Source organism: Pseudocitrobacter sp. CD920760, from assembly GCF_057782505.1.
Genome location: NZ_CM173490.1, coordinates 288,358 through 346,028 on the forward strand (window position 1 = coordinate 288,358; position 57,671 = coordinate 346,028).

The window sequence follows — 57,671 nt, forward strand, 5'->3', positions numbered from 1 at the left end:
TAATCAGGCTAAAAAATCACCTAAAAGGGTGATTGTTATTGGTGTGATAAATTGGGTATAAGCAAAAAATGTAGATCCAGATCACATTTCTGCGTTATACAAGAGGCTCAGCCTGAACAGGAGATGCCGCCATGACATCACTCCCCCGTCCACGCGTCGAGTTTATCTCGACGATCTTACAGACTGTCCTCAACCTTGGGCTACTCTGCCTTGGTATGATTCTGGTCATCTTTCTCGGCAAAGAGACGCTGCACTTAGCCGACGTGCTTTTTGCGCCTGAGCGCACCAGCAAATACGAGCTGGTGGAAGGCCTGGTGGTTTATTTCCTCTATTTTGAATTTATCGCACTGATTGTGAAGTACTTTCAGTCCGGTTTTCACTTCCCGCTACGCTACTTTATCTATATCGGGATCACCGCGATTGTGCGCCTGATCATCGTCGATCACACCTCGCCGCTTGACGTGTTGATCTACTCCGGAGCGATCCTGTTGCTGGTGATCACCCTGTGGTTGTGTAACTCCAAACGCCTGAAACGGGAATAAAAAAATGGCGCTCCGAAGAGCGCCAAACAACAGTCACAAGTTAAGTCGAGGATTGCAGTGGCTTTTCCCGTTTCCGGGAGGGTAGAACGAGGGTATTAACCTTTCACACCGCCTGCCGTCAGGCCATTAACCAGCCAGCGCTGCGCCAGCAGGAACACGACGGTAATCGGAATGGCAGAGAGCACAGCGGCTGCGGCAAAGTCGCCCCACAGATAGTTTTGTGGGTTGAGATATTGCTGCATACCAACGGCCAGGGTGTAGCTGTCCACATCACGCAGCAGCAGTGACGCTACCGGTACTTCGGTGATGGCGGCGATAAACGACAGAATAAACACCACCGCCAGAATCGGTACGGAGAGCGGCAGCAGCACCAGGCGGAATGCCTGCCACGGGGTTGCGCCATCCAGTGCCGCCGCTTCTTCCAGCGAATTATCGATGGTTTCGAAGTAGCCTTTAATCGTCCAGACGTGCAGCGCGATACCGCCTAAGTAAGCGAAAATCACGCCGCCGTGGGTGTTCAGGCCGATAAACGGAATGTACTGGCCCAGACGGTCAAACAACGCGTACAACGCCACCAGAGAGAGCACTGCCGGGAACATCTGGAAAATCAGCATCCCTTTCAGCAGTGTCGCTTTACCCGGGAAACGCATGCGGGCAAAAGCGTAAGCACAGGTCGTGGAGAGGGTGACGATGCCAATCGCAGTGATGCCTGCAATTTTCACCGAGTTCCACAACCACAGCAGAACCGGGAAGGGTGGCGGTGTGACGCGGCCATCAGCGTGTTCTACGCTGAAGCCCAACGCCAGCCGCCAGTGCTCCCAGGAGATTTTTTCCGGGATCAGGCTCCCGGTGGCGAAGTTACCTTCGCGCAGTGAAATGGCGATAACCATCAGCAGCGGGAACATGATTGCCGCGATGAAGATCAGGAGTAACAGGTGCGTTGTAAACAAGCGCAGTTTCTGAGATTTCGGTTGTACCATAGCCATTGTCGTTATCTCCCTTAATCAAACTTCATACGCGTGGCTTTCAGGTTCACTATCGCCAGCGCACCGACCAACAGGAAGATAAGCGTGGCAATCGCTGCGGCGAGGCCGAAGTCCTGCCCGCCGCCGCCTTCGAAGGCGATACGGTAGGTGTAGCTCACCAGCAGGTCGGTATAACCGGCAGGCGTTGTGGTGCCGAGTCGGTCCGGGCCGCCGTTGGTCAACAACTGAATCAGAACGAAGTTGTTAAAGTTAAAGGCGAAGCTGGCAATCATCAGCGGCGTCAGCGGCTTAATCAGCAGCGGCAGTGTAATCTTGAAGAAGTTCTGGAACGGGCCTGCGCCGTCCATTGCCGAGGCTTCATACAGATCGTCCGGAATCGCTTTCAGTAAGCCCATGCACAGGATCATCATGTACGGGTAACCGAGCCACGTGTTGACGATGATAATCATCGAACGCGCGGTGGTCGGGTCGCTGAACCAGGCCGGTTTGATACCGAACAGTGCGCTCAGCATCATGTTGATTTCACCAAAGCTCTGGTTGAACAGCCCTTTGAAAATCAGAATCGAGATAAACGACGGTACGGCGTAGGGCAGAATCAGCAGCACGCGATAAATTGCTTTGCCTTTCAGGGACTCCCACTGTACCAGGCACGCCAGCACCATGCCGACGGCAACGGTCAGGATGACGGTCAGTACTGAGAAGACAATCGTCCAGATGAAAATCGCGAAGAACGGTTTCTGAATCCCTTCGTCGGTGAAGACGCGGGTGAAGTTATCCCAGCCGATGGTGACGGTATAGCCGGGGCTCAGCTTTTCGCCGGTCAGGTTACCGGCGGCATCGACCGCCTGATAGTAGCCTGCGTCGTTGTTCGGCAGATATTTTACGCCGGTTTGGTTGTTGGTCAGTTCTTCGTTAGCACCCAGCGTGTACAGCGCGCGAGTGCCGGAGAACTGACGTAAAGAACTCATCACGACTTTGCTTTCGTCAGGCAGAACGGCGGTTAACTGGTTCAGGGCCTGACGATTTTGGGTGATCACGCGCAGCGCCGCACGCTCGCCTTCCGGCAGGGCGTCCGTCTCTTTGAGCGTAATTTTCTGCTCGCCGCCCAGGGTAAAGGCGTCGGAGAGATAATTTTTGCCACTTTCACCATCGGTCAGCGCCAGCTGCCAGTCGTCACCCGCCGGGATCAGCGTGAAATTATAGGATTTCCCCGCCTGATAGGAGCGGTCCATCAGAACCTGCTGGGCACGTTCAAAGGTGAGCTGGTTAGTGCTGCTGTAGTTGGTGAAGGCGATGGCGATGGTGCATATCAGCGGAAACAGGACAAACAGCCCCATCCCGGCCATGCCCGGATAAACATAGCGCCAGGCGTACGCTTTACGATTGGCGAAAATATACAGGCCAGCAGAGCTCAAAATCAGCGTCATGATGGCGAACAGGTACTCCCCTTGTGCGTACATTAAAACTACAAGGTAACCCACCAGCAGGCCGAGCAGACCGATCGCTGACCATTTCAGCGTGTCGCTTTGCCACCAATGTTTCTTTTTAATGACATCCATGGGGATCTTCCTCTACAACGGTGAAACTTCCTGGCCGGAGATGTGCCGGATGGCGGCATAAATGCCTTATCCGGCCTACAATCCTCTGTAGGCCTGATAAGCGAAGCGCCATCAGGCACATCGACAGCATTACTTAGTGATACGGCCCTGCGCGTCTTTCAATGCAGCATCGACAGTCTGACGACCGCTTGCGGCGTTAATGACTGCGGTGCGAACGGCATACCAGAAGGCGGACATCTGCGGGATGTTCGGCATGATTTCGCCTTTCTGGGCGTTATCCATGGTGGCCGCGATACGCGGATCTTTCGCCAACTGATCCTGGTAAGATTTCAGTGCAACGGCGCCCAGCGGTTTGTCCTTGTTCACTTCTTCCAGACCCTGATCGGTCAGCAGATAGTTTTCGAGGAACTCTTTCGCCAGCTCTTTGTTCGGGCTTGCGGCGTTGATACCGGCGCTCAGCACACCGACGAACGGTTTAGACGGCTTGCCTTTGAAGGTCGGCAGCAGCGTCACGCCGTAGTTCACCTTGCTCTTATCGATGTTGGACCATGCCCACGGGCCGTTGATGGTCATCGCGGTATCGCCTTTGTTAAAGGCCGCTTCAGCGATGGAGTAATCGGTATCCGCGTTCATGTGTTTGTTTTTAATCAGGTCAACCAGGAAGGTCAGGCCCGCTTTCGCGCCAGCGTTGTCCACGCCGACATCTTTCACGTCATATTTGCCGTTTTCAAACTTGAACGCATAACCCCCATCGGCGGCGATCAGCGGCCAGGTGAAGTACGGTTCTTGCAGGTTGAACATCAGCGCGCTCTTACCTTTCGCCTTCAGCTCTTTATCCAGCGCAGGAATTTCTTCCCAGGTTTTCGGCGGGTTCGGTACGAGGTCTTTGTTGTAAATCAGGGAGAGCGCTTCAACCGCAATCGGGTACGCGATCAGTTTGCCGTTATAGCGAACGGCGTCCCAGGTAAACGGATAGAGTTTGTCCTGGAAGGCTTTGTCCGGGCTGATTTCAGCCAGCAGGCCAGACTGCGCGTAGCCGCCGAAACGGTCATGCGCCCAGAAGATAATGTCCGGGCCGTCACCGGTTGCCGCAACCTGCGGGAATTTCTCTTCCAGCTTGTCCGGGTGTTCAATGGTGACTTTAATGCCGGTGTCTTTCTCGAATTTCTTACCTACCTCGGCGAGGCCGTTATAGCCTTTATCGCCGTTGATCCAGATAACCAGTTTTCCTTCTTCGATTTTCGCGAGGGCTGAGGCGGAAAACATCATCGTGGTCAGAGCAGACAGCGCGAGGATGCGAGCGCCAGTTTTAATTTTCATATATCCCGTCCTTTTTGGTGATGTACTCGTGGATACACAGAGGTGGTTTTTACATTGTTGAGTCTCCTTTTTTAGCAACCTCTTTCCATCCTCCCTTCCTCTACGCCCCGGGGGGTGTTTATGTGATCTCTGTTACATAAATCAGAGTTATGAGTCCTGGCGCACATAAAAAACCCCCCGTTTTTGCAGGCCAGCTCACGATTTTCCCTGTAGCCCCTAACCCCCGGTGGCAGAAGGCGTTTTCTCATCCTCCCGCCTCCTCCCCCATAAAAAACAGGGGGGGTGGAGGATTCGCGACAACAAGGGATACCCCATAGTTCAATCCATCTTGAATGTTTCTGTTAGTGACGGGTTGTAACAAGGGAGAAGGCGATGGCAAACGTACAACTGCGAAATGTAACGAAAGCCTGGGGCGACGTGGTGGTATCGAAAGATATCAACCTGGATATCCAGGAAGGGGAGTTCGTGGTGTTTGTTGGGCCGTCGGGCTGTGGCAAATCTACACTGCTTCGCATGATCGCTGGGCTAGAGACTATCACCAGCGGCGACCTCTATATCGGGGAAACCCGGATGAACGAAATCCCGCCTGCGGAACGCGGTGTGGGCATGGTGTTCCAGTCCTATGCGCTGTATCCGCATCTCTCCGTCGCCGAGAACATGTCCTTCGGCCTGAAACTGGCGGGCGCGAAAAAAGAAGTGATTAACCAGCGGGTGAATCAGGTTGCCGAAGTATTACAGCTGGCGCACCTGTTAGAGCGCAAACCAAAAGCGCTTTCCGGTGGTCAGCGTCAGCGTGTGGCGATTGGCCGTACGCTGGTGGCGGAACCTAACGTGTTCCTGCTCGATGAACCGCTTTCCAACCTGGATGCCGCACTGCGTGTGCAGATGCGTATCGAAATTTCCCGCCTGCACAAACGCCTGGGCCGCACGATGATTTACGTCACCCACGATCAGGTTGAAGCGATGACGCTTGCCGACAAAATCGTGGTGCTGGATGCAGGCCGCGTCGCGCAGGTCGGCAAGCCGCTTGAACTCTATCACTACCCGGCCGACCGCTTCGTTGCGGGCTTTATTGGTTCGCCGAAGATGAACTTCCTGCCGGTAAAAGTCACGGCAACGGCAATTGATCAGGTGCAGGTTGAGCTGCCAAACCGTCAACAGGTCTGGCTGCCGGTAGAAAGTAACAATGTGCAGGTCGGCGCCAATATGTCGCTGGGTATTCGTCCTGAACATCTGCTGCCCAGCGACATCGCCGATGTCACCCTGGAAGGCGAAGTCCACGTTGTGGAACAGCTTGGTCACGAAACGCAAATTCATATCCAGATCCCCGCCATCCATCAGAACCTGGTCTATCGCCAGAATGATGTGGTGTTAGTAGAAGAGGGAGCCACATTCGCCATTGGTTTGCCACCAGAGCGCTGCCACCTGTTCCGTGAGGATGGCACCGCATGTCGTCGGTTGCATAAAGAGCCCGGCGTTTGATTCCCATAACAAAGGCACAAAACCCGGCTACAAGGGTTCGTGTTTCAAAGAAAAGCAATGATCTCAGGAGATAGAATGATGATTACTCTGCGCAAACTTCCACTGGCAGTCGCCGTTGCGGCAGGCGTTATGTCTGTTCAGGCGCTGGCAGTAGATTTCCACGGCTACGCTCGTTCCGGTATTGGCTGGACTGGCAGCGGCGGTGAACAACAGTGTTTCCAGGCAACAGGTGCACAAAGTAAATACCGTCTCGGTAACGAATGTGAAACCTATGCGGAACTGAAGCTGGGCCAGGAAGTCTGGAAAGAAGGTGATAAGAGTTTCTACTTTGACACCAACGTGGCGTACTCCGTTGCTCAACAGAATGACTGGGAAGGTACTGACCCGGCATTCCGTGAAGCTAACGTACAGGGTAAAAACCTGATTGAATGGCTGCCAGGTTCCACCATCTGGGCCGGTAAGCGCTTCTATCAACGTCATGACGTTCACATGATCGACTTCTACTACTGGGATATTTCTGGTCCTGGTGCCGGTATCGAAAACATCGACCTGGGCTTCGGTAAACTGTCTATGGCAGCCACCCGTTCTCAGGAAGCTGGCGGTTCTTCTACCTTCAGCAGCAACCATATTTATGACACAACTAAAGACACGGCAAACGACGTCTTCGACGTGCGTTTAGCAGGTCTGGAAACCAACCCGGACGGTGTGCTGGAACTGGGTGCGGACTACGGTCGTGCGAACACGACTGACGACTATCGTCTGGCCGATGGTGCATCGAAAGATGGCTGGATGTTCACTGCTGAACATACTCAGAGCATGCTGAAAGGCTACAACAAATTTGTTGTTCAGTACGCAACTGACGCAATGACCACCCAGGGCAAAGGTATTCCGCAGGGGTCTTACCACGATGCGGGTTCTGAGTTTGATAACCGCAACATCAACAACGACGGCAAAATGTGGCGCATCCTGGATCACGGTGCGATCTCTCTTGGCGACCGTTGGGACCTGATGTATGTCGGTATGTTCCAGAAAACCGATTTGGACAGCAATCTGGGTACCGATTGGTGGACCGTGGGTGTGCGCCCGATGTTCAAATGGACGCCGATCATGAGTACCTTGCTGGAAGTTGGCTACGACAACGTGAAATCTCAGGAAACGGGCGATCGCAACAGCCAGTACAAAATCACCCTGGCGCAACAGTGGCAGGCAGGCGACAGCATCTGGTCTCGTCCGGCTATCCGCGTCTTCGCAACCTACGCGAAGTGGGATGAAAAATGGGGTTACGTGAAAAACAGCAATGGCTCTACCAGCCGTTATGCAATGAGCGACTCCTCCGGTAACGGTCAGATGACTAACAGCCGCGGCGACGATGACGAATTCAGCTTCGGCGCACAGATGGAAATCTGGTGGTAATTGTCGTTTAACCCGATGTAATGCCTGAAAAGAGGGGCGCAAGCCCCTCTCTCTTTACGCGCAGCGCGCTATTGCCTGGCGAGCGCTGAGCTCTGTATCTGAGGTAATAACAATGAAAATGAAGAAAAGTCTCGTCGCCCTCGGCCTCTGCGCAGGTCTTATGGCAAGCGTACCGGCAGTCACCTTTGCCGATGTAAACTACGTGCCGCAGAACACCTCTGCCGCGCCAACTATTCCGACCGCAGCGTTACAGCAACTGACCTGGACGCCGGTGGATCAATCTAAAGTCCAGACCACCACGCTCTCCACGGCTGGCCAGAGCCTGAATGTGGCTGGCATCAGCGGCCCGGTTGCGGCCTACAGCGTGCCCGCCAACATTGGCGAACTCACGCTCACGCTGAGCAGTGAAGTCAACAAACAAACCAGCGTATTTGCGCCGAACGTCCTGATTCTGGATCAGAACATGACGCCATCAGCGTTCTTCCCGTCAAGCTACTTCACCTATCAGGAACCGGGCGTCATGAGCGCTGACCGTCTTGAAGGCGAAATGCGTCTGACACCTGCGCTGGGTCAGCAGAAACTGTATGTGCTGGTGTTTACCACCGAACAAGATCTGCAAAAAACCACCAAATTACTGGACCCGGCTAAGTCCTACGCCAAAGGTGTCGGTAACGCGATTCCGGATATCCCGGACCCGATTGCCCGTCATATCACTGATGGCACACTGAAGCTGAAAGTGAAAACTAATAGCACCTCCAGCGTTCTGGTTGGCCCGCTGTTTGGCTCTTCCGGCCCGGCACCGGTTACCGTCGGTAACACCGCAGCACCGACTTACGCCGCCCCTGCCGCTGTAGCCGCCGCACCTGCGCCAGCACCGGCGAAGAAAAGTGAACCGATGCTGAATGACACTGAATCTTACTTCAACAAAGCCATTAAACAGGCGGTTGCGAGTGGTGATGTAGATAAAGCGTTGAAACTGCTGGATGAAGCTGAGCGCCTCGGCTCCACCTCTGCGAGATCCACCTTTATCAGCTCTGTAAAAGGCAAGGGGTAATCATATCCCCACAGCGCTGATGTTTAGGCTATGCCTTTCGGTGCGCCCCCTGGGGCGCACTTTTTTTATCCTGCTCTTCATGCTGTTGCATAACTGTTGCGTCGATGATCGTATTTAGCCATTACTGCACTCCCGCCCGCCCCATTCTGCGATACAATAGCCGCACAATATGTACTGGAGAGTCAGGCATGACGCATCCCGCACTGACGCAACTGCGTGCGCTGAACTATTTTGACGCAATCCCCTCGCTCGACGCTGAACAACTCGACTGGCTGCTGCTGGAAGATTCCATGACCAAACGTTTCGAACAATATGGTGTGGTCAGCGTCACACTGATTGACGAAGGGTTTGTCACCCGCGATGCTATAGCGGAAGAGTTACCCTTGTTGCCCGACGAGCAACGCTACTGGCTACGAGAAATATTGCTGTGTGTGGACGGCGAACCCTGGCTTGCCGGGCGCACTGTGGTACCCGAATCGACGCTGAGCGGCCCGGAACTGGCGCTGCAACAGCTTGGCAAGACGCCGCTGGGTCGTTACCTGTTTACGTCTTCCATGCTCACGCGTGATTTTATTGAGATAGGTTGCCATGCAGACCTCTGGGGGCGTCGTTCCCGCCTTCGGTTGAGTGGGAAACCGCTGCTTCTGACCGAGCTGTTTCTGCCTGCATCGCCGTTGTACTAAGAGGAAGAGAAAATGGAGAGGAGTCTGACGCAGAATAAGCTGCTGGCCTTTCATCGCCTGATGCGCACCGACAAGCCGATTGGTGCGCTGCTGCTGCTGTGGCCGACCTTATGGGCGTTATGGGTTGCCGCGCCCGGCGTACCGCCGCTGTGGATTCTGGCGGTATTTGTCGCGGGCGTCTGGCTGATGCGTGCCGCCGGTTGTGTGGTGAATGACTATGCTGACCGCAAATTTGATGGTCATGTAAAACGCACCGCCAATCGCCCGTTACCGAGCGGTGCGGTGACGGAAAAAGAGGCTCGAACCCTGTTTGCCGTGCTGGTGCTGCTGTCGTTCCTGCTGGTGCTGACGCTCAACACCATGACTATTCTGCTTTCGGTCGCGGGGCTGGCGCTGGCGTGGGTTTATCCGTTTATGAAGCGCTATACCCATCTGCCGCAGGTGGTGCTGGGCGCGGCGTTCGGCTGGTCGATCCCCATGGCTTTTGCCGCCGTCAGTGAATCGCTGCCGTTGAGCTGCTGGTTGATGCTGCTGGCGAATATCCTGTGGGCGGTGGCGTACGACACGCAGTATGCGATGGTTGACCGCGACGATGACGTGAAAATCGGCGTGAAATCGACGGCGATTCTGTTTGGTCAGTATGACCGCTTAATTATCGGCATTTTGCAGGTGGGCGTGCTGGCATTAATGGCGGCGATTGGTTATCTGAACGGACTTAACTGGGAATTCTACTGGTCCATCTTGATTGCGGGCGCGCTGTTTGCGTACCAGCAGAAGCTGATCCAACACCGCGAACGCGCAGCCTGTTTCCAGGCGTTTATGAACAATAACTACGTTGGGCTGGTGTTGTTTATCGGTCTGGCGATGAGTTACTGGCACTTCTAAAAATGAAAAAGCCGGATTTTATCCGGCTTTTTTATGGCGGGGGCGCTGCGCTTGCCCGCCCTACAAGCTCCGTGCCGTAGGCCTGATAAGCGAAGCGCCATCAGGCGTCTTTCGGCGCCGGTTCTTCGTCCTGCGTCACACTCTCAATCGTCAAACGCACGTCCGGAGTGATGAGGTTCGCCATCATCTGGTAAACCTTCATCGTTTCTTCCGGCTCGGCGTCGCCGCTGTCGCTGATATAGCCTTCATCACGCAGCGTCAGCACCAGCGATGAGAACACCGCTTTGTCAAAGAACTCCGGCGAGTTAATACCGTGCAGCACCGACAGACGTTGCGCCACGGTACGGCTCTCTTTCTCCAGCGTACTACGGTTCATCGATGGGTTGGCGCTCAGCAGCCAGAACGTAATGGCATACCGTTGCAGCGTTTCACGCGCACCGGCGGCCAGCAGTTGCAGGGTGCGGGAGTGGGACGGATTAATATGCAGCTCATCGCCCTGACGGGTGATCAGCGCCTGGCGTTCCATCTCGTCAACCAGCGTATCAATCACCGACGCCAGCTCTGCTTTTTCCCAGCGCAGGAACAGCTCGGCCTTCAGCATCGGGTAGATCACCTCAACCATATTCTGCACATCCGCGCGCGAAACATGGCGATGCTGGGTCATGATGGTCGCCAGCAGCGACGGCATGATCAGCATATGGGCGATGTTGTTGCGGTAGTAAGTCATCAGCACCGCCTGCTCGCGCGGCAGAATGATGATATCGCCGATAGTGTCTTTCTCGACTTCGAACTTGTTCATCTGCAGCGCGTGGTCGATAAGCTCGCTGGCCGTCACGTTTGGCGTGGTGGCATCCGGCGAATACGGCGCATTGCGCAGCAGCGACAGGTAACAGTCCAACTGTTGAGTTAACTGCTCGCGGGTCAGAGAACGCTGACGAGACGCCAGCAGCGCGGTACAGCACAGGTTCATGGCGTTCGCCGCACCTGCGTTGTTAATGCGCACCATCAGTTCGGCGGCGATACCGTTCACCGTTGGCGTCAGCCAGGCCGGACGAATGGCTTCGATAGGATCGATAGATTCGCGCCACTCCGGTACGTGATGGTTCAGGTAGTTCATCAGCGGAATCGGCTCGCCGAAGTTCACATAGCCCTGGCCCAGGTTGCGCAGCTTGCTCAAGCCCTTGAGCATCTGCGGCAGGCTCTCTTTCTCTTTGGTCGCACCGCGCAGCTCTTTCGCGTACGTGCCCACTTCCATCACGTGCTCGTAACCGATGTAAATCGGCACCAGTGTGATAGGACGCGTACCGCCGCGCAGCATCGCCTGAATGGTCATCGACAGGGTGCCGGTTTTCGGGTCCAGCAAGCGGCCAGTACGGGAACGCCCGCCTTCCACAAAGTATTCAACGGAATAACCCCGGCTGAACAGCTCGCCGAGATATTCGCGGAACACGGTGGAGTAGAGTTTGTTGCCCTTAAAGGTACGGCGAATAAAGAACGCGCCCAGGCGACGGAAAATCGGGCCGGCTGGCCAGAAATTCAGGTTGATACCGGCAGCAATGTGCGGCGGCACCAGCCCCTGATGATAGAGCACGTAGGAGAGCAGCAGGTAGTCCATATGGCTACGGTGGCACGGCACATACACAATCTCGTGGCCGTCGTGCGCCAGCTGGCGAACGCGCTCGGCGTTGTGCACGTTGATACCCTGATAGAGACGGTTCCAGGTGAAGCCCAGAATGCGGTCCGTCAGGCGAATCATCTCGTAGGAGAAGTTGGCAGCAATCTCTTCCATCAGCGCGATGGCGTTTTGCTGTGCTTTTTCATGAGAGATTTTTTTGCTGCGCGCTTCATCTTCAACCGCTTTGGCAATCGCGCGCGAGGCGAGCAGCTTGTTGAAGAGATCCTGACGCGCTGGCAGGCGCGGGCCTACCGCGGCCAGACGCTGGCGGGCAAAGTGCATACGCGCCACGCGCGCCAGTTTTTGCGCGATAATTTTATCGGTACCGTGTTCATCGGCCATGCGGCGCAACGAGACGGACGGCGAGAAACGCACAAAGCTGTCGCGGCCGAGCCAGGAGACGGCGAAGAATTTCTGGATGCCGTTCAGCATGCGCAGCGGCGGGTTCACCTCGCCTTTCTCGCGCCCCGGACGACGACCAAACATCACCGACACCGGCACCATCTGCACGTCCAGATTCGGATTGCTGCGATGCAGATCGAGATAGTCGTGGAACAGCTTGATAGACTCTTCTTTCGGCGTGTAATAGGTGAACACGCGCGGGCCGCCATGGATAAACACATAGCGGGGCAGTAAGGTGCCGTCGATCTCCAGCGGCTCAAGCGGGTCTGGGAGATCGTGCGCCAGGCACTGGGCGCGCAAGGTCAGTAAGTCGGCCTTAGAGTTATAAGGCAGGACGTACATGATCGGGCGCGACGTATCGAGCCCCAATTCCTGGGCAGGCTCTGCCGGAATAGACTTGCTTTTTACCAGTATGCTTAATGGTAAATTCAGTAATTTGTAGTAAATTCGTGGCCAACCGGACATAAACGATGTAAAGCCTCTGGTTAATCATGCAAATGCGCGGCAAGAATATCAGAAAGTCAGCAGGATTTCTGTTCTACCGCCGATAACAGCTACTGTCATTGATGCGTATAACGCTAAAAGGTTCTATTTGATGGCCAATAATACCACTGGACTCACCCGAATTATCAAAGCGGCTGGTTATTCCTGGAAAGGTTTTCGCGCGGCGTGGGTAAACGAAGCCGCGTTCCGCCAGGAAGGGGTCGCCTCGGTTGTGGCCATTATCATCGCTTGCTGGCTGGACGTTGACGCCATTACCCGCGTCTTGCTGATAAGCTCCGTCCTTCTGGTGATGATAGTGGAAATTCTCAATAGTGCGCTGGAAGCGGTGGTTGACCGCATTGGTTCTGAATATCACGAACTCTCCGGGCGGGCGAAAGATATGGGTTCTGCGGCGGTATTGCTGGCGATTTTCGTCGCGGTGATGACCTGGGGCGTGCTGCTGTGGTCGCATTTCCACTGAGCCTCGCATAATCTGCGAAAACTCCTGTATTTTGTGTGTTTTGCGGTTCCAAAATAGCCGTTAACTGTATATACTCACAGCATAACTGTATATACACCCAGGGGGCGGAATGAAAGCGTTAACGACCAGGCAGCAAGAGGTGTTTGATCTCATCCGGGATCACATCAGCCAAACGGGCATGCCGCCAACGCGTGCGGAAATTGCTCAGCGCCTGGGGTTCCGTTCCCCGAATGCGGCGGAAGAGCATCTGAAAGCACTGGCGCGTAAAGGCGTCATTGAAATTGTTTCGGGCGCCTCGCGCGGCATTCGTCTGCTGGTGGAAGAAGAAACCGGCCTGCCGCTGATTGGCCGCGTTGCCGCCGGTGAGCCGCTGCTGGCACAGCAGCACATTGAAGGTCACTATCAGGTCGATCCTTCACTGTTCAAACCAAACGCTGACTTCCTGCTGCGGGTTAGCGGCATGTCGATGAAAGATATCGGCATTATGGACGGCGACCTGCTCGCGGTGCACAAAACCCAGGACGTGCGTAACGGTCAGGTGGTTGTTGCGCGTATCGACGAAGAAGTGACGGTAAAACGCCTGAAAAAACAGGGCAACGTCGTTGAACTGTTGCCGGAAAACAGCGAGTTTTCCCCGATTGTCGTCGATCTTCGCCGTCAGAACTTCTCCATTGAAGGGCTGGCCGTTGGCGTGATCCGCAACGGCGAATGGCTGTAATCCTCTCCCGATAACAACGGCGCATCATGCGCCGTTGTTCGTTCTCTTTTCTGTTCAGGTTCCTAACCATGTCGCTCTTCACGGCTGCCGACAAGGCATTATGGCGTCTCGCCCTCCCCATGATTTTCTCCAATATCACGGTTCCCTTACTGGGGCTGGTGGATACGGCGGTGATTGGTCATCTGGATAGCGCGGTCTATCTCGGCGGCGTGGCGATTGGCGCAACGGCAACCAGCTTCCTGTTTATGCTGCTGCTCTTTTTACGTATGAGTACCACCGGCTTAACTGCGCAGGCCTTCGGCGCGAAAGATCCCCTTCGGCTTGCCCGTGCGCTGGTGCAACCGCTGCTGCTGGCGCTGGGGGCAGGGTTACTTATCGTACTGTTCAAAGGTCCGCTGATTAATCTGGCGCTCACCGTTGTCGGCGGCAGCGATGCGGTGCTGGAGCAGGCGCGGCGCTTCCTTGAAATTCGCTGGTTAAGCGCGCCCGCCTCGCTGGCCAACCTGGTGTTGCTGGGCTGGTTGCTCGGCGTTCAGTACGCGCGTGCACCGGTAATTTTGCTGATCGTCGGCAACGTCCTGAACATCGTTCTCGATCTGTGGCTGGTGATGGGCCTGCATATGAACGTGCAGGGGGCGGCGCTGGCGACGGTGATTGCCGAATATGCCACGATGTTAATTGGCCTGCTGATGGCGCGTAAGGTGCTGGTGCTACGCGGTATTACATCTGAAATGCTGAAGACGGCCTGGCGCGGAAATATGCGCAGCCTGCTGGCGCTCAATCGCGACATTATGCTGCGCTCGTTACTGCTTCAGCTCTGCTTTGGCGCATTAACCGTATTTGGCGCGCGGCTGGGCAGCGATGTGGTGGCGGTCAATGCGGTACTGATGACCATGCTTACCTTCACCGCCTATGCGCTGGATGGCTTTGCCTATGCTGTGGAAGCGCACTCCGGGCAGGCTTATGGCGCGCGTGATGATAGCCAGTTACAGCAGGTCTGGCGCGCGGCCTGCCGACAGGCAGGCATTGTGGCGCTGGCGTTTGCGCTGGTGTACGCCCTGGCAGGTAGCCATATCGTGGCAATGTTGACGTCACTGCCGTCGTTGCAGCAGCTTGCCGATCGCTATGTGCTCTGGCAGGCAGTCTTGCCGGTAATCGGTGTCTGGTGTTATCTGCTGGATGGCATGTTTATTGGTGCGACACGGGGTGCGGAAATGCGTAACAGCATGGCCGTGGCTGCCGCCGGGTTCGCCTTAACGCTGCTGACGGTGCCGGTATTAGGCAACCATGGTTTATGGCTGGCACTGGCGGTATTCCTTGCGCTGCGTGGCCTGTCGCTGGCGGTTATCTGGCGTCGTCACTGGGAAAAAGGCACCTGGTTTTCGCCGCAGACATAACGGCGTGGATGGTTAAAGATTCTGAATAGTGAATCGTCAGCGATATCCTCTTCTACACTTATTATCACGTTCAGCAGAAATGAACGCCGAAGGACGAAGTGATATCTCATCCATGATCGAATGATAAGGAGCTGATGATGAACAAAGACGAACTCAGCGGTAACTGGAAACAGTTCAAAGGTAAAGCGAAAGAGAAATGGGGCAAACTGACCGACGATGACATGACCGTTATCGAAGGTAAACGCGATCAGCTGGTCGGTAAAATCCAGGAACGTTATGGATATGCCAAAGATCAGGCTGAGAAAGAAGTCAGCGATTGGGAAACCCGTAATGATTACCGTTGGTAATCTCGCTGATGCGTAACGCTTAACTCCCCTCAATAAGCGTTTCTACCCGCTGGTACAAGGATGTGCCAACCCTCGAATTACCGTGCCTTTTTCTTGATCTGAATGGTGTGGTCGTGGTGGCAATGCCCGTGTGAACTGCATGCCTCTACTTCCACACATTCTGCGCACAGACCGTGTGCTTCAATCACATTATGGCGTAACGCAAAGCCCATTCGTGCCGCGACCATATGCATAATATCTTCCACGCCTTCCGCACACTCTTCCTTCACCACGCCGCAGCGATCGCAGATAAACATCGCCGATGTATGCGTAGGTTGATCAAAAAGATGGCACAGCACATAGCTGTTGGTGGATTCCACCTTATGCACAAACCCTTGCTCGAGTAAGAATTCCAGCGCGCGATAAACGGTAGGCGGCTTAGCCTGCGGCTCTTTCACGCGTAATAGATCGAGAAGATCGTACGCGCTGATGGCACCCTGTTGCAGGCTCAACAGACGTAGCACTTCCAGACGCTGTGGAGTCAGGCGCACGCCGCGCTGCGCACACAGCTTTTCAGCCTGCGCCAACATATCTTGCGAAGTGGTCTTATCCATTTTGCGTCCTCGCGCTACGGGGGAAATAGACCTCTACTTTACCATGTTATGGCAAAAACACCGAGTGCCTGAATAATCGCCAACCTGAGGTAAATCCTAAACATCGCCATTTCTTGCCGACAACGCGAGAAAAGCTGGGAAGCGCTTTTGACCTCATCTATAAATAAAGCTGACGTTAATCATAATTATAAATTGCCAATAATCCTGACATATCCTGTGTTTTTTCCTCTTAATTCAACGCATTCACAGCAATAGTTCACCCTTATGCTTCATGGGTATGGGGCGTATTCACCTGCAAATGAACGGAATAACTGTGAAAAAAAACATTAGAAACACGATTCTCCCGCTTACGGCATCTTTGTTTATGGCAAATCAGGCGCATGCCGCCAACACCTGGTCAGAAGCGCGAAATGATGCGATGGGGGGCACCGGCGTGGCGTCGGCAAATTACGGGAGCGGCGTGCTGATTAACCCCGCGCTGTTGGCGAAAGCCAAACCGGACGATGACATTACGGTGATTCTTCCTGCCGTGGGTGCGCAAATTACCGATAAAGACAATCTTCAGGATGAAATCGACGAGATTAATGACAAAGTTAATAACTATCGCGGCGTACTTAATGACCTAACTTTGCAGGATATTCTGCTCGACCCACAGGGTACGTTAGGGCAGTTTCAGGGCGCGGCAGGCGATCTGGCCAGCGAGCTGGATTATCTGAAGGGCAAAACCGCGCGCGCCAGCGGAGGGGCAGGGATTGCCGTCAGCATTCCAAACGACGTGCTGTCGGTGGCGTTTGTCACCAAAGCCTATGCCCATGGGCGGGTGAGTTCCGCTATCGATCAAGGTGATATTGATTACCTGAGAGGAATTGAAGGCAGCCAGACGACGGCGATTACTGAGGCCGGAAAAGCCGTGGTGGGGGGCTCGGATGAAATCACCAAACACCTTAATTCAACAGCTTCAGGGCGCGTGGCGATTGTCTCTGACTACGGCGTCGCGGTGGCGCGGCAATTTGAGCTGGGCGATGTGCCCGTTTCGGTCGGCATCACGCCAAAGCTGCAAAAAACCTGGCTCTATAACTACACCACCTCTATCTACAACTATGACAGCAGTGACTGGAACAGCAGCCGCTACCGCAACGATGATACCGGCTTTAACGTCGATGCCGGTATTGCGGCTGACTTTGGCGAGAACTGGACGGTGGGCGTGAGCGGGCAAAACCTGATCTCCCGGGATATCGACACCAAAGATGTCTTTATCACCAATGGTGAAACGGGCGTGACGACCAACTATAAAGACACCTACCAGATCCGCCCGCTGGTGACCGCTGGGGTGGCGTGGCATAACGATTTGGTGACGGTGAGTGCCGATGGCGATTTGACCGAAACAAAAGGGTTTAAAAGCGAGGATAACTCGCAGTATGTTGGCGTCGGGGCGGAAGTTCGCCCACTCGACTGGCTCGCCGTGCGCGCTGGTTATCGTGCGGACGTGAAGAATAATGACAGTAATGTCTTCACCGGCGGTGTGGGTTTCGCGCCGTTTAACCGCGTGCATGTCGACCTGATGGGGCTGGTTGGTGAAGATGAAACCTGGGGGGCTGGCGCGCAGTTAAGCGTCACGTTCTGAGCCTTTTGCCGGATGCGCTACGCTTATCCGGCCTACCCGGTAGATGCCCCCGTAGGCCCGGCAAGCGCAGCGCCTCGGGCAGCCAGCCGCACCTTAGCCACCGTAGGCCCGGCAAGCTCAGCGCCCCGGGCGATTCACCGCGCCCACCGCCGATACACCATCGCAACCTTGCCTCACCGCTTTTGCTTTGTGCTATAGTAGCGCCCCTTTTTCAGAATGCTTAATAAATCGCCATGCCAGAATCTTCGTCCACCGTTTTCCCTGCACACCGTTTTTCCATCGCGCCGATGCTCGACTGGACCGACAGACACTGCCGCTATTTCCTGCGCCAGTTGTCGCGCCACACGCTGCTGTACACGGAAATGGTCACCACTGGAGCGATTATTCACGGTAAGGGCGACTACCTGGCCTACAGCGAAGAAGAGCACCCGGTCGCATTGCAGCTTGGCGGTAGCGATCCGGCGGCGCTGGCGCAGTGCGCGAAACTGGCAGAAGAGCGTGGTTATGACGAGATTAACCTCAACGTCGGCTGCCCGTCCGATCGCGTACAGAACGGGATGTTCGGCGCCTGTCTGATGGGCAATGCCCAACTGGTCGCCGACTGCGTGAAAGCGATGCGCGATGTGGTATCCATTCCTGTGACGGTGAAAACGCGTATTGGCATCGATGACCAGGATAGCTACGAATTCCTCTGCGACTTTATCAATACGGTGGCCGGACGCGGCGAGTGCGAGATGTTCATCATCCATGCGCGCAAAGCCTGGCTTTCTGGTCTCAGCCCAAAAGAGAACCGTGAGATCCCGCCGCTGGACTATCCGCGCGTGTATCAACTGAAGCGTGACTTCCCGCACCTCACAATGTCGATCAACGGCGGCATTAAATCGCTGGAAGAGGCGAAAACCCATCTGGAACATATGGATGGCGTCATGGTCGGGCGCGAGGCGTACCAGAACCCCGGTATTCTGGCGACGGTCGATCGCGAAATCTTTGGTATCGAAGGTGCGGATGCGGACCCGGTTGCGGTGGTGCGCGCGATGTACCCCTACATCGAACGTGAACTGAGTAACGGCACCTATCTGGGCCACGTGACGCGTCATATGCTGGGTCTGTTCCAGGGCATTCCGGGCGCGCGCCAGTGGCGTCGCTACCTGAGTGAGAACGCCCACAAAGCCGGAGCGGATATCAACGTGCTGGAGCACGCACTGAAGCTGGTTGCCGATAAGCGTTAAAATTTCACTAAAAACTGGTCAAATTCACCACGCCCGGCACGTAGTTGTCGGGCGTTTTTATTGAATATCAATAAGTTAATTTTGGCATGATTCTTGTAATAGCACAGACAGAGAATGACGATATCTTTGGGAGAGAGCCATGTTTGAGCTACTGTTTGTGATTGGATTTTTTGTGATGCTGCTGGTAACGGGCGTTTCACTACTGGGCATTATTGCCGCGCTTTTTGTCGCCACGGCGCTAATGTTTGTCGGCGGCTTATTCGCGCTGATGTTTAAATTACTGCCCTGGTTACTGCTGGCGATTGCCGTGGTATGGGTGATTCGGGCGATTAAAACACCAAAGATCCCCGAGTATCGGAGTAATAACCGTTGGCGTTACTAAGGTATTGAGGGGTTCGTCACACAATAGAAATTTTGCATAAAACTGCATAGGTTTCGCGTAATAAATCTGTCACTATTGCGCCGTTAACGAATTCATCGAGCTGTACCCTACATACAGCCGAACTAAAAAAAGTAAGGGCTTCCCATGTGGAAGCCCTAAGCTTTTCTAGGGGATTAACAGGCTCGAACCCTGTGTCGCCCGGCTCTCAAGAACCTCGTGCGCATGCTTCGCATCCGACAGCGCAAACTTCTGTTTCTCTGCCACATCCACTTTAATCACACCGCTGGCAATCAACGAGAACAGCTCATTGCTCGCTTCCTGCAACTCTTCGCGCGTTGTCACGTAGCCGTACAGGGAAGGGCGGGTCACGTATAACGAACCTTTCTGGTTGAGAATTCCCAGGTTCACACCCGTGACTGGCCCGGAGGAGTTGCCGAAGCTCACCATCAACCCGCGACGTTGCAGGCAATCCAGCGACGCTTCCCAGGTATCTTTCCCGACCGAGTCATACACCACGCGCACTTTCTTACCGCCGGTAATCTCCTTCACACGTTCGACGATATTCTCATCGCGATAGTTAATCACCTGCCACGCACCGGCCTCCAGCGCACGTTTGCCCTTCTCCGCGCTGCCGACGGTACCGATAAGTTTCGCGCCCAGCGCTTTCGCCCACTGGCAGGCAATCAGCCCTACGCCGCCCGCTGCGGCATGGAACAGGAACGGCTCGTCCGGTTGGATTTCATAGGTTTTGCGCAGCAGGTAAAACACCGTCAGTCCTTTCAGGAACGACGCCGCCGCCTGCTCAAAAGTGATGGCATCTGGCAAAATCGCCACCTTATCTTCCGCCACGTTATGCACTGCGCTATAGGCACCCAGCGCAGACTGCGCGTAAACCACCCGATCGCCGATGTTAACGTGTTTCACGTCTTTACCGATTTTCGTCACCACGCCCGCCGCTTCGGTACCCAGGCTGCTTGGCAGCGACGGTGGTGGATAAAGCCCGCTGCGGATGTAGGTATCGATATAGTTAATACCGATAGCCTTGTTCTCGACCTGCACTTCGTGGCTCGCCGGATCGGCGGGGGTGAAGTCTACGGCCTTGAGTACTTCGGGGCCGCCATGCTTGTCAAATTCGATGCGTGTTGCCATGCTTCCTCCTGAACAATGTGGTAATCTTTCGACCCAATCTTTATCTCGGTAACTCCATTCACTATGGCAGCAAATAAACCCTTCAACAAACAACAGACTGAAGCTCGTGAGCGTGATCCTCAGGTCGCCGGGCTGAAAGTGCCGCCGCACTCGATTGAAGCGGAACAGTCGGTGTTGGGCGGTTTGATGCTGGATAACGAACGCTGGGACGACGTCGCCGAGCGTGTTGTCTCTGATGATTTTTATACCCGTCCGCACCGCCATATCTTTACTGAAATGGGGCGCTTACAGGAAACTGGCAGCCCGATCGACCTGATTACGCTCGCGGAATCGCTGGAGCGTCAGGGGCAGCTTGATAGCGTTGGCGGTTTTGCTTATCTGGCGGAGTTGTCAAAAAATACGCCAAGTGCCGCGAATATCAGCGCCTACGCCGATATCGTGCGCGAACGTGCCGTTGTCCGTGAGATGATTTCGGTGGCGAATGAAATCGCCGAAGCCGGGTTTGATCCTCAGGGTCGCACCAGCGAAGACTTGCTCGATCTCGCGGAATCCCGCGTGTTTAAAATTGCGGAAAGCCGCGCCAATAAAGATGAAGGCCCGAAAAATATTGCCGATGTGCTGGATGCCACCGTCGCGCGTATCGAGCAACTTTTCCAGCAGCCGCACGATGGTGTGACGGGTGTAAACACAGGTTATGACGATCTCAATAAAAAAACCGCGGGGCTGCAACCGTCGGATTTGATTATCGTCGCCGCGCGTCCGTCGATGGGTAAAACGACATTTGCAATGAACCTCGTCGAAAATGCGGCGATGTTGCAGGATAAGCCGGTGTTGATCTTCTCGCTGGAGATGCCATCGGAACAGATTATGATGCGTTCACTGGCGTCACTGTCGCGCGTCGATCAAACCAAAATCCGTACCGGTCAGTTGGATGATGAAGACTGGGCGCGAATTTCCGGCACCATGGGCATTCTGCTTGAGAAGCGTAACATCTACATCGATGACTCCTCCGGCCTGACGCCGACGGAAGTGCGCTCCCGCGCGCGTCGTATTGCCCGCGAACATGATGGCATTGGCCTTATCATGATCGACTACCTTCAGCTGATGCGCGTGCCGTCGCTCTCCGACAACCGTACGCTGGAAATCGCGGAAATCTCCCGCTCACTCAAAGCGTTAGCAAAAGAATTACATGTGCCTGTGGTGGCGCTGTCGCAGCTTAACCGTTCACTGGAACAACGAGCCGATAAACGCCCGGTCAACTCCGACCTGCGTGAATCCGGCTCAATCGAACAGGATGCCGACTTAATCATGTTTATCTACCGTGATGAGGTTTATCACGAAAACAGTGACTTAAAAGGTATCGCCGAGATTATTATCGGTAAGCAGCGTAACGGTCCGATCGGTACCGTGCGTCTTACCTTTAACGGGCAATGGTCGCGTTTCGATAACTACGCGGGCCCGCAGTACGACGACGAATAACAAGATTGATTCAGGTAACTCAAGCAAACACTTTTCAAGGAACACAAATGCAAGCGGCAACTGTAGTGATTAACCGCCGCGCTCTGCGACACAATCTGCAACGTCTGCGTGAACTGGCGCCCGCCAGCAAACTGGTTGCGGTGGTGAAAGCGAACGCCTACGGACACGGTCTTCTGGAGACCGCGCGAACGCTCCCCGATGCCGACGCCTTTGGCGTCGCACGTCTGGAAGAGGCCCTGCGGTTGCGCGAGGGCGGCATTACGCAACCCATCTTACTGCTGGAAGGCTTCTTTAACGCCACCGATCTGCCGCTTATCGCTGAACAGCAACTGCATACCGCTGTGCATAATATGGAACAGCTGGAAGCGCTGGAAACCGCGCAGCTCAGCCGCCCGGTAACGGTGTGGATGAAGCTCGACACCGGTATGCATCGGCTGGGTATTCGCCCCGAAGAAGCGGATGCGTTTTACCAGCGTCTGAGCCAGTGTAAAAATGTCAGTCAGCCGGTCAACATCGTCAGCCACTTTGCGCGTGCCGATGAACCCGAGTGCGGCGCGACGGAAAAACAGCTCGATATCTTCAACACTTTCTGTGAAGGCAAGCCGGGGAAACGCTCTATCGCAGCGTCTGGCGGCATTTTGCTGTGGCCACAGTCGCATTTCGACTGGGCGCGTCCGGGCATCATTCTCTATGGCGTATCGCCGCTGGAACAAAAGCCCTGGGGGCCGGATTTCGGCTTCCAGCCGGTGATGTCGCTGACCTCCAGCCTGATTGCCGTGCGCGAGCATAAAGCCGGTGAGCCGGTCGGCTACGGCGGTACCTGGGTCAGCGAGCGTGATACGCGGCTGGGCGTGGTGGCGATGGGCTATGGCGACGGCTATCCGCGCGCTGCGCCGTCCGGCACCCCGGTGCTGGTTAATGGCCGTGAAGTGCCGATTGTCGGCCGCGTGGCGATGGATATGATTTGCGTTGACCTGGGGCCAGAAGCGCAGGATAAAGCGGGCGATCCGGTGGTGATGTGGGGCGAAGGGCTGCCCGTTGAACGCATCGCGGAAATCACAAAAGTGAGTGCTTACGAACTTATCACGCGTCTGACGTCGCGCGTGGCGATGAAGTATATTGATTGATTGTGCGGTTTGGCGTGGTGCCGGGTGGCGGCTGCGCCTTACCCGGCCTACTATTTGATAACATCCGGCGACAACATCCTCTCGACCTTCTCCCGCTTCCGGTTTATTGTGTAATTACCTGCCTTCTGTAAACCTGGAGAACCACCTCGTGTTTCAAAAAGTTGACGCCTACGCTGGCGACCCTATTCTTTCGCTGATGGAGCGTTTCAAAGACGATCCGCGCAGCGATAAAGTGAACCTCAGTATCGGTCTGTACTACAACGAAGAGGGCATCATCCCCCAGCTTCAGGCCGTTGCTGATGCGGAGAAGCGCCTTGCCGCCGAGCCGCATAGCGCCTCGCTTTACCTACCAATGGAAGGGCTGAACAGCTACCGTCAGGCCATTGCGCCGCTACTGTTTGGTGCCGACCACCCGGTGCTGGCGCAGAAACGCGTCGCCACCATTCAGACGCTGGGCGGTTCCGGTGCGCTGAAAGTGGGGGCGGATTTCCTCAAACGTTACTTCCCGGATTCCGGCGTCTGGGTCAGCGATCCGACCTGGGAAAACCACGTCGCTATCTTTGAAGGCGCGGGCTTTACGGTCAAAACCTATCCGTGGTTTGACGGTGAGACCAATGGCGTGCGTTTTGACGCGCTGCTGGAAACCCTCAACACGTTGCCTGCGCAAAGCATCGTGCTGCTGCATCCGTGCTGCCACAACCCAACCGGCGCGGACCTGACGAACAGTCAGTGGGATGCGGTGACGGAGGTGCTGAAGGCGCGTAACCTGATCCCGTTCCTTGATATCGCCTATCAGGGCTTTGGCGGCGGCATGGAGCAGGATGCCTATGCCATCCGTACGATTGCGGCGGCGGGCTTACCGGTGCTGGTGAGTAACTCATTTTCAAAAATTTTCTCGTTGTACGGTGAGCGTATCGGCGGCTTGTCCGTGGTCTGCGAAGATGCTGATGCGGCAGGGCGCGTGCTGGGCCAGTTGAAGGCGACGGTACGTCGTAACTACTCCAGCCCGCCGACGACCGGTGCGCAGCTTGTGTCTACCGTGTTGAACGACGACGTGCTGAAGGCCTCGTGGCTGGCGGAAGTGGAAGCCATGCGCGCGCGTATTCTGGACATGCGTCAGGCGCTGGTGAACGTACTGAAAGAAGCCATGCCGGACGGGAATTTCGATTACCTCCTCAAGCAACGCGGTATGTTCAGCTATACCGGCCTGAGCGCGGCACAGGTTGATCGCCTGCGTGATGAGTTTGGCGTCTACCTGATTGCCAGCGGTCGTATGTGCGTTGCCGGGCTGAATTCGCGTAACGTGCACCGTGTCGCGCAGGCATTTGCGGCGGTAATGTAAGCGAGTACTTACTCTTCATGCGGCATTGCTGCCGCATGAAGAGTCCCGCCACGCAAAAGTGTGATCCCTTATCCTTTTTCCAGGATAAATCCTGGAAAATCCTTCCCTTCACACCCTGTAACCGTTAAGGTCTTTCTAATTTTTTGAAGTATCACTCACTTTAAAACAAAAACAAGACGACGATTTAGGGAAAACTATGCGCAAGATCACACAGGCGCTGAGCGCCGTTTGTTTGTTGTTCGCGTTAAATAACACGGTTACCGCTCACGCTTCATCACCATCTCCGCTCTATCCGGGTACGGATGTCGCTAAACTGGCCGAACAGGCACCCATCCACTGGGTATCAGTGGCGCAAATTGAAAACAGCCTGATGAATCATCCACCGATGGCGGTGGGTTTTGATATCGACGATACGGTGCTGTTTTCCAGCCCCGGCTTCTGGCGCGGGCAGAAAACCTGGTCTCCGGGCAGCGAAGAGTATCTGAAGAATCCTGCATTCTGGGAAAAAATGAACAACGGCTGGGATGAGTTCAGCATTCCGAAAGAAGTGGCCCGTTCACTGATTGCGATGCACGTGAAGCGCGGCGACAGCATCTATTTCGTTACCGGGCGTAGCGAAACCAAAACCGAAACGGTCTCCAAAACGTTGCAGGACTATTTCCTGATCCCGGCGACCAGCATGAATCCGGTCATTTTTGCCGGTGACAAACCGGGCCAGAATACCAAAACACAGTGGCTGAAAGAGAAGGGCGTGAAGGTCTTCTACGGCGATTCGGATAACGATATCTCGGCGGCGCGTGAAGCCGGTGCCCGTGGTATCCGCGTGCTGCGCGCCTCAAACTCCACGTATCGACCGCTGCCGCAGGCGGGCAAGTACAATGAAGAAGTGATTGTTAATTCTGAGTACTAAACGCCCCCTGTAAATAAATGATGCTTTTTTAGTCAAAAATCAGTCGCCGGAAGGTTTCACCTTTCGGCGACTTGTTGCACACTGAGGTGATGACGTTTGGCACACCGTGGCTCGTGAGACTAAGAGGTATAATATGACCAGTTCGGATCTTTTGGTGTACTGCATGGCGAAGAGTGGCGCAGAGCAAAGCGTACACAGCGACTGGAAAGCGACGCAGATTAAGGTCGCGGATGTGCTTTTCGCGATGATCAAAGAGGTGGAAGAACGCCCGGCGGTGTCGTTGAAAACCAGCCCTGAGCTGGCAGAACTGCTGCGCCAGCAGCACAGCGATGTGCGTCCCAGCCGTCATCTCAATAAAGCGCACTGGAGCACGGTTTACCTCGACGGCACGTTGCCGGATTCGCAAATTTACTACCTGGTGGATGCCTCGTATCAGCAGGCAATCACGCTACTGCCGGAACAAACCCGGCAGCAGCTAGTGAAATGACTACTTCAGCATCGGTTTAAGGAAACGCGCCGTATGTGAGGCTTCGCATTCGGCGACGGTTTCTGGCGTGCCGGAGACGAGAATCTCCCCGCCGCCGCTGCCGCCTTCCGGGCCGAGGTCAACAATCCAGTCGGCGGTTTTGATCACATCAAGGTTGTGCTCAATTACCACGATGGTGTTGCCCTGGTCGCGCAACTGGTGCAGCACTTCCAGCAGTTGCTGAATATCCGCGAAATGCAGGCCGGTGGTCGGCTCATCAAGAATGTACAGCGTCTGCCCGGTACCGCGTTTGGAGAGCTCACGCGCCAGTTTGACGCGCTGGGCTTCACCACCCGATAGCGTCGTCGCCGCCTGGCCGAGACGAATGTAGGTCAGGCCGACATCCATCAGGGTTTGCAGCTTACGCGCCAGCGCCGGTACAGCATCGAAGAACTCACGTGCTTCTTCGATGGTCATATCCAGCACTTCGTGGATGGTTTTGCCTTTGTACTTAATCTCCAGCGTTTCGCGGTTATAGCGTTTGCCTTTGCACTGGTCACACGGCACGTAGATATCCGGCAGGAAGTGCATTTCGACTTTGATCACGCCATCGCCCTGACACGCTTCGCAGCGCCCGCCGCGTACGTTAAAGCTGAAACGCCCCGGCGTATAGCCGCGCGCGCGTGATTCCGGCACGCCCGCAAACAACTCACGCACAGGCGTAAAGACGCCGGTGTAGGTTGCCGGGTTAGAGCGCGGCGTACGGCCAATTGGGCTTTGGTCGATGTCGATGACTTTGTCGAAGTGCTCGAGCCCCTGAACATCGCGATACGGCGCAGGTTCGGCGATAGTTGCGCCATTAAGCTGGCGCTGAGCAATCGGGAACAAGGTGTCGTTAATCAGCGTTGATTTACCGGAACCGGATACCCCGGTGACGCAGGTAAACAGGCCGACGGGCAGCGTCAACGTGACATCTTTCAGGTTGTTGCCGCGCGCGCCGCTCAGTTTCAGGACTTTTGCCGGGTCCGCGGGGACACGATTTTTCGGCACGTCGATTTTTCGTTTGCCGCTCATGAACTGGCCGGTTAACGACTCTGGCACTGCCATGATGTCGTCCAGCGTCCCTTCCGCGACAACCTGACCACCGTGTACACCCGCGCCCGGTCCGATGTCGATCACGTGGTCAGCGGCGCGAATGGCGTCTTCGTCGTGTTCGACCACGATCACCGTGTTACCGAGGTTACGCAGGTGAATCAATGTGCCGAGCAGACGTTCGTTGTCGCGCTGGTGCAGGCCGATGGAAGGCTCATCCAGCACGTACATCACGCCGACTAACCCTGCGCCAATCTGGCTTGCCAGACGGATACGCTGGGCTTCACCGCCGGAAAGGGTTTCTGCCGAGCGGGAGAGCGTCAGGTAGTTCAGGCCAACGTTGACCAAAAACTTCAGGCGATCGCCAATCTCTTTCAGCACTTTTTCAGCGATTTTCGCGCGCTGGCCGGAAAGTTTCAGATTATTGAAGAAGTCCATCGCATGGCCGATGCTCATGTCGGAGATGGTCGGCAGCGGAGTGTTTTCAACGTACACGTGGCGCGCTTCGCGGCGCAGACGCGTGCCGTCGCAGCTGGTGCATGGACGGTTGCTGATGAATTTCGCCAGCTCTTCGCGCACCGCGCTGGATTCCGTCTCTTTGTAGCGGCGTTCCATGTTGTGCAGCACGCCTTCAAACGGATGACGACGCACGGAGGTATCGCCGCGATCGTTCATATATTTGAATTCGATAGATTCTTTACCGGAACCGTACAGCACCACTTTCTGCACTGACGCATTAAGGCTGCCCCACGGCGCTTCAACGTCGAAATCATAATGCTCCGCCAGCGAGCGCAGCATCTGGAAATAGTAGAAATTACGGCGATCCCAACCGCGAATCGCGCCACCCGCCAGCGACAGCTCCGGGTTCTGAATGATGCGATCCGGGTCGAAATATTGCTGCACGCCCAGACCGTCACAGGTTGGGCACGCGCCCGCCGGGTTGTTGAACGAGAACAGACGCGGTTCCAGTTCGCTCATGCTATAGCCGCAAATCGGGCAGGCGAAGTTGGCGGAGAAGAGCAGTTCGTCCGCTTTCGGATCGTCCATATCGGAGACGATCGCCGTGCCGCCGGAAAGCTCCAGCGCGGTTTCAAACGACTCGGCCAGACGCTGCGCCAGGTCTTCGCGCACCTTGAAGCGGTCGATAACCACTTCAATGGTGTGTTTCTTTTGCAGTTCCAGCGTCGGCGGATCGGACAGGTCACACACTTCGCCATCGATACGCGCGCGGATATAGCCCTGGCTTGCCAGATTTTCCAGCGTTTTGGTGTGCTCGCCTTTACGCTCTTTAATGATAGGCGCCAGCAGCATCAGGCGTTTGCCTTCCGGCTGCGTCAGCACGTTGTCTACCATCTGGCTGACGGTTTGCGCCGCCAACGGCACGTCGTGATCGGGGCAGCGCGGCTCGCCTACGCGCGCATACAGCAGACGCAGGTAGTCGTGAATTTCGGTAATGGTCCCGACCGTGGAACGCGGGTTATGGGAGGTCGACTTCTGCTCAATAGAGATAGCAGGCGACAGCCCTTCAATATGATCGACATCCGGCTTCTCCATCAGCGACAGGAACTGGCGCGCATACGCAGAAAGCGATTCGACGTAGCGACGCTGCCCCTCGGCGTAAAGGGTGTCGAAAGCCAGTGAAGATTTGCCAGACCCCGACAGCCCGGTAACGACAATCAGTTTGTCGCGCGGGATGATGAGGTTGATATTTTTGAGATTGTGGGTGCGGGCGCCCCGAACTTCGATCTTATCCATTTACCTTTCCCGGTAGAGACTCGGCTTGCCAGATTTGCTTGAAGGACAAACGGCGGAAACGGCTAATTATGACACAACTCACCCTGAATGAATATACAGTGGTGGAATGTGCATTCCATTGTTGAGTGTAAGATATTCAACGTAAACGAGTTTAGTGGAATCACCGTCGCATGCTATCAAAACGCCTCTTTGAAATGCTACAATCGCGCGTTTACACTATTAAGAAACACATTCAGGAGAGACAATCATGGCCAGCAGAGGCGTAAACAAGGTGATTCTCGTCGGTAATCTGGGCCAGGACCCGGAAGTACGCTACATGCCGAATGGTGGCGCAGTTGCCAACATTACGCTGGCTACTTCCGAATCCTGGCGTGATAAAGCGACCGGTGAAATGAAAGAGCAGACTGAATGGCACCGTGTTGTGCTGTTCGGCAAACTCGCGGAAGTTGCGGGTGAATACCTGCGTAAAGGCTCTCAGGTTTATATTGAAGGCCAGCTGCGTACCCGTAAATGGACCGATCAGTCCGGCGTTGAAAAATACACCACCGAAGTGGTCGTCAACGTTGGCGGCACCATGCAGATGCTGGGTGGCCGTCAGGGCGGTGGCGCACCGGCAGGTGGTCAGGGTCAGCAGCAGGGCGGTTGGGGCCAGCCTCAGCAGCCGCAGGGCGGCAACCAGTTCAGCGGCGGCGCGCAGTCTCGCCCGCAGCAGCAGGCCGCTCCGGCACCGTCTAACGAACCGCCGATGGATTTCGACGACGATATCCCGTTCTGATTTTCAGACATAAAAAAACCTGCGAAAGCAGGTTTTTTTATGGATAAAATTTTTATCAGGTCAACACCATCGGCCATTCTGGCGGTGTCTGGCTCATCACTTCCACCATCACCTCTTTGATGTTATTGCAGATAGTCGCAATATCCACCATCGTAATTCCCAGCAACCCCGTTGCGAACCAGCAGGCCGACGCCACGCCCAGCGCGCTACAAATCACCGCGAGGCCCGCGTAATCAGCTTTGCGTAAGCGGATTTTCAGAGTACTGGCAAGGAACATCAGAATGGCGCTGAAAAGCGGCCAGCGTAACAGTACGACACCTGTAGAGATAGAAACCATGAGACCTTATCCTCAGAGATAAACGGTATGCCCTGACAGCGCGGCGTTCTCACGGAGGTGTAGTCCACTCTGGCTATCGACAGGCATTCACAAATGATATGAAACGCTGTTTTTGTTTCACTCTATAGTGTGAACTATATCACAATTGCTGTTTTATTCACCAGAGGTAAACGCAGCAAATTGCGCCATTTATCGCTGACAATAGTTACATAAGGAAAGGGCTCTGTTTTACCTGTAGGCCGGATAAGCGCAGCGCTATCCGGCGTGATACTCATGCTGACAGACGGTGGCGATAGTCGCTCGGCGTGCGGTCGAATTCACGGCGGAAAACACGTGAGAAGGTCTGCTGGGAAACATAACCCAGATCCATCGCAATATCGAAAATCGGGCGCTGGGTATTACGCAACTCCTGCGCAGCCAATAACAGACGACGCTGGCGAATGTAGTCGCCCAGCGTTTGATGCATCTCGGTGCGGAACATCCGTTGCAGATACCATTTCGAATACCCGGATTTTTTCGCCACGATATCAATGTTAAGTGGTTGATCGATATGTTCATCTATCCATTCGATAAGCGTTTGAATAATTTCCCGATGGGACATAAGGCTCTCCCCGTTGTCTATTTTTGCTTCAACTTTTGTCTTGCTGGCGAGTATAATTCCTCAAGTTAACTTGAGGTAAAGCAGAAAATGGAAAAAAAACCAACGCGCATTAAAACGCTGCTCACGCCGGGTGAAGTCGCCAGACGTACCGGGGTTGCCGTCTCCGCTTTGCACTTCTATGAGAGCAAAGGGCTCATCCGCAGCCAGCGCAACGCGGGCAACCAGCGGCGATACAAACGTGACGTGCTGCGCTATGTAGCAATCATTAAAATCGCGCAGCGGCTGGGCATTCCGCTTGCCACGATCGGCGAGTCGCTGGGCGTGGTGCCAGAAGGGCATACGCTGGGGCAAAAAGACTGGAAACGGCTGACCACTCAGTGGCGTCAGGAGCTGGATAAACGCATTCACTCGATGGAAGCGCTACGCGATCAGCTTGATGGCTGCATCGGTTGCGGCTGTATGTCGCTGCGTGACTGCCCGCTGCGCAACCCTGGCGACAAACTGGGGGAAGAAGGAACGGGCGCACGCCTGCTGGAAGACGAATAAAAAACGAAAGCGCCACAACTGGGCGCTTTCGTATGTTCCGGTCTTTGTCTTTCGCTCTATCCCACTGGTTCATGGGAGGGTTTCCCCCGACATCAGCATCCCTCGGTCGAGCTACGGGTTGGAGGTTCCGGTTTGTGCTGACACTTTAAGTCTACCTCTCCTCCCCCTGTTCGCCAGTCGGATTGACGTTTTTTTCGCCGCAATTTTTACGGGGATTGCCGTCTGTTCCTATAGTTAATTTGAACAAACCTGCGGAGAAAACCATGTTAACCGTCCACCATCTGAATCAATCCCGCTCGCAGCGCGTGCTCTGGGCGCTGGAAGAGTTGAACCTGCCTTACCAGATTATCCGCTATCAGCGCGGGGCTGATATGCTGGCTCCTGACTCTCTGAAAAAAATCCATCCGCTGGGTAAATCGCCGATTGTCGAGAATGACGGCCACGTTATCGCTGAATCTGGCGCGATCCTCGAATATCTCCAGGAAATCGGCGATCCCGAAAGCCGCTTTAAACCGCAGGATATCGAAGGCAAATTGCAGTATCGCTTCTGGCTGCACTATGCCGAAGGCTCGTTGATGTCGCTCATGATGATCAAGCTGGTTTTGCAGATGCTGGGCAAATCCCCGGTGCCGTTGGGGTTGCGCACGGTGGGAAAAGTGCTGGGAACGGGCGTTCAGAAAGCCTGGCTGAATAATCAGATTGCCACGCATGCCGGGTTTATCGAGTCGCATCTTGCGAAAACGCCGTGGTTTGCGGGGGAAAACCCGAGCATGGCGGACATCCAGATGAGTTTTCCACTGTTTGCGCTGCTTTCTCGCGGCGGGATACCGTCTCTGCCCAATATCGCCGCATGGAAGGCGCGTGTGGAAGCGCGTCCGGCCTGGCAGCAGGCGATTGAAAAGGGCGGTCCCTTTTCTCTGCCCGGCGAGTAGCGCCCGATTTGCAACGAAATTGTTGTCGGATTGCGCATGAACGATAACGTTTGCGCACAGGTTGGCGATTTCTTCATCGTCATAAGCGAAATTTAGCGAAATGGCGTAAACATCAGTTGAAAATGGTGCCATAAAAACCAGATAATCGTTTGCCTTAAAATTCTGACGCCTTCTTCTGGCATTTTTGACGTTTTATGCTTAGTCAATTTGCCGGAGTCGTCCAGAAAGTACCCATTCTGCATGTGCAGCGTGGAAGGTAACGCTCAACCGTTTTGTATGCGCGGAGTTAAACGTTTGCTTTTTTGCGGCTCCCCTTTGCCGCGAGGTTTAAGCACAAGGAGATGACGTTTAACTGTCAGTGGATGCTCCACCACGTATGCGAACGAATGATAAAAATTTTCAGGGGATGTTTTCTATGTCTACGCCTTCAGCGCGTACCGGCGGTTCACTCGACGCCTGGTTTAAAATTTCTGCTCGTGGTAGCTCCGTTCGTCAGGAGATTGTCGCCGGTCTTACCACCTTCCTGGCGATGGTCTATTCCGTTATCGTCGTGCCGGGGATGCTGGGCAAAGCGGGCTTCCCGCCTGCTGCGGTCTTCGTAGCCACCTGTCTGGTGGCGGGTGTCGGCTCCATCGTGATGGGCCTGTGGGCGAACCTGCCGCTGGCTATTGGCTGTGCTATCTCACTGACCGCGTTCACCGCGTTCAGTCTGGTGCTGGGCCAGCATATCAGCATTCCGGTCGCGCTCGGCGCGGTCTTCCTGATGGGGGTTCTGTTCACCATTATTTCTGCGACGGGCATCCGTAGCTGGATTTTGCGCAATTTGCCGCAGGGCATCGCGCACGGCACCGGTATCGGTATCGGCCTGTTCCTGCTGCTGATTGCGGCAAACGGCGTTGGCCTGGTGATTAAGAACCCGCTGGATGGTCTGCCGGTTGCGCTGGGTCACTTCGCCAGCTTCCCGGTGATTATGTCGCTGGTCGGTCTGGCGATGATTATCGGCCTCGAAAAACTGAAAGTACCGGGCGGCATCCTGCTGACCATCATCGGTGTGTCGATTGTCGGCCTGATTTTCGACCCGAATGTACACTTCTCCGGTTTCTTCGCCATGCCTTCTCTGAGCGATGACAACGGTAACTCCCTGATTGGCAGCCTGGATATTATGGGCGCGCTCAACCCGATCGTGCTGCCAAGCGTACTGGCGCTGGTGATGACGGCGGTGTTCGATGCCACCGGCACCATTCGTGCCGTAGCGGGTCAGGCTAACCTGCTGGACAAAGACGGGCAGATCATCAACGGCGGCAAAGCGCTGACCACTGACTCCCTGAGCAGCGTGTTCTCCGCGTTTGTTGGCGCAGCGCCAGCGGCAGTGTATATCGAATCTGCGGCCGGTACGGCGGCGGGCGGCAAAACGGGCTTGACGGCGATCACCGTCGGCGTTCTGTTCCTGTTGATCCTGTTCCTCTCTCCGCTTTCTTACCTGGTTCCGGCCTATGCCACCGCTCCGGCGCTGATGTACGTCGGCCTGCTGATGCTAAGCAACGTGGCGCGCATCGATTTCAACGACTTTGTTGATGCGATGTCTGGCCTGATTACCGCCGTTTTCATCGTGCTGACCTGTAACATCGTGACCGGCATTATGATTGGTTTCGCTACGCTGGTGATTGGCCGCGTGGTATCGGGCGAATGGCGTAAGCTGAACGTTGGCACTATCGTGATTGCGGTGGCGCTGGTGGCGTTTTATGCGGGCGGCTGGGCGATTTAAATCGTTCGGGCCTTAAAAGAAATGGGTGGCGAAAGCTGCCCATTTTTTTTCATTTTAAGGATCGTCTCGTTTCCTTTTGCGTTACTCTGGTATGCGTATGATACAGAGGCATGACGCTTCATATTTTACGTTCCATATAATAAGACAACGCTGCAAACAGGGATCGCATGGAAATATTCTTCACCATACTCATCATGACCCTCGTGGTCTCGCTCTCCGGGGTTGTAACCCGTGTCTTGCCATTTCAGGTGCCGCTGCCGCTGATGCAGATCGCCATCGGTGCGCTGCTGGCGTGGCCGACCTTCGGCCTGCACGTGGAGTTCGACCCGGAGCTGTTCCTCGTTCTGTTTATTCCGCCGCTGCTGTTCGCCGATGGCTGGAAAACGCCGACCCGCGAGTTCCTTGAACACGGGCGCGAAATCCTCGGCCTGGCCCTTGCGCTGGTGCTGGTGACGGTGGTTGGTATTGGTTTCCTGATTTACTGGCTGGTGCCAGGGATCCCACTGGTGCCTGCGTTCGCGCTGGCGGCGGTGCTGTCGCCGACCGATGCGGTGGCGCTCTCCGGGATTGTCGGTGAAGGGCGCATTCCGAAGAAAATCATGGGCATCTTGCAGGGCGAAGCGTTGATGAACGATGCTTCTGGCCTGGTCTCGCTGAAATTTGCCGTGGCAGTTGCCATGGGCACGATGGTCTTTACCGTTGGCGGCGCGACGCTGGAATTTATGAAAGTGGCGATTGGCGGCATCCTGGCCGGTTTTGTGGTCAGCTGGCTGTATGGTCGCTCGCTGCGCTTCCTGAGCCGCTGGGGCGGCGATGAGCCTGCAACGCAAATCGTGCTGCTGTTCCTGCTGCCGTTCGCGTCTTATCTGATTGCGGAACACGTCGGCGTTTCCGGTATCCTCGCGGCGGTTGCGGCGGGGATGACCATCACCCGTTCCGGCGTGATGCGTACCGCGCCGCTGGCGATGCGTCTGCGTGCCAACAGCACCTGGGCGATGCTGGAGTTCGTGTTTAACGGCATGGTGTTCCTGCTGTTGGGCCTGCAATTACCCGGCATTCTCGAAACATCGCTGGTGGCCGCAGAAGCAGATCCGAACGTTGAAATCTGGATGCTGTTTACCGACATTCTGCTGATTTATGCGGCGCTGATGCTGGTACGCTTTGGCTGGCTGTGGACGATGCAGCGCTTCAGCCAACGCTTCCTGAAGAAAAAACCGATGGAGTTCGGGAGCTGGTCAACGCGCGAGCTGGCCATTGCCTCCTTCGCCGGGGTGCGCGGGGCGATTACCCTTGCCGGTGTGCTCTCCATCCCGCTGCTGCTACCCGATGGCAACGTCTTCCCGGCACGCTATGAGCTGGTGTTCCTGTCGGCAGGCGTCATTCTCTTCTCACTGTTTGTCGGCGTGATTATGCTGCCGATTCTGCTGCGCCACGTTGAAGTTCGTGATCTGCCGCAGCAGCAAAAAGAGGAGCGTCTGGCCCGGTCCGCAACGGCGGAAGTGGCGATTGTCGCGATTCAGAAGATGGAAGAACGACTGGCGGCGGATACGCAGGAGAACATTGATAACCAGTTGCTGACGGAAGTCAGTTCCCGCGTGATTGGTAACCTGCGTCGCCGCGCCGATGGGCGTAATGACGTGGAAACCTCAATGCTGGAAGAGCAGCTGGAACGTCGTTTCCGCCTGGCGGCGCTGCGTTCAGAGCGCGGGGAGCTGTATCACCTGCGTGCGACAAGGCAGATCAGTAATGAGACGTTGCAGAAACTTCTGCATGACCTTGATTTGCTGGAAGCGCTGTTGATTGAAGGTGAGTGATGCCCCTCACCCCGGCCCTCTCCCACAGGGAGAGGGAGACAACCGGCGCTGTTCTGTCATTTATCTGCGAGCGGTTCCCTCTCCCTGTGGGAGAGGGTTAGGGTGAGGGTTGCCTACTTCGGTAACCAAAACCCTTCGCAGCACTTCAGCCACGCCTGAGCGCTGTGCGACAAATACACCCCTTCGCGCCAGATCATGCCCAGTTGCCAGTGCAGTTCGCTCTCGAGCGGCAGCCAGCGCAGCGTTTTCGCATCCAGCCTTTCGCAAATCGGTTCCGGTAAAATCGCCACGCCGACACCCGCCTGGACCATCGCCGCGAGGAAATCCCATTGGCCGCTGCGCACCGCGATACGCGGCTTCACGTTATGTTGATTAAACAGATGCATCAACTGACGACTCAGCGCGAAATCTTCGTTATAGATAAGCAAAGGATGTGCCGCGAGCTGCTCCGGGGAAACCGACGTCTGTTCCAGCCACTCGCCGGAACGGGGAACCAGCACGCAAAGCGGGTGGCTGAATAGCGGCAATGTCGCAAGGCCGCTCTCTTCTTCCACCGGCAGCGCGGTCATGGCTAAATCAAGTTCGCCGTTCATCACCGCCTGCTGCACCGTCAGCCCGCCGAATTCGGACACTTTGAGTTCTACGCCGGGGTAGCGCTGGCGAAACAGGCTGATAGGCCCGGCCATCATCATGCCGACCATGGGCGGGATGCCGAGGCGCAACTGGCCTTTGTTGAGATGGTTGATATCGGTCAGTTCGGCTTCCAGTTGGCGGAATTCGTCGAGGATCACCAGCCCGCGTTCAAACACTACCTGCCCGGTATCGGTGAGCAGTAATTTGCGTCCGTCGCGGATAAGCAGGGTGCTGTTGAGTTCATCTTCAAGGTTTTTCAGCATCTTGCTGATGGTGGGCTGCGTAACGAAGAGTTTCTCCGCCGCGCGGGTAAAGCTTTGCTGACGTACCACTTCAACGAAATAGCGCAGCGTTCTGATGTCCATGATTATGCCTCGAAACTATACCTGCGATGAGTTTAATTCATTTCTGCCATCCTCGTGCGCTCACTATACTGTGCGTCTCTGATTTTTTCTGGACACTCCTTTCATGGCTGAGGCCTTAGGGCGCGTGATGCCCTCCGTTTTGCAACGTCTTCAGGTGCCGGTGCAGGTCATTCTGTATGCGGGGCTGTTTGTTTTTGCTGAATATCTGGTGAACTGGCTGAATCTGCCGCTGCCCGCCAATCTGGTGGGGATGGTGCTGATGCTGGCGTTGATTGTCTGCCATATTGTGCCGCTGAAGTGGGTGCGCGCGGGCTCGCGCTGGCTGCTGGCCGAAATGCTGCTCTTCTTCGTGCCAGCCGTGGTGGCGGTGGTGAATTATGCACAACTGCTGATGGTTGATGGCTGGCGCATTTTCCTGGTGATTGCGCTCAGCACCATGATGGTGCTCGGGGCGACGGCGTGGGTGGTGGATAAAGTCTATCGCTACGAACTGAAGCGGATGCGCCATGAGTAACTTTCAGCTGAGCGTGCTGTGCCTCGCCATTACGCTGGTGCTCTATTTCGCCAACAAACGGCTCTATCGCCGCTTTCGCAAACTGCCGCTGATGCCGCTGGTGTTAACGCCGGTTCTGCTGGTGCTAATGCTGGTGTTCGGTCATATCTCCTATCAAAACTATATGGGCGAAGCGCACTGGCTGCTGTGGCTATTGGGTCCGGCGACCATCGCGTTTGCCGTGCCGGTGTATGACAATCTGGCGATCATCAAGCGACACTGGATGTCGCTTTCCGCCGGGGTGATTACCGCAACGGTGGTGGCCGTGACCAGTTCCGTGTGGCTGGCACGATTATTTACGCTGCCCGATGAAATTCAGCGCAGCCTGGCGGTGCGCTCGGTGACCACACCGTTTGCGCTGGCGGCGGCCAAACCGCTCGGCGGGCAGCCGGATCTGGTCGCGTTGTTCGTGGTGGTGACCGGCGTCTTTGGCATGGCGATTGGCGATGTACTGTTTTTACGCCTCTCCATTCGTGAAGGCATGGCGAAGGGCGCAGGATTTGGCGCCGCGTCGCACGGCGCCGGAACCGCGCGCTCCTACGAGCTGGGCCCGCAGGAGGGCGTGGTGGCAAGCCTGGTGATGATGCTGTCAGGCGTGGTGATGGTGCTGGTTGCGCCGCTGGTGGGCTGGGTGATGTTTTAAAAATTAACGGTTCAACCGCCGGACAATACGCTCAACCTGCTGACGGAATGTGACGGCAACCTGCGCAGGCGTCTGGCCGCCATGATCCATTTTCTCGCGCGCCGCAGTGAACTGATCCACCACCTGCAAATCCTCAATGTAAGGTGTCGCAACGGCGGTTGTGGGCAATGATTGTGCCTGGCGCAGCCCGGCAACGACCGGGTCGTTCGGATCAATCGTGCCGTTGTCGGTCAATATTTTCTCTGCGGTTTTACTCAGCGGAATCCCGCGCTCGAGCCCTAATGCTTCCACCGCCTGCGGGTCATTCAGCAGGAAGTTGATAAGCGTTGCGGCTTCCTGCGGATGACGGGTCGATTTCGATATGGAGAACATCTGCGCGGTTTTAAAATAGACACCAGAATCACGTGCTCCCGGCTGCATAACATAATCGCCTAACACCAGTTTGGCGGGCGGTGTCATGTTATTGATATACATGCGGATAGAGATATTCCAGGTAAACGTACCGCCCCATTCGCCGGTGATCCAGGGCTTCATCTCATAGAGATTGCCTTTGCCATAAGAGGACATCGTTTTTGGCCCTGGAATAACGTGATCGTCGCTGAGACGTTTCACAAAAGAAAAAGCCTCTTGCCACTGCGCGTCATTCCAGGTGAATTTACCACTGGGGTCAAACATCGGTTTACTGTATTTCTGCATCATCCACGCGTTGAGTAGTAAAATAACATCCTGATCAACCATCGCATACGGATAATAGTTTTCCCCTAACGTGCTGCGAAAGGTTTTCCCCGCCGCAAAAAGTTCATCCCAGTTCTTTGGATACGCCAGCCCCGCTTTTTTCCAGGTGACATCGTTGTAATAAAACACCGGGGCATTCACCGAAATCGGCAGACCATTAAGTTTACCTTTCACGGTGGTGGAATTGAGATCGCCCGGCGCGTACTGCGCCAAATCCAGCACCTCTTTCAGCTTATTTAAATCGTAATAGCCTTCGCCATTTTTAGAGAAAATAATCAGCCATGGCCAGTTGGTTTGCATGACATCGGGCTCGGTACCGCTCGCCATTTGCGTGGTTAAACGCGAAAGATGGCCATCCCAGCCGGTATATTCCGCCTTTACTTTTATATCGGGGTATTTTTGTTCAAACGCGGCGATAGCCTTTAACGTTGACTGATGACGGCTGTTGCCGCCCCACCAGGACATGCGTAATTCCACGGGCTGCGCCCAGGCGGTGGTGCAGGACATTAAAAGGGTTGCGATAACACCTGTAGCTATTTTATTCATTATCGACTCCGAAACAGAGAAGCAGGTGAGTAACAGCAAAATACTAACCAGAGGTCTCGGCGCGGCAGGTCGCCGCGCCGTGGTGATTAACGTTTGGTCAGGCGGGAAACGAGTTCAAACTCTTTAAAATTGACCGGGCGCTGCTGCTGCATCGAAATATTCCCGGCAATTCCGGTGAGAATGGACATCGCCCCGGCCCGGTGGTCGGCGGCGCGTTGTAGCGGGTCGTTGCCCGGCACGCCGAACAGATCCGCCAGCATGGCGTTATCGCCACCGCCGTGGCCGCCTTCGCCGAGGGTGAAATCCGCTTTCCACGGCTCGGCAAACATCGGGAAGACGGTGATATCACACAGCTCCAGGCTGCCTTCGTTCTCGCGTTTGCCGCCCGCGTTAACGTAGGATTTCTCGATGATTTTCATCTCCAGACGCCCTTCGGTACCGTTGAACACCACGTTCAGCCCTTCCCACGGTAAGTAAGCGTTCAGGGAGTAGGTGAGCTGTACCTGGTTCTGGTATTTCACCAGTACCGACATGGTATCTTCGATGGTAATGCCATCGCTGAAGACGCTCTGGTCACGGAAATAGTTATCTTCATGTTCGGCGTCCAGATAGAGCGCTTTAAGCTGTGCGTTTTCCGCCATTTCCAGTGCAAACGGATCGTTCTTCGCTTCCGCGTAGCCGTGAGTGCGTGGATAGAACTGCGTCACGCCGCGTTTTTCGGCGTTTTCTTTGCCGTAGAATTGCAGGCTGCCCTCGGCGTAAACGCGTTCCGGGTAGCTTGCCAGCCAAAAATTCATCAGATCGAAGTGGTGGGTGGATTTATGCACCAGCAGGCCGCCGCTGTTGCGTTTTTCGCGGTGCCAGCGGCGGAAATAGTCTGCCCCGTGTTCAGTGTTGAGCAGCCACTCGAAGTGCACTGATGTGACCTGACCGATCACGCCCTGCATCAGCAGTTCGCGCACCTTGCTGTGGTGTGGTGCATAGCGATAGTTGAACGCCACGCGCACGGTGTGCCCGGTTTCTTCAATGGCGTCCAGAATGCGCAGGGCGCGCTTCTCATCGATGGTCATCGGTTTTTCGGTGATTACATCGCAGCCCGCGTGCAGCGCTCGAACGATATAGTCATCATGCGTGCGGTCCATGGTGGTGACGATAATAATATCCGGACGGGTTTCGCGGATCATCTCCTCAAACTGCGCGGCTTTCCAGGTGGAAACGGGCTCGGCGCCTTCCTTTTGCAGCAGCGTATTGGCGTAATTCATGCGCGTCTGATTGGTATCGCAAAAGGCCACCAGTTTGGCATTTTCGCGCCATTGACCGCCGATAGCTGAAATATATAAACCTGCACGTCCTCCCGTGCCGACCAGCGCATATTTTTTCATTGTGTCCTCGATTATGATAAACGATCAAATAATGGCAGGATGTCGCGATGAAACGTATTCCCCACCAGTTGATGGAACTGAATAGCACCTTTATCTGGCACTGGCCCTGGTTTGTTCAGGGCGTGCAGAGTGCGAAACAGCATGGTTTCACCGGGATAATCCTGCACCAACAGGAACTGCTTTCTATTCTGGCTACGCCCTCGCCATTGAGTCAGAAACTGAATGTCGAGAACCTTATTCATCAGCAAAATTACGCGTTGCTGTATTTAAAACGAGTTGACCGTTATCTGGCCGACAATAATTTATCCTTCTGGCTTCAGGGTGAAGCCGCGCCGACGGATGACATTATTAAGCGCAAATTTCCCGAGATGGCTTTCGATGAAAAAAGCGCGCCCGATTTCTGGCCGCAGTTTTATGCGGCAATCATGCATCCGTTATTGCAGGCGTTGCCGCATCTGAGCGGTTTAATTCTCAGCCTGACCACGCCCGCGTTTCAGACCTCCGGCTGGCAGCGCAGCCTGCATTCCGTCTGGAGCCTGCTGCGCGGGCAGGGCAAGAAGCTGGTACTGCGCGACTTTATCGATGACAGCTGGCCGCGCCAGCAGCTCTCGAGCATTCTCGCGACCCTGCCGGGCGATGTGCGCGCCTCCATCAAAGCCACCGAGCTGGATTACCACCCCGGCTTCGCTAACCATCCCAATATCGCCACGCTGCCCGGCCACAATAAGTGGATCGAGTTTGACCTCTTCGGCACCGGCTACGGCTGGACGGCGCTACCGTGCTATCTCGCTGATGAAATCAGCGGTCGCCTGAGCTGGGCGCTGAGCGTGGCGGAATACGAAGTTGAAGCCATCACTTCCCGCGTCAGCTGGCAGTGGTTACCCGACAGCCGGGTGATGGACTCCGTCAACGCCATCAATCTGCTCGGCCTGTCGGCGGCGAATCAACTTCAGGAGGGCGCGCCCTCCACCTTCGAACGCTGGGTGGAGCAGCATCAGCTCCGTTTCCGTTCCGCGCAGGATAAACAACGTCTCGCCACATTGCTGCACACCAGCTATGACTGGTTGTGCAAAACGCCCAACCTGCTGGGGCGGCGTATGCACTATCAAAGCCAAATCCCCGAAAGCCTCGCTCAGGCGCAACAGCTGCTGCACATGGATACCCGCAGCGCCAACTGGATGCAGGCGTACCAGCCGCTGATGCCCACCGATGACCCGGCGCTTGGCAATGAGCAGCGGGAGCTGATCGCCCTTGAGAAAGAGACTGCTTGCTTCCTCGCCGCCAACGCCGTGCAGAGCCTGCGGGAACTGATGCCGCGCATCACCTGCCCGAACGATTCACTGGAGCAACTGCTCGCCGCCTGGCGTAGCGCCGAGGTCTACAGCCAGATGTTTTCCCGCGTCGCCGCCAGCGTGACGCTGCTCACCTGGCACGATCACTACGGTAGCGAGCCCTCTACCAGTACGCTTGCAGAACAGCAAAATGCGCTGCTGCGCTATGCCGATACGCTCGACCGCTGGCTGGAAACGCCGCCAGCGGGCAGCCCGCTGTTTTTGTCGATGTTGTTGAATCCTGAACGTCTGAGCCGTTTCGCTTACAGCCTGTCGATGGGGTAAGAATAGGGAGCGGTCTGCGAAAAGTCGCCAGTGGGGAGAGGGAAGAACAGGGATGTGGGACGGAAGGGGTAAAAAGTGTGATAAGTATGGCAGCTTGCGAAAAATCAATGTGATGCTGATCGTTTTTTAACGATCACAAAGCGTGATTTCAGTCACCCGACGCGGGCAGAAATGTGATCTGACGGTAGAGCACGTCCGGCAATAATAATTATCTCTACGAATAGATATAAAATAATAATAATCCAGCGAATAGATACTGATTTCAGATAATACGTTTTGTGACCGCTGGCGAATTAATTATCAAAACGGAACTCTACGCTGGTGGCGTTTTTCTGCTGTTAATGAAAACGGAAGCTTTTCTCAGGCATCGTGTCATGGAGACGGCGTAGCATGTTAACGTTCAATCAAAAATTAGTTCGGGATATTGATTTCCACATCAGGAAAATAAAAGACAACATTTATTCTCCGCTTGCTGAATTAACTGTTTACGGTTTTATCACGCCGGAACCAGTGCCGTTTTCACAGCGACAGCAGGGTAAATCTTTCGAATTCCGCATTGGGGAAAAATGGGGCGATTTATGGGACTGTGCGTGGGTTAACGTGCGCGGTACGTTGCCATCTGCCACGTATGAAAAAAATATCACTCTCTGTTTTGACTGCGGCGGTGAGGCGCTGATTGTTGATGGCAGCGGCGTACCGTTGCGGGGGTTGACCAATGTGGATTCGACGTTCGAGCGTAGCCTCGGCATGCCGGGAAAAACGGTCTGGCGACTTCCGGCAGAGTATTACCGCTCTGGCGAAGTGAATATCTGGATCGAGCTTGCCTGTAACGATCTCTTTGGTGCATCGACCGGCGGCGTGATGCTTCAGGCGCATCTTGCCCATTGCCGCGACGATCTGCGCGATCTCTATTATGACGCCTGGATATTGTTCGATTTGCTGAGCTGCCTGGATGCAAAATCACCACGGTATAAAGCGGTACTGGCGTGCCTGAACGATGCATTGAATGGGCTGGGCGATTTCAGTGAAGCGAGCGTTGCGCAGTGTCGGCAGGCGCTGGCAGAAGAGTTGAATAAGCAGGGCGGCGATCCTTCTCTCACCGTCACCGGCGTGGGCCATGCGCATATCGATCTCGCCTGGTTGTGGCCAATTCGGGAAACCAAACGCAAGGGCGCACGCACCTTTGCCACCGCGCTAGACCTGATGTCGCACTACGCCGACTATATTTTTGGCGCCAGTCAGCCGCAACTTTTTCAGTGGATCAAAGACGATCATCCCGAGCTTTATCAGCGGGTGAAACAGCATGTTCAGCAGGGACGTTTTGAAATTCAGGGTGATATGTGGGTGGAAGCAGACACCAACGTTCCGTCTGGCGAATCGCTGGTGCGGCAATTTCTCTATGGCCGCCAGTTCTTCCGCGAAGAATTCTCGCAAACCACGCGTATGCTCTGGCTGCCGGATGTGTTTGGCTATAACGCCAACCTGCCACAAATTATGCGCAAAAGCGGCGTCGATTACTTTATGACGCAAAAGCTCTCCTGGAACGAACACAATAAATTTCCGCATCATACCTTTACCTGGCAGGGTATCGATGGCAGTAGCGTACTGACGCACATGTTGCCGGAAGAGACTTACAACGGGCCCGCCGCGCCGCGCAGCATCCGCCGCATTGAAGAGGAGTATCGTGAGGCAGGCGTGTGCGATAGTGCGCTGATGCTGTTTGGCATCGGCGACGGTGGTGGCGGGCCGGGGCCGGAACATCTGGAACGTTTGCAGCGTATACGCAATCTCAGCGGTATTTCGCCGGTGAAGCAGGGCAAAGCGGTCGATTTTTTCCGCCATATCGAAAAAACGCAGCCGCGTTATCCACGGTACAAAGGCGAGCTTTATCTGGAGAAACATCAGGGCACGCTGACCTCGCAGGCCAACAATAAGCGCTTTAACCGAAAAATGGAGAACGCGCTGCGCGAACTGGAGTTTGTCGCCAGCCGCCAGTGGCTCTGTTGTCAGTCGGTCTATCCGACCGACGCGCTGCGCGCCCTGTGGCAGGAGACGCTGCTTTATCAGTTCCACGATATTTTACCGGGTTCCTCCATTAAGCGGGTTTATGATGAGTCCTGCGCGCGCTATCAGGCGATGCTTACGCAGGCACAAACTCTGACACAGCGCTATCTCGATGAATTCACTACCACTTTGGCCATTCCGCCAGGAAAAACGGTGGTGCATAATACCGTGGGATTTACCCGTGAAGCCTGGCTGGCGCAGCCGGACGGTTACCATCATGTGACGCTACCCGCATTCGGTTACGCGGTGCTGGGGGATGCGCAGTTCATACCGCCCATTTTGGCTACGCCGGATCATCTGGAGAACGCGTTGATCAGCGTGGATTTTAACGATCAGGGGCACATTGTGGCCTTTTTCGATAAACAGGCTCAGCGTCCGGTACTGCAACCCGGCAGCATCGGCAACCGGCTGGCGGTTTACGACGATATTTGCGCCGACTGCTGGGATATCAACATCACCTATCGCGACCGCCAGCCACAGGCGTTTACGCTGGTATCAAGCGCGGCGTATCAGGATGGGCCGCACGCGGTGGTCGAGCAGCATTATCGCTACGGTCAGTCGCAGCTGTGCCAGAAAATCAGCCTGCTGCCAGGAAGCAAGCGCCTCACTTTTGAAACGCACATAGCGTGGCATGAAGATCTGAAAATGCTCCGCACGTCATTTGTGACCGCGACGCCGAGCGATGACGTGAGCTGCGATATTCAGTTCGGTAAAATTCGTCGTCGGGCGTTGACCAATAACGTCTACGATGCCGCTCAGTTTGAGATTTGCGCCCACAAGTGGATCGACTATTCACAGCGGGATTACGGCGTGGCGCTGCTTAACGACGGCAAATACGGTCATTACGCCAAAGACGGTGTGCTGGACCTCAATCTGCTGCGTTCGCAAAATCATCCTGGCGTGGGGGCCGATCGCGGAGAACATACATTCTCCTACGCGCTGTTCCCGCACACCGGCGATGAAATTGAAGGGCTGGTGAATCGCGAGGCCATGCTGTTCAACAACCCGGTGCGAGTCAGCGTGAGCGAAGGGCGAACAGCGGAAAAAACCGTGGCGTTGCCTGACAGCTTTATTCACTGCGACTCGCCGCATATTTGCATCGAAACGGTGAAAAAAACCGAGCAGGGCGATCGGCTGGCCGTGCGTTTGTATGAGTTTGACGGCGTTCACGCTGCCACAACCATCACGCTGAATGCGCATATGGGCCACTGCAGCCTGAGCAATCTGATGGAAGAGGATGAAGAACCGCTAACGGTGAGCGACGGCTGCGTGAGCCTGACCTTTACGCCATTTGAAATCAAAACGTTGCTGATTGACGTAGCATAATAATAAAGCCCGGTCAGCATGCTGGCCGGGCTGGCTGTCAGCGACGCATCGCCGCTTTTTTCAGAATACGTTCTGCGCGCATTAAGAACTCATCGGCGGCCTCATTGGCCGTTTTTTTACCGTAGTCCATATTTTGCCGTCCTGAACTCCACAGCGCCTGAATTTGCTCGTCTTCCATCCACGAGGTGGCGACCGACTCGGACTGCAATTTCTTCGCCATCGCCATACCCGCCACGGAAGGATTATCGTTCGTTAAGGTGCCGTTATCCGTCAGCGTTTTTACTGCGGCCTGGCTGATCGGAATGCCATTTTCCAGCTTAATGAACTCAACCGCCTGCGGATCGTTAAGCAGGAAATTCAGCAACATTGCCGCTTCTTTCGGATGCTGGGTATTTTTACCGATCGCATAGGTGAGCGAGACTTTAAAATAGGCGCTGGCGTTGGTGGCGCCTGGCGCCATGATCCAATTGCCCGGCTCCAGTTTGGCAGGTGGCGCGACTTTATGCGTGTAATACTGAATGACTACGTTCCAGGTATAGGCACCGGCCCACTGCCCCTGCTGCCAGTAGCGGGTGTCGGTAAAATCTTGCTTGCCATAGGAGGCGAGCATTTTGGGCCCTGGAATAACGTGATCGGCAACCAACCGCTGGGCGAAACGGAAGGCTTCGCGCCACTGTTCCTGATTCCAGGAGAAGCTTTTGCCGTCGGCGGTAAACATCGGCAGATTATATTTCTGCGACATATAGCAGTTGGTCATCAGGAAAATATCCTGATCGTTGGCAATTAACGGATAATAATCATCTCCCAGTTTCTCTTTAAACGTTTTCCCGGCGGCAAACAGCTCGTCCCAGTTTGTGGGATATGCCAGTCCGGCTTTTTTCCAGGTTTCATTATTGAAATAAAAACCCGGCACATTAAGGGAAATGGGAAGCGCAGTGAGCTTGCCTTTTACGGTCGTCGACTGCAAATCACTGGTGGGGAACTGGCTTAAATCCAGCGTATCGCTCACCTTGTTGAGGTCGTAAAAGCCTTCGCCGGTACGCGAGAAAATCGGTAACCACGGCCAGTTTATCTGCATCACGTCCGGCTCTTTGTTGCCGGAAATTTGAGTCGTCATACGCGCCAGATAGCCATCCCATCCGGTGTACTCGGCGTTAACGTCAATCCACGGGTAGCGCTTTTCAAAGGCATCGATGGCCCTGAGCATCACATCATGGCGCGTTTTTCCACCCCACCATGACATGCGTAATTTCACTTCTTGTTGTTGGGCAAAACTGTGTGTTGCCGGAATTAAACAGCAACTACAGAGCAGACTGGCCAGTAATATTTTCTTCATCATAGGCGTTCCTGTAATAACAGGGCTAATGAGATATTATTTGACCTCAGCTAATTAATTGCTCAAATATTATCTGCGTCCTGAATGGTTGGTAAATACAATATCAGGACAGGATAAAAATAAAGGATGTCGGGGTGATTCTCTTTAAATGCTATTTCTGCATAATAAACAAAATGGTGAAATATTTACGGATAAGATCACATATTCCCTGCCTTGTTTAGATCTCTTTATGCAAAAGATCCTGATAAATCTCACTCAAAATACCGCCGGGGGCGAACTCTTTTTTAATCCACAGCGTCACCTGCCCGGTGGCGGAGTGGCGCGTCGCCAGCAGCATACGGGAATCCTGGCGTGGGTTGTGGATTTGCCGGGTCACCAGCAGCGATTGTTCTGCCGCTTTACGCACCATATAGTCAGGCAAAAAACCGATCCCCGCACCGAGGATCTGACACTGGCATTTGGTATTAAAATCGGGCACCAGCACCGATTCCTGACCATGCAGCAGCCAGCCCACCTTTTTATTGATGGTATGCGCGGTGTCTTCCACCATGATATTGGGATAAAGGCGCAGCTGACTTTCGGCGATGGGCTCCGGCATAAAAGCCAGCGGGTGATCGGGGGCGATAGCGAAGACCCAGCGAATTGCGCCAATTTCGGTGTAATCGATGCCGCCGCCGTCGAGCAGGGTATCCGGCGCGCCGATGGCAATGCTGGCCTGGTTGTTGATCATCGCATCCCAGACGCCGTTATACACTTCAGTCGTGACGGTTATCTGGCAGGTTGGAAATTGCTTTTTCAGCACCTGAAGCAGGCGGGCAGTGTGTTTCGGTGTATACAACAACTGGTTGATACAAATACGAATTCTTGTCTCTATTCCCTGCGCGATAGTGTCGATGCTGCGGCGAATGGCGTGAAAATCGTTGAGCAGATCGCTGGCTTTACGCAGAAAATAGCGCCCGGATTCCGTTAGCTCAATGCTGCGCGTATTGCGGGTAAACAGCACCACATCAAGGCCGGTTTCCATCCTGCGGATCGTGTAGCTGATAGCGGAAGTCGTCAGCCCGAGTTCCTCCGCTGCTTTACTAAAGCTGCCGTAACGTGCGGCGGTGGTAAACGCCAGCAGGTTTTCTTCCGTAAAAATTGAGTTCATTTTCCTGCTCCGGTTGCCGCAATACACGCCTGTTTACTGTAGTGATTCTCAGGGCAAAGAGACAATCACTTTTGAATAACTTTTAAAACTCATTACGCCTTCTCTTTTGAGGTGACCTCACTCAGCCTGCGCCCGGTATATTCCGAGATGAGTCCGATGCCGTTCCCGACGATAAACCCTGACAGCGCAACGGCCCAGTTAAGCCCGGTGGCAAAAAACAGCGTCATGCCAAGAAAGCCGCCGGGAATAAACGAGGTCAGCCAGAAGCGCCCCTGCCAGACGATAACCGCCGAGAAGGGAATGGTCATTATCACGCCAGCCAGCCACGGCGAGAGCCCGGACGCGGTGGCTAACCAGCCCGTCGCCAGCGCTGCCAGAAAAGCCCATACCGCCCCGGAGACGTTAACGAACAGGCTTTTCGTAAACCCGGCTTTTCCGCCGCCTGCCGCATAGAAACTACAAAACGAGACAAAGCCGGTGGTGCCCAATAACTCCCAGCCTGGCGTCATTCCGGCCTTAGAGGCCACCATTTGCCAGAGCCCTGCGCAAATACCGACAGTGATACCTGTTGCGGTGAGTCCGTTCATGGTGCCCCCAATGTGATGTTGTCTGAATGTGTTGGTTTCGTTTCGGAACTATATCCAAATAAAACCCGGTTGAGTTAAGGGGTATAGCGGGAAAAGAACAAACAGTGCCTTAACGCACACTCTGCTTTCATTGTTGAATTATTTTCAATAATAAAGCGTATTACGGCGAATTAAATTTAACCGCCTTCTTTTCCTGAAATTTCATTGCTATTCTCGATTCATGGAACAAACAGCCACACCATCATCAGGGGAATGTTTATGACCACGAATAATTTGGCTAGTGAGTTTTTGCTGGCAGCCCAACACGGAAATATCGATGCGCTCAGAAACTGCCTACAGCAGGGCGTTGATATTAATACCCGCAATGCCACTAAGCAAACAGCTATTATTCTGGCAAGCCTGCATAAACACTATGATTGCGTGCAAATACTGATAGAGGCAGGTGCCGATATTAATATACAGGATAATATCTGTGCAAACCCTTTCTTGCTAAGTTGTCTGACTAATGATTTAACGCTTTTAAATTTAATTCTACCCGCTAATCCCGATCTCAATCGACTAACCCGTTTTGGCGGCGTAGGGCTGACACCCGCCTGCGAAAAAGGCCATATCAATATTGTGCGGGAATTATTAACGCGCACCGATATTAACGTTAATCAGACCAACTATGTTGGCTGGACGCCGCTGCTGGAAGCCATTGTGCTCAATGATGGCGGTGAAACGCAGCAGGCAATTGTGCGTCTTTTACTGGAATACGGCGCCAGCCCGCATATGACCGATAAATATGGTAAAACGCCACTGGAACTGGCGCGCGAAAAGGGTTTTTCCGACATTGCTGAACTGCTGATTGCGGCGGGTGCATAACGAAGGAGAATCGCCATTAACACACCTCAACTCCGGTGTGTGCAGGCGCTAACGGCTGATGCGCGTTTTCTGGCCGAACGAGGCTCAGGGCAGATTGCACAGGTATTTAACCGGGCGGTTAATCTCTGGCTGCCTGCCCGGCAGCGATGGCTGACGCTGCTTAGTGAAACCTGCGACAACGCCCCAAACAGCTGTAGGTTAGCGCTCACTCACTTTGATGATTCATTTCAGCCGGGCCAGTTGATTCAGTTGCATCCTCACGGAATCAGGGTTGCTGATAAGCTGAAAATTGATACGGTTTCATGTCGTTGCTGGCAACCGCCGAAATTAACGCTGAGTGCCGAACGTTTTCACCAGATACCGTGGCTTAAATGGCGCGATACAATTACTCAGCAACTGCAAACGCATGAAACGCTTTTTCTTGGCGGTGGGAGTAACCCTTTTTATCAGGCGATCTCTGAGCAATTGCAGTGCAATCGGAAAATACTTCTTAAGGCGCTGCTTAATAATTTAAATATCACGTCCGCCGTTACGCAAATGATAGGTTTAGGCATCGGGCTCACGCCGTCTTCCGATGATTATCTGGTGGGGATGAGTGCGATTCTTTTTATTCCTGGTCACCCGGCAGCGCATCTGCGTGATGAATTTATATCGGCTTTGGCGTGTGCCAGAAAAAATACAACATCCTTGAGTGCCACGACGCTCGAGGCGGCATTTGATTATCGTTATCGTGAAAATATCTTTGCGTTTGTTGCCAGCCTGATTAATGAACCCTGGCAGTTATCGGAAAAGAATATCGCTGGTATTAAAAATATTGGCTCCAGTTCCGGCTGCGACATGCTGTATGGCATGGCCGATGGTTGTGCGCTGAGCCAAACCTACGGAGGGAATTATGTCAGTTAAAATAGTCATTAAACCGAATACCTATTTTGATTCTGTCTCGCTGATGTCTATCTCCACGCGTGCAAATAAACTCGACGGCGTCGAGCAGGCATTTGTGGCGATGGCGACCGAAATGAACAAAGGCGTGCTGAAAAATTTAGGACTGCTGACGCCGGAGCTGGAACAGGCGAAAAACGGCGACCTGATGATTGTCATCAACGGTAAAGCGGGCGCGGACAACGAGCAGTTGCTGGTTGAGATTGAAGAGCTATTCAACAGCAAAGCGCAAAGCGGCTCGCATGAGGCGCGTTACGCTACCCTTGCCAGCGCCAAAAAGCATATCCCGGAAAGTAACCTGGCAGTGATTTCGGTCAACGGTCTGTTTGCCGCGCGCGAAGCGCGTCAGGCGCTGCAAAACGACCTTAACGTGATGCTGTTTTCCGATAACGTCTCGGTTGAAGATGAACTGGCGCTCAAACAACTGGCTCACGAAAAAGGGCTGTTGATGATGGGGCCAGACTGCGGCACGGCGATTATCAACGGCGCGGCGCTCTGTTTTGGTAACGCCGTGCGTCGCGGCAACATCGGTATTGTTGGCGCATCCGGCACTGGTAGCCAGGAACTGAGCGTCCGTATCCATGAATTTGGCGGCGGCGTTTCACAACTGATCGGCACCGGCGGGCGCGACCTGAGCGAGAAAATCGGCGGCCTGATGATGCTCGACGCTATCGGGATGCTGGAAAACGATCCGCAAACTGAAATCATCGCGCTGATCTCCAAACCGCCTGCGCCTGCGGTGGCCCGCAAAGTGCTGGAACGCGCGCGCACCTGCCGTAAGCCAGTGGTGGTCTGCTTCCTCGGTCGTGGTGAAACGCCAGTGGACGAGCAGGGGCTACAGTTTGCCCGCGGCACCAAAGAGGCGGCGCTGAAAGCAGTGATGCTCTCCGGCGTGAAACAGGAACATCTCGACCTGCATACGCTGAACCAGCCGTTGATTGCTGATGTGCGTGCGCGTCTGCAACCGCAGCAGAAGTACATTCGTGGCCTGTTCTGCGGCGGTACGCTATGTGACGAAACCATGTTCGCGGTGATGGAAAAACATGGCGATGTCTACAGCAACATTCAGCCCGATCCTGAATTCCGCCTGAAAGATATCAACCGCAGCATCAAACACACCTTCCTCGACTTTGGCGATGACGACTTCACCAACGGCAAGCCGCACCCGATGATTGACCCGACCAACCGTATCAGCCGTTTGATCGAAGAAGCGCGCGATCCAGAAGTGGCGGTGATCGTGATGGATTTTGTGCTCGGGTTTGGATCACATGAAGATCCGGTCGGCTCCACCATTGAGGCGATCAAAGAAGCGAAAGCGATCGCCGCTGCCGAAGGCCGTGAGTTGATCATTCTCGCCTATGTGCTGGGTACCGATCTCGATACGCCATCGTTAGCACAACAAAGCCAGATGCTGCTTGATGCCGGAGCGATTCTGGCCAGCAGCAGCACCAATACCGGATTGCTGGCGCGTGAATTTATCTGCAAAGGGGAGGAAGCCTGATGAGCCAGTCACTGTTTAGCCAACCGTTGAACGTTATTAACGTCGGCATCGCCATGTTTAGCGATGACCTGAAAAAGCAGCATGTAGAAGTGACCCAACTCGACTGGACGCCGCCGGGGCAGGGCAATATGCAGGTGGTGCAGGCGCTGGACAACATTGCCGATTCACCGCTGGCGGACAAAATCGCCGCCGCTAACCAGCAGGCGCTGGAGCGCATTATCCAGTCGCATCCGGTGCTGATTGGTTTTGATCAGGCGATCAACGTGGTACCGGGCATGACGCCGAAAACCATTCTTCACGCCGGGCCGCCGGTTACCTGGGAAAAAATGTGCGGCGCGATGAAAGGCGCGGTCACCGGGGCACTGGTGTTCGAAGGGCTGGCGAAAGATCTCGATGAGGCGGCTGAACTGGCGGCCTCCGGGGAGATCACCTTCTCGCCGTGCCACGAGCACGACTGCGTGGGATCGATGGCGGGCGTTACCTCTGCCTCGATGTTTATGCACATCGTGAAAAACAAAACCTACGGCAACATCGCTTATACCAATATGAGCGAGCAGATGGCGAAGATTTTGCGTATGGGTGCCAACGATCAGAGCGTGATTGACCGCCTCAACTGGATGCGTGATGTGCAGGGGCCAATGCTGCGTGACGCGATGAAAATTATCGGCGAGATCGATCTGCGCTTAATGCTGGCGCAGGCGCTGCATATGGGCGATGAGTGCCATAACCGCAATAACGCCGGGACGACGCTGCTGATTCAGGCGCTGACGCCGGGGATTATTCAGGCAGGCTATTCCGTCGAGCAACAGCGCGAAGTGTTTGAGTTTGTCGCCAGCAGTGACTACTTCTCCGGCCCGACGTGGATGGCGATGTGTAAAGCGGCGATGGATGCGGCGCACGGCATCGAATACAGCACCGTGGTGACCACGATGGCGCGTAACGGCGTCGAGTTCGGCCTGCGGGTCAGCGGCCTGCCGGGGCAATGGTTTACCGGCCCGGCGCAGCAGGTCATCGGCCCGATGTTTGCCGGTTATAAGCCGGAAGATTCGGGGCTGGATATCGGCGATAGCGCCATCACCGAAACCTACGGTATTGGCGGATTTGCTATGGCGACCGCGCCCGCTATCGTCGCGCTGGTGGGCGGCACGGTGGAAGAAGCTATCGATTTCTCCCGTCAGATGCGTGAAATCACCCTCGGTGAAAACCCCAACGTCACCATTCCGCTGCTCGGTTTTATGGGCGTGCCGTCGGCTATCGATATCACCCGCGTCGGCAGCAGCGGCATTCTGCCGGTGATCAACACCGCCATCGCCCATAAAGATGCGGGCGTGGGCATGATTGGCGCGGGTATTGTGCATCCGCCATTCGCCTGCTTCGAGAAAGCCATTCTTGGCTGGTGCGAACGTTACGGCGTCTGACTTACATGTTTATGCCGGATGCGGCGTGAACGCCTTATCCGGCCTACGAATGGCGCAAGAATGGTAGGCCTGATAAGCGTAGCGCATCAGGCAGTCTGGCGTTGGTCATAACCCCATCACCCTCTGTAGCGGACATAACAATATGAAAGAACTTGTGGTCGTTGCCATTGGTGGCAACAGCATTATCAAAGATAACGCCAGCCAGTCGATTGAGCATCAGGCGGAGGCGGTGAAAGCCGTGGCCGATACGGTGCTGGAAATGCTGGCTTCCGATTACGACATTGTGCTGACCCACGGCAACGGGCCGCAGGTCGGGCTGGATTTACGCCGTGCGGAGATTGCCCACGAGCGCGAAGGGCTGCCCTTAACGCCGCTGGCGAACTGTGTGGCAGATACGCAAGGCGGCATTGGCTACTTGATCCAGCAGGCGCTGAACAACCGACTGGCGCGTCACGGCGAGAAAAAAGCCGTCACCGTGGTGACTCAGGTGGAAGTGGATAAAAACGATCCGGGGTTTGCCCATCCCACCAAGCCCATCGGCGCATTCTTCAGTGAAAGCCAGCGTGACGAATTACAAAAGGCAAACCCTGACTGGCGTTTTGTTGAAGATGCCGGACGGGGCTATCGCCGCGTGGTCGCCTCGCCGGAACCGAAACGTATTGTCGAAGCACCTGCCATTAAGGCGCTGATCCAACAAGGCTTTGTGGTCATCGGCGCGGGCGGCGGCGGAATTCCGGTGGTGCGCAGCGGAGCGGGGGATTACCAAAGCGTGGATGCGGTTATCGACAAAGATCTCTCTACCGCACTACTGGCTCGCGAAATTCACGCCGACATTCTGGTGATCACCACCGGCGTGGAAAAAGTGTGTATTCACTTTGGCAAGCCGCAGCAGCAGGCGCTCGATCGGGTGGATATTGCCACCATGACCCGCTATATGCAGGAAGGGCATTTCCCGCCCGGCAGCATGTTGCCAAAAATCATCGCCAGCCTGACGTTCCTGGAACAGGGCGGCAAAGAAGTGATTATCACCACGCCGGAATGCCTGCCCGCGGCGCTGCGTGGCGAAACGGGCACCCATATTATTAAAACGTAAGGACGTAAGATGAAAGAAAGCAATAGCCGTCGTGAGTTTTTGAGCCAGAGCGGTAAGATGGTTACCGCCGCCGCGCTGTTTGGTACCTCTGTGCCGCTCGCCCATGCGGCGGTAGCTGGCACCTTAAACCGCGAAGCGAACAACACCATGAAAATCACTGACCCGCATTACTATCTCGATAACGTGCTGCTGGAAACCGGTTTTGACTACGAAAATGGCGTGGCGGTGCAGACCCGCACGGCGCGCCAGACCGTGGAGATTCAGGACGGCAAAATTGTTGCGCTACGCGAGAACAAGCAGCATCCGGACGCCACGCTGCCGCACTATGACGCTGGCGGTAAGCTGATGCTGCCTACCACCCGCGACATGCATATTCATCTCGACAAAACCTTTTACGGCGGGCCGTGGCGCTCGCTCAATCGTCCGGCAGGCACCACCATCCAGGACATGATCAAACTTGAGCAGAAAATGCTGCCGGAGTTGCAACCTTATACCCAGGAACGGGCGGAAAAACTGATCGATTTATTGCAGTCGAAAGGCACCACCATTGCCCGCAGCCACTGCAATATCGAACCGGTATCCGGCCTGAAAAATCTGCAAAATTTGCAGGCGGTGCTGGCGCGACGTCAGGCAGGCTTCGAGTGTGAAATTGTCGCCTTCCCGCAGCACGGTTTGCTGCTGTCGAAATCGGAACCCTTAATGCGCGAAGCGATGCAGGCAGGGGCGCATTACGTCGGCGGGCTGGACCCGACCAGTGTTGATGGCGCGATGGAAAAATCCCTCGACACCATGTTCCAGATTGCGCTGGACTACGACAAAGGCGTCGATATTCACCTGCACGAAACCACTCCGGCAGGCGTGGCAGCCATCAACTATATGGTTGAAACGGTAGAGAAAACGCCACAGCTGAAGGGCAAGCTGACCATCAGTCACGCCTTTGCGCTGGCAACGCTCAACGAGCAACAGGTCGATGAGCTGGCGCACCGGATGGTGGCGCAGCAAATTTCTATCGCTTCGACGGTGCCGATTGGCACGTTGCATATGCCGCTCAAACAGCTACATGACAAAGGTGTAAAAGTGATGACCGGCACCGACAGCGTTATCGACCACTGGTCGCCTTACGGCCTGGGCGACATGCTGGAAAAAGCCAATCTGTACGCACAGCTCTATATTCGCCCTAACGAACAGAATTTATCCCGTTCGCTGTTTTTAGCCACCGGTGATGTGTTGCCGCTGAATGAAAAAGGCGAGCGCGTGTGGCCAAAAGCGCAGGATGACGCCAGCTTTGTGCTGGTGGATGCCTCCTGTTCTGCCGAGGCGGTGGCGCGTATCTCGCCGAGAACGGCGACGTTCCATAAAGGGCAACTGGTGTGGGGGAGTGTGGTTTAAGATGCGGGCTTCCCCGGCCTTTCGACCGGGGAATCTAACATTAATGCGCGCGTCCCTGCTCGACGCCGAGTCCGGTTTGCGAACGGATAAACTGGGCGCGGAACTGCTCGCGCTCAAGGTTACCCTCAGCAGAGTTGTCGGTTGCCGAGAAGAACCAAATTCCCAGGAATGCCACGGTGATGGAGAACAGCGCCGGGTATTCATACGGGAAGATGGCTTTTTCGTGGCCGAGGATCTGTACCCAAATGGTTGGGCCGAGAATCATCAGCACCACCGCTGTCAGCAGGCCTAACCAGCCGCCCAGCATCGCGCCACGGGTGGTCAGTTTTGACCAGTACATGGAGAGCAGGATGATTGGGAAGTTGCAGCTGGCGGCAATGGCAAACGCCAGGCCAACCATGAAGGCGATGTTCTGATTTTCAAACAGCACGCCCAGTACGATAGCAATCACGCCCAGAATCAATACGGTGATTTTCGATACACGCAGCTCATCACGCTCAGTCGCCCCTTTACGGAAGACGTTAGCGTAAAGGTCATGTGAGACCGCGGAAGCGCCTGCCAGCGTCAGCCCGGCGACGACCGCCAGAATGGTGGCGAAGGCCACAGCGGAGATAAAGCCGAGGAACAGGTTACCGCCGACCGCATTGGCCAGGTGAACCGCCGCCATGTTGTTACCACCAATCAGCGCGCCAGCCGCATCTTTATAGACCGGGTTCGCCCCCACCAGCATGATTGCGCCAAAGCCGATGATAAAGGTCAGGATGTAGAAGTAACCCATAAAGCCGGTGGCGTAGAACACGCTTTTACGCGCTTCGCGGGCATCGCTGACCGTGAAGAAACGCATCAGAATATGTGGCAGCCCCGCCGTACCGAACATCAGGCCAAGGCCTAACGATAGCGCGGAAATCGGGTCTTTCACCAGCCCGCCAGGACTCATAATGGCTTCGCCTTTCGGGTGAACCGCCATGGCTTCAGTGAACAGGTTATTGAAGCTGAAGCCCACGTGTTTCATCACCATAAAGGCCATAAAACTCGCGCCAAACAGCAGCAGCACGGCTTTGATAATCTGTACCCACGTGGTGGCGAGCATGCCGCCAAACAGCACGTACATCATCATCAACACGCCAACCAGCACCACCGCGATGTGGTAGTTCAGGCCGAACAGCAGCTCAATCAGTTTACCCGCACCGACCATCTGGGCGATGAGGTACAGCGCGACGACGACCAGCGAGCCACAGGCAGAGAGAATTCGAATCGGCCCCTGCTTCAGGCGATAGGACGCCACGTCGGCAAAGGTATAGCGGCCCAGGTTACGCAGGCGCTCGGCAATCAGGAACAGAATGATGGGCCAGCCCACCAGGAAGCCCAGCGAATAGATAAGCCCATCGTAGCCGGAGGTAAACACCAGTGCGGAGATCCCAAGGAATGATGCGGCAGACATATAATCGCCCGCAATCGCCAGCCCGTTCTGGAAGCCGGTGATATTGCCGCCCGCGGTGTAATAGTCATTACGCGAACGTACGCGTTTGGAAGCCCAGTAGGTTATCCCCAGCGTAAACAGGACGAAAATCAGGAACATGATAATCGCCTGCCAGTTAGTCGGCTGGCGCTGTACAGCACCGCTAATCGCATCGGCTGCATTGGCGGCGAAGGGTAGTGTGGCGGCAAGCGCCGTCAGGACTCGCTTCATGATGCTTTTACCTCGTGCAGTACCGCTTTGTTAAGACGATCGAACTCGCCGTTTGCGCGCCAGATATAAATACCGGTCAGGGCGAAGGAGATAAGAATCACGCCCACACCAATCGGAATACCCCGGGTGACGCTGGTACCCGCATGCAGCGGTGTGCCCAGCCAGCCAGGCGCGAAAGCAATCAAAAGGATAAAGCTGATATAAACCACCAGCATGATAATCGACAGAATGGTGGCAAACCGTTGCCGTTTTTCGACTAACTCCCTGAAACGCGCACTGTCTTCTATCCGCTGATAAATGGTGTCATTCATCACAGAGTCTCCAGAGGTAAAAGTGGGGTTTGTTATGGGGCAAGCAGTTGCCGGATGGCGCTTCGCTTATCCGGCCTACCGTAGGCCCGGTAAGCGAAGCGCCACCGGGCAAGGTATGGTTATGAAGGCATGGTAATCGCCTGCTTCTCTTCGAGCAGTTTATCCACCACGCCCGGATCGGCGAG

General features: G+C 55.0%; 51 protein-coding genes (1 of these 51 running past the window's edge). 33 read left to right on the forward strand and 18 right to left on the reverse strand.

Annotated elements, in window-relative coordinates:
• The first annotated feature begins 131 nt into the window (after positions 1-131).
• Positions 132-542 carry a phosphate-starvation-inducible protein PsiE gene (gene psiE, locus AC1MKH_RS01330; protein WP_015966341.1) on the forward strand — a complete coding sequence of 137 codons (411 nt, stop codon included), beginning with the start codon at positions 132-134 and terminating at the stop codon, positions 540-542.
• A gap of 95 nt (positions 543-637) precedes the next feature.
• On the opposite strand, the gene malG is transcribed toward psiE, so the two are convergent.
• From malG to malE, 3 genes are all read right to left on the reverse strand, one after another.
• A complete protein-coding gene (gene malG, locus AC1MKH_RS01335) occupies positions 638-1,528 on the reverse strand; it encodes a maltose ABC transporter permease MalG (RefSeq protein WP_015966340.1) in 891 nt (296 codons plus the stop codon).
• Between the two features lie 14 nt (positions 1,529-1,542).
• A complete protein-coding gene (malF, locus tag AC1MKH_RS01340) occupies positions 1,543-3,087 on the reverse strand; it encodes a maltose ABC transporter permease MalF (RefSeq protein WP_276222171.1) in 1,545 nt (514 codons plus the stop codon).
• A 129-nt stretch (positions 3,088-3,216) separates the two neighbouring features.
• A complete protein-coding gene (malE, locus tag AC1MKH_RS01345) occupies positions 3,217-4,407 on the reverse strand; it encodes a maltose/maltodextrin ABC transporter substrate-binding protein MalE (RefSeq protein WP_276222169.1) in 1,191 nt (396 codons plus the stop codon).
• A 372-nt stretch (positions 4,408-4,779) separates the two neighbouring features.
• Here malE and malK point away from each other — a divergent pair, with 372 nt between their 5' ends.
• From malK to ubiA, 5 genes are all read left to right on the forward strand, one after another.
• Complete coding sequence (malK, locus tag AC1MKH_RS01350; protein ID WP_015966337.1) at positions 4,780-5,889, forward strand: maltose/maltodextrin ABC transporter ATP-binding protein MalK; 1,110 nt, start codon at positions 4,780-4,782, stop codon at positions 5,887-5,889.
• Between the two features lie 75 nt (positions 5,890-5,964).
• On the forward strand, positions 5,965-7,302 hold the full coding sequence (locus AC1MKH_RS01355) for a maltoporin (RefSeq protein ID WP_276222166.1): 1,338 nt from the start codon (positions 5,965-5,967) through the stop codon (positions 7,300-7,302).
• Positions 7,303-7,414: 112 nt separating this feature from the next.
• Positions 7,415-8,356 carry a maltose operon protein MalM gene (gene malM, locus AC1MKH_RS01360; RefSeq protein WP_276222164.1) on the forward strand — a complete coding sequence of 314 codons (942 nt, stop codon included), beginning with the start codon at positions 7,415-7,417 and terminating at the stop codon, positions 8,354-8,356.
• Positions 8,357-8,544: 188 nt separating this feature from the next.
• The gene (gene ubiC, locus AC1MKH_RS01365; protein ID WP_108476005.1) at positions 8,545-9,039 is read left to right on the forward strand and encodes a chorismate lyase; all 495 of its coding nucleotides are present in this window, start codon (positions 8,545-8,547) and stop codon (positions 9,037-9,039) included.
• Between the two features lie 12 nt (positions 9,040-9,051).
• Positions 9,052-9,924, forward strand: a complete 873-nt coding sequence (gene ubiA / locus AC1MKH_RS01370) for a 4-hydroxybenzoate octaprenyltransferase (protein WP_276222162.1) — start codon at positions 9,052-9,054, stop codon at positions 9,922-9,924.
• A 100-nt stretch (positions 9,925-10,024) separates the two neighbouring features.
• Here the strand turns inward: ubiA and plsB are convergent, their stop codons facing one another.
• Positions 10,025-12,466, reverse strand: coding sequence for a glycerol-3-phosphate 1-O-acyltransferase PlsB (plsB, locus tag AC1MKH_RS01375; protein WP_276222160.1), 2,442 nt, complete (start codon positions 12,464-12,466; stop codon positions 10,025-10,027).
• 130 nt (positions 12,467-12,596) lie between these two features.
• On the opposite strand from plsB, the gene AC1MKH_RS01380 reads away from it, so the two are divergent.
• The 4 genes from AC1MKH_RS01380 (at position 12,597) to AC1MKH_RS01395 (ending at position 15,427) form a co-directional block, all read left to right on the forward strand.
• Entirely contained in the window at positions 12,597-12,965 is a 369-nt protein-coding gene (locus AC1MKH_RS01380; protein WP_276222158.1) for a diacylglycerol kinase, read from the forward strand.
• A gap of 109 nt (positions 12,966-13,074) precedes the next feature.
• Positions 13,075-13,683, forward strand: coding sequence for a transcriptional repressor LexA (gene lexA, locus AC1MKH_RS01385; RefSeq protein WP_276222156.1), 609 nt, complete (start codon positions 13,075-13,077; stop codon positions 13,681-13,683).
• A gap of 68 nt (positions 13,684-13,751) precedes the next feature.
• Positions 13,752-15,080, forward strand: a complete 1,329-nt coding sequence (gene dinF / locus AC1MKH_RS01390) for an MATE family efflux transporter DinF (RefSeq protein ID WP_276222155.1) — start codon at positions 13,752-13,754, stop codon at positions 15,078-15,080.
• Between the two features lie 137 nt (positions 15,081-15,217).
• Positions 15,218-15,427 carry a CsbD family protein gene (locus tag AC1MKH_RS01395; RefSeq protein WP_276222241.1) on the forward strand — a complete coding sequence of 70 codons (210 nt, stop codon included), beginning with the start codon at positions 15,218-15,220 and terminating at the stop codon, positions 15,425-15,427.
• A 77-nt stretch (positions 15,428-15,504) separates the two neighbouring features.
• Here AC1MKH_RS01395 and zur read toward each other — a convergent pair whose 3' ends face one another.
• Positions 15,505-16,020, reverse strand: a complete 516-nt coding sequence (gene zur, locus AC1MKH_RS01400; RefSeq protein WP_276222153.1) for a zinc uptake transcriptional repressor Zur — start codon at positions 16,018-16,020, stop codon at positions 15,505-15,507.
• Positions 16,021-16,318: 298 nt separating this feature from the next.
• Between zur and AC1MKH_RS01405 the strand changes: the two genes are divergently transcribed.
• The 3 genes from AC1MKH_RS01405 (at position 16,319) to pspG (ending at position 19,255) form a co-directional block, all read left to right on the forward strand.
• Positions 16,319-17,644: a conjugal transfer protein TraF gene (locus AC1MKH_RS01405; protein WP_442961934.1), complete on the forward strand. Its 1,326-nt coding sequence runs from the start codon at positions 16,319-16,321 to the stop codon at positions 17,642-17,644.
• A gap of 233 nt (positions 17,645-17,877) precedes the next feature.
• Positions 17,878-18,873 carry a tRNA dihydrouridine(20/20a) synthase DusA gene (gene dusA, locus AC1MKH_RS01410; RefSeq protein WP_276222149.1) on the forward strand — a complete coding sequence of 332 codons (996 nt, stop codon included), beginning with the start codon at positions 17,878-17,880 and terminating at the stop codon, positions 18,871-18,873.
• Positions 18,874-19,012: 139 nt separating this feature from the next.
• Positions 19,013-19,255, forward strand: coding sequence for an envelope stress response protein PspG (pspG, locus tag AC1MKH_RS01415; RefSeq protein ID WP_149461781.1), 243 nt, complete (start codon positions 19,013-19,015; stop codon positions 19,253-19,255).
• Between the two features lie 165 nt (positions 19,256-19,420).
• Here the strand turns inward: pspG and AC1MKH_RS01420 are convergent, their stop codons facing one another.
• Complete coding sequence (locus AC1MKH_RS01420) at positions 19,421-20,404, reverse strand: quinone oxidoreductase (RefSeq protein WP_276222146.1); 984 nt, start codon at positions 20,402-20,404, stop codon at positions 19,421-19,423.
• Positions 20,405-20,467: 63 nt separating this feature from the next.
• On the opposite strand from AC1MKH_RS01420, the gene dnaB reads away from it, so the two are divergent.
• The 5 genes from dnaB (at position 20,468) to AC1MKH_RS01445 (ending at position 25,749) form a co-directional block, all read left to right on the forward strand.
• Positions 20,468-21,883 (forward strand): replicative DNA helicase, encoded by a 1,416-nt coding sequence (dnaB, locus tag AC1MKH_RS01425; RefSeq protein WP_041686336.1) that lies wholly within the window; start codon positions 20,468-20,470, stop codon positions 21,881-21,883.
• 47 nt (positions 21,884-21,930) lie between these two features.
• A complete protein-coding gene (gene alr / locus AC1MKH_RS01430) occupies positions 21,931-23,010 on the forward strand; it encodes an alanine racemase (RefSeq protein ID WP_276222143.1) in 1,080 nt (359 codons plus the stop codon).
• Positions 23,011-23,158: 148 nt separating this feature from the next.
• Positions 23,159-24,352, forward strand: a complete 1,194-nt coding sequence (gene tyrB / locus AC1MKH_RS01435; RefSeq protein WP_276222141.1) for an aromatic amino acid transaminase — start codon at positions 23,159-23,161, stop codon at positions 24,350-24,352.
• Positions 24,353-24,548: 196 nt separating this feature from the next.
• Entirely contained in the window at positions 24,549-25,262 is a 714-nt protein-coding gene (aphA, locus tag AC1MKH_RS01440; RefSeq protein ID WP_276222139.1) for an acid phosphatase AphA, read from the forward strand.
• Positions 25,263-25,395: 133 nt separating this feature from the next.
• Positions 25,396-25,749: an MmcQ/YjbR family DNA-binding protein gene (locus tag AC1MKH_RS01445; protein WP_276222137.1), complete on the forward strand. Its 354-nt coding sequence runs from the start codon at positions 25,396-25,398 to the stop codon at positions 25,747-25,749.
• On the opposite strand, the gene uvrA is transcribed toward AC1MKH_RS01445, so the two are convergent.
• Complete coding sequence (uvrA, locus tag AC1MKH_RS01450; RefSeq protein WP_276222135.1) at positions 25,750-28,575, reverse strand: excinuclease ABC subunit UvrA; 2,826 nt, start codon at positions 28,573-28,575, stop codon at positions 25,750-25,752.
• A gap of 247 nt (positions 28,576-28,822) precedes the next feature.
• On the opposite strand from uvrA, the gene ssb1 reads away from it, so the two are divergent.
• Positions 28,823-29,350 (forward strand): single-stranded DNA-binding protein SSB1, encoded by a 528-nt coding sequence (gene ssb1 / locus AC1MKH_RS01455; protein ID WP_149461788.1) that lies wholly within the window; start codon positions 28,823-28,825, stop codon positions 29,348-29,350.
• 55 nt (positions 29,351-29,405) lie between these two features.
• On the opposite strand, the gene AC1MKH_RS01460 is transcribed toward ssb1, so the two are convergent.
• A complete protein-coding gene (locus AC1MKH_RS01460; RefSeq protein ID WP_015966314.1) occupies positions 29,406-29,687 on the reverse strand; it encodes a YjcB family protein in 282 nt (93 codons plus the stop codon).
• Positions 29,688-29,958: 271 nt separating this feature from the next.
• Positions 29,959-30,288, reverse strand: a complete 330-nt coding sequence (gene soxS, locus AC1MKH_RS01465) for a superoxide response transcriptional regulator SoxS (RefSeq protein WP_276222132.1) — start codon at positions 30,286-30,288, stop codon at positions 29,959-29,961.
• Between the two features lie 87 nt (positions 30,289-30,375).
• Here soxS and soxR point away from each other — a divergent pair, with 87 nt between their 5' ends.
• From soxR to AC1MKH_RS01485, 4 genes are all read left to right on the forward strand, one after another.
• Entirely contained in the window at positions 30,376-30,834 is a 459-nt protein-coding gene (gene soxR, locus AC1MKH_RS01470; RefSeq protein WP_015966312.1) for a redox-sensitive transcriptional activator SoxR, read from the forward strand.
• A 263-nt stretch (positions 30,835-31,097) separates the two neighbouring features.
• Entirely contained in the window at positions 31,098-31,766 is a 669-nt protein-coding gene (locus AC1MKH_RS01475; protein WP_276222130.1) for a glutathione S-transferase family protein, read from the forward strand.
• Between the two features lie 415 nt (positions 31,767-32,181).
• Complete coding sequence (locus tag AC1MKH_RS01480; RefSeq protein WP_276222128.1) at positions 32,182-33,531, forward strand: NCS2 family permease; 1,350 nt, start codon at positions 32,182-32,184, stop codon at positions 33,529-33,531.
• A 167-nt stretch (positions 33,532-33,698) separates the two neighbouring features.
• On the forward strand, positions 33,699-35,345 hold the full coding sequence (locus AC1MKH_RS01485; RefSeq protein WP_149461797.1) for a Na+/H+ antiporter: 1,647 nt from the start codon (positions 33,699-33,701) through the stop codon (positions 35,343-35,345).
• 113 nt (positions 35,346-35,458) lie between these two features.
• Here AC1MKH_RS01485 and AC1MKH_RS01490 read toward each other — a convergent pair whose 3' ends face one another.
• The gene (locus tag AC1MKH_RS01490; RefSeq protein WP_108476037.1) at positions 35,459-36,343 is read right to left on the reverse strand and encodes a LysR family transcriptional regulator; all 885 of its coding nucleotides are present in this window, start codon (positions 36,341-36,343) and stop codon (positions 35,459-35,461) included.
• Between the two features lie 103 nt (positions 36,344-36,446).
• On the opposite strand from AC1MKH_RS01490, the gene AC1MKH_RS01495 reads away from it, so the two are divergent.
• Both AC1MKH_RS01495 and AC1MKH_RS01500 read left to right on the forward strand, forming a co-directional pair.
• A complete protein-coding gene (locus AC1MKH_RS01495; RefSeq protein ID WP_015966301.1) occupies positions 36,447-36,857 on the forward strand; it encodes a CidA/LrgA family protein in 411 nt (136 codons plus the stop codon).
• Positions 36,850-37,539, forward strand: coding sequence for an LrgB family protein (locus tag AC1MKH_RS01500; RefSeq protein WP_015966300.1), 690 nt, complete (start codon positions 36,850-36,852; stop codon positions 37,537-37,539). The genes AC1MKH_RS01495 and AC1MKH_RS01500 overlap by 8 nt, the downstream gene beginning before the upstream one ends.
• Before the next feature lie 3 nt (positions 37,540-37,542).
• On the opposite strand, the gene AC1MKH_RS01505 is transcribed toward AC1MKH_RS01500, so the two are convergent.
• The gene (locus AC1MKH_RS01505) at positions 37,543-38,820 is read right to left on the reverse strand and encodes an ABC transporter substrate-binding protein (RefSeq protein WP_327621892.1); all 1,278 of its coding nucleotides are present in this window, start codon (positions 38,818-38,820) and stop codon (positions 37,543-37,545) included.
• Between the two features lie 86 nt (positions 38,821-38,906).
• Positions 38,907-40,202, reverse strand: a complete 1,296-nt coding sequence (locus AC1MKH_RS01510; protein WP_276222123.1) for a Gfo/Idh/MocA family protein — start codon at positions 40,200-40,202, stop codon at positions 38,907-38,909.
• 47 nt (positions 40,203-40,249) lie between these two features.
• Here AC1MKH_RS01510 and AC1MKH_RS01515 point away from each other — a divergent pair, with 47 nt between their 5' ends.
• Entirely contained in the window at positions 40,250-41,818 is a 1,569-nt protein-coding gene (locus AC1MKH_RS01515; protein WP_276222121.1) for a hypothetical protein, read from the forward strand.
• 390 nt (positions 41,819-42,208) lie between these two features.
• Complete coding sequence (locus AC1MKH_RS01520) at positions 42,209-45,208, forward strand: alpha-mannosidase (protein WP_276222119.1); 3,000 nt, start codon at positions 42,209-42,211, stop codon at positions 45,206-45,208.
• Between the two features lie 37 nt (positions 45,209-45,245).
• Here AC1MKH_RS01520 and AC1MKH_RS01525 read toward each other — a convergent pair whose 3' ends face one another.
• The 3 genes from AC1MKH_RS01525 to AC1MKH_RS01535 form a co-directional block, all read right to left on the reverse strand.
• Entirely contained in the window at positions 45,246-46,547 is a 1,302-nt protein-coding gene (locus tag AC1MKH_RS01525; protein WP_442961935.1) for an ABC transporter substrate-binding protein, read from the reverse strand.
• Positions 46,548-46,761: 214 nt separating this feature from the next.
• Positions 46,762-47,694 (reverse strand): LysR substrate-binding domain-containing protein, encoded by a 933-nt coding sequence (locus AC1MKH_RS01530; protein ID WP_276222117.1) that lies wholly within the window; start codon positions 47,692-47,694, stop codon positions 46,762-46,764.
• Between the two features lie 92 nt (positions 47,695-47,786).
• Complete coding sequence (locus AC1MKH_RS01535; protein ID WP_276222115.1) at positions 47,787-48,281, reverse strand: DUF1097 domain-containing protein; 495 nt, start codon at positions 48,279-48,281, stop codon at positions 47,787-47,789.
• 258 nt (positions 48,282-48,539) lie between these two features.
• Here AC1MKH_RS01535 and AC1MKH_RS01540 point away from each other — a divergent pair, with 258 nt between their 5' ends.
• The 6 genes from AC1MKH_RS01540 to AC1MKH_RS01565 all read left to right on the forward strand — a co-directional run bounded on the left by AC1MKH_RS01540 (position 48,540) and on the right by AC1MKH_RS01565 (position 55,485).
• Positions 48,540-49,145 (forward strand): ankyrin repeat domain-containing protein, encoded by a 606-nt coding sequence (locus AC1MKH_RS01540; RefSeq protein WP_276222113.1) that lies wholly within the window; start codon positions 48,540-48,542, stop codon positions 49,143-49,145.
• 39 nt (positions 49,146-49,184) lie between these two features.
• Entirely contained in the window at positions 49,185-50,048 is an 864-nt protein-coding gene (locus AC1MKH_RS01545; protein ID WP_276222112.1) for an oxamate carbamoyltransferase subunit AllH family protein, read from the forward strand.
• Positions 50,038-51,585 carry an acyl-CoA synthetase FdrA gene (fdrA, locus tag AC1MKH_RS01550; RefSeq protein ID WP_276222110.1) on the forward strand — a complete coding sequence of 516 codons (1,548 nt, stop codon included), beginning with the start codon at positions 50,038-50,040 and terminating at the stop codon, positions 51,583-51,585. Before AC1MKH_RS01545 ends, fdrA begins: the two co-directional genes overlap by 11 nt.
• Complete coding sequence (locus tag AC1MKH_RS01555; protein WP_000083461.1) at positions 51,585-53,003, forward strand: YlbE family protein; 1,419 nt, start codon at positions 51,585-51,587, stop codon at positions 53,001-53,003. The genes fdrA and AC1MKH_RS01555 overlap by 1 nt, the downstream gene beginning before the upstream one ends.
• A gap of 142 nt (positions 53,004-53,145) precedes the next feature.
• Positions 53,146-54,096: a carbamate kinase family protein gene (locus AC1MKH_RS01560; protein ID WP_130218325.1), complete on the forward strand. Its 951-nt coding sequence runs from the start codon at positions 53,146-53,148 to the stop codon at positions 54,094-54,096.
• A 9-nt stretch (positions 54,097-54,105) separates the two neighbouring features.
• A complete protein-coding gene (locus tag AC1MKH_RS01565; protein WP_276222107.1) occupies positions 54,106-55,485 on the forward strand; it encodes an amidohydrolase family protein in 1,380 nt (459 codons plus the stop codon).
• 40 nt (positions 55,486-55,525) lie between these two features.
• On the opposite strand, the gene actP is transcribed toward AC1MKH_RS01565, so the two are convergent.
• The 3 genes from actP to acs all read right to left on the reverse strand — a co-directional run.
• Positions 55,526-57,175 (reverse strand): cation/acetate symporter ActP, encoded by a 1,650-nt coding sequence (gene actP / locus AC1MKH_RS01570; RefSeq protein ID WP_276222105.1) that lies wholly within the window; start codon positions 57,173-57,175, stop codon positions 55,526-55,528.
• Complete coding sequence (locus AC1MKH_RS01575; protein ID WP_276222102.1) at positions 57,172-57,486, reverse strand: DUF485 domain-containing protein; 315 nt, start codon at positions 57,484-57,486, stop codon at positions 57,172-57,174. The genes actP and AC1MKH_RS01575 overlap by 4 nt, the downstream gene beginning before the upstream one ends.
• Positions 57,487-57,605: 119 nt before the next feature.
• Positions 57,606-57,671, reverse strand: the end of a protein-coding gene (gene acs, locus AC1MKH_RS01580; protein WP_276222100.1) for an acetate--CoA ligase. 1,893 nt of this gene lie beyond the right edge of the window; only the last 66 of its 1,959 coding nucleotides appear in the window; the start codon falls outside the window, past its right edge; it ends in the stop codon at positions 57,606-57,608.

What these genes read in the sequence shown, in the direction of transcription:
- psiE (WP_015966341.1), top strand. Translation starts at nt 132, where the DNA reads ATGACATCACTCCCCCGTCCACGCGTCGAGTTTATCTCGACGATCTTA.
- malG (WP_015966340.1), bottom strand. Translation starts at nt 1,528, where the DNA reads ATGGCTATGGTACAACCGAAATCTCAGAAACTGCGCTTGTTTACAACG.
- malF (WP_276222171.1), bottom strand. Translation starts at nt 3,087, where the DNA reads ATGGATGTCATTAAAAAGAAACATTGGTGGCAAAGCGACACGCTGAAA.
- malE (WP_276222169.1), bottom strand. Translation starts at nt 4,407, where the DNA reads ATGAAAATTAAAACTGGCGCTCGCATCCTCGCGCTGTCTGCTCTGACC.
- malK (WP_015966337.1), top strand. Translation starts at nt 4,780, where the DNA reads ATGGCAAACGTACAACTGCGAAATGTAACGAAAGCCTGGGGCGACGTG.
- AC1MKH_RS01355 (WP_276222166.1), top strand. Translation starts at nt 5,965, where the DNA reads ATGATGATTACTCTGCGCAAACTTCCACTGGCAGTCGCCGTTGCGGCA.
- malM (WP_276222164.1), top strand. Translation starts at nt 7,415, where the DNA reads ATGAAAATGAAGAAAAGTCTCGTCGCCCTCGGCCTCTGCGCAGGTCTT.
- ubiC (WP_108476005.1), top strand. Translation starts at nt 8,545, where the DNA reads ATGACGCATCCCGCACTGACGCAACTGCGTGCGCTGAACTATTTTGAC.
- ubiA (WP_276222162.1), top strand. Translation starts at nt 9,052, where the DNA reads ATGGAGAGGAGTCTGACGCAGAATAAGCTGCTGGCCTTTCATCGCCTG.
- plsB (WP_276222160.1), bottom strand. Translation starts at nt 12,466, where the DNA reads ATGTCCGGTTGGCCACGAATTTACTACAAATTACTGAATTTACCATTA.
- AC1MKH_RS01380 (WP_276222158.1), top strand. Translation starts at nt 12,597, where the DNA reads ATGGCCAATAATACCACTGGACTCACCCGAATTATCAAAGCGGCTGGT.
- lexA (WP_276222156.1), top strand. Translation starts at nt 13,075, where the DNA reads ATGAAAGCGTTAACGACCAGGCAGCAAGAGGTGTTTGATCTCATCCGG.
- dinF (WP_276222155.1), top strand. Translation starts at nt 13,752, where the DNA reads ATGTCGCTCTTCACGGCTGCCGACAAGGCATTATGGCGTCTCGCCCTC.
- AC1MKH_RS01395 (WP_276222241.1), top strand. Translation starts at nt 15,218, where the DNA reads ATGAACAAAGACGAACTCAGCGGTAACTGGAAACAGTTCAAAGGTAAA.
- zur (WP_276222153.1), bottom strand. Translation starts at nt 16,020, where the DNA reads ATGGATAAGACCACTTCGCAAGATATGTTGGCGCAGGCTGAAAAGCTG.
- AC1MKH_RS01405 (WP_442961934.1), top strand. Translation starts at nt 16,319, where the DNA reads ATGAACGGAATAACTGTGAAAAAAAACATTAGAAACACGATTCTCCCG.
- dusA (WP_276222149.1), top strand. Translation starts at nt 17,878, where the DNA reads ATGCCAGAATCTTCGTCCACCGTTTTCCCTGCACACCGTTTTTCCATC.
- pspG (WP_149461781.1), top strand. Translation starts at nt 19,013, where the DNA reads ATGTTTGAGCTACTGTTTGTGATTGGATTTTTTGTGATGCTGCTGGTA.
- AC1MKH_RS01420 (WP_276222146.1), bottom strand. Translation starts at nt 20,404, where the DNA reads ATGGCAACACGCATCGAATTTGACAAGCATGGCGGCCCCGAAGTACTC.
- dnaB (WP_041686336.1), top strand. Translation starts at nt 20,468, where the DNA reads ATGGCAGCAAATAAACCCTTCAACAAACAACAGACTGAAGCTCGTGAG.
- alr (WP_276222143.1), top strand. Translation starts at nt 21,931, where the DNA reads ATGCAAGCGGCAACTGTAGTGATTAACCGCCGCGCTCTGCGACACAAT.
- aphA (WP_276222139.1), top strand. Translation starts at nt 24,549, where the DNA reads ATGCGCAAGATCACACAGGCGCTGAGCGCCGTTTGTTTGTTGTTCGCG.
- AC1MKH_RS01445 (WP_276222137.1), top strand. Translation starts at nt 25,396, where the DNA reads ATGACCAGTTCGGATCTTTTGGTGTACTGCATGGCGAAGAGTGGCGCA.
- uvrA (WP_276222135.1), bottom strand. Translation starts at nt 28,575, where the DNA reads ATGGATAAGATCGAAGTTCGGGGCGCCCGCACCCACAATCTCAAAAAT.
- ssb1 (WP_149461788.1), top strand. Translation starts at nt 28,823, where the DNA reads ATGGCCAGCAGAGGCGTAAACAAGGTGATTCTCGTCGGTAATCTGGGC.
- AC1MKH_RS01460 (WP_015966314.1), bottom strand. Translation starts at nt 29,687, where the DNA reads ATGGTTTCTATCTCTACAGGTGTCGTACTGTTACGCTGGCCGCTTTTC.
- soxS (WP_276222132.1), bottom strand. Translation starts at nt 30,288, where the DNA reads ATGTCCCATCGGGAAATTATTCAAACGCTTATCGAATGGATAGATGAA.
- soxR (WP_015966312.1), top strand. Translation starts at nt 30,376, where the DNA reads ATGGAAAAAAAACCAACGCGCATTAAAACGCTGCTCACGCCGGGTGAA.
- AC1MKH_RS01475 (WP_276222130.1), top strand. Translation starts at nt 31,098, where the DNA reads ATGTTAACCGTCCACCATCTGAATCAATCCCGCTCGCAGCGCGTGCTC.
- AC1MKH_RS01480 (WP_276222128.1), top strand. Translation starts at nt 32,182, where the DNA reads ATGTCTACGCCTTCAGCGCGTACCGGCGGTTCACTCGACGCCTGGTTT.
- AC1MKH_RS01485 (WP_149461797.1), top strand. Translation starts at nt 33,699, where the DNA reads ATGGAAATATTCTTCACCATACTCATCATGACCCTCGTGGTCTCGCTC.
- AC1MKH_RS01490 (WP_108476037.1), bottom strand. Translation starts at nt 36,343, where the DNA reads ATGGACATCAGAACGCTGCGCTATTTCGTTGAAGTGGTACGTCAGCAA.
- AC1MKH_RS01495 (WP_015966301.1), top strand. Translation starts at nt 36,447, where the DNA reads ATGGCTGAGGCCTTAGGGCGCGTGATGCCCTCCGTTTTGCAACGTCTT.
- AC1MKH_RS01500 (WP_015966300.1), top strand. Translation starts at nt 36,850, where the DNA reads ATGAGTAACTTTCAGCTGAGCGTGCTGTGCCTCGCCATTACGCTGGTG.
- AC1MKH_RS01505 (WP_327621892.1), bottom strand. Translation starts at nt 38,820, where the DNA reads ATGAATAAAATAGCTACAGGTGTTATCGCAACCCTTTTAATGTCCTGC.
- AC1MKH_RS01510 (WP_276222123.1), bottom strand. Translation starts at nt 40,202, where the DNA reads ATGAAAAAATATGCGCTGGTCGGCACGGGAGGACGTGCAGGTTTATAT.
- AC1MKH_RS01515 (WP_276222121.1), top strand. Translation starts at nt 40,250, where the DNA reads ATGAAACGTATTCCCCACCAGTTGATGGAACTGAATAGCACCTTTATC.
- AC1MKH_RS01520 (WP_276222119.1), top strand. Translation starts at nt 42,209, where the DNA reads ATGTTAACGTTCAATCAAAAATTAGTTCGGGATATTGATTTCCACATC.
- AC1MKH_RS01525 (WP_442961935.1), bottom strand. Translation starts at nt 46,547, where the DNA reads ATGATGAAGAAAATATTACTGGCCAGTCTGCTCTGTAGTTGCTGTTTA.
- AC1MKH_RS01530 (WP_276222117.1), bottom strand. Translation starts at nt 47,694, where the DNA reads ATGAACTCAATTTTTACGGAAGAAAACCTGCTGGCGTTTACCACCGCC.
- AC1MKH_RS01535 (WP_276222115.1), bottom strand. Translation starts at nt 48,281, where the DNA reads ATGAACGGACTCACCGCAACAGGTATCACTGTCGGTATTTGCGCAGGG.
- AC1MKH_RS01540 (WP_276222113.1), top strand. Translation starts at nt 48,540, where the DNA reads ATGACCACGAATAATTTGGCTAGTGAGTTTTTGCTGGCAGCCCAACAC.
- fdrA (WP_276222110.1), top strand. Translation starts at nt 50,038, where the DNA reads ATGTCAGTTAAAATAGTCATTAAACCGAATACCTATTTTGATTCTGTC.
- AC1MKH_RS01555 (WP_000083461.1), top strand. Translation starts at nt 51,585, where the DNA reads ATGAGCCAGTCACTGTTTAGCCAACCGTTGAACGTTATTAACGTCGGC.
- AC1MKH_RS01560 (WP_130218325.1), top strand. Translation starts at nt 53,146, where the DNA reads ATGAAAGAACTTGTGGTCGTTGCCATTGGTGGCAACAGCATTATCAAA.
- AC1MKH_RS01565 (WP_276222107.1), top strand. Translation starts at nt 54,106, where the DNA reads ATGAAAGAAAGCAATAGCCGTCGTGAGTTTTTGAGCCAGAGCGGTAAG.
- actP (WP_276222105.1), bottom strand. Translation starts at nt 57,175, where the DNA reads ATGAAGCGAGTCCTGACGGCGCTTGCCGCCACACTACCCTTCGCCGCC.
- AC1MKH_RS01575 (WP_276222102.1), bottom strand. Translation starts at nt 57,486, where the DNA reads ATGAATGACACCATTTATCAGCGGATAGAAGACAGTGCGCGTTTCAGG.